The sequence below is a fragment of the Solibacillus sp. FSL K6-1554 genome, assembly GCF_038005185.1.
GTDB classification, from domain to species: Bacteria; Bacillota; Bacilli; order Bacillales_A; family Planococcaceae; genus Solibacillus; species Solibacillus silvestris.
Genome location: NZ_JBBOSS010000001.1, coordinates 858,701 through 916,371 on the forward strand (window position 1 = coordinate 858,701; position 57,671 = coordinate 916,371).

58 protein-coding genes and 1 riboswitch (2 of these 59 running past the window's edge) are annotated in these 57,671 nt (G+C 38.2%); of the genes, 37 read left to right on the forward strand and 21 right to left on the reverse strand.

What is annotated here, in order from left to right; all coding sequences use genetic code 11:
- Window positions 1-952: the 3' portion of a peptide chain release factor 3 gene (locus MHB58_RS04070; protein ID WP_014824591.1), read on the forward strand. It extends 620 nt beyond the left edge of the window; only the last 952 of its 1,572 coding nucleotides appear in the window; the start codon falls outside the window, past its left edge; it ends in the stop codon at window positions 950-952.
- 511 nt (window positions 953-1,463) lie between these two features.
- Here MHB58_RS04070 and MHB58_RS04075 read toward each other — a convergent pair.
- Window positions 1,464-2,228, reverse strand: a complete 765-nt coding sequence (locus MHB58_RS04075; RefSeq protein WP_340734753.1) for an NRDE family protein — start codon at window positions 2,226-2,228, stop codon at window positions 1,464-1,466.
- Between the two features lie 202 nt (window positions 2,229-2,430).
- On the opposite strand from MHB58_RS04075, the gene MHB58_RS04080 reads away from it, so the two are divergent.
- The 5 genes from MHB58_RS04080 (at window position 2,431) to MHB58_RS04100 (ending at window position 10,654) form a co-directional block, all read left to right on the forward strand.
- Complete coding sequence (locus MHB58_RS04080) at window positions 2,431-5,478, forward strand: efflux RND transporter permease subunit (RefSeq protein ID WP_340734754.1); 3,048 nt, start codon at window positions 2,431-2,433, stop codon at window positions 5,476-5,478.
- A 386-nt stretch (window positions 5,479-5,864) separates the two neighbouring features.
- Window positions 5,865-6,629: a TerC family protein gene (locus MHB58_RS04085; protein ID WP_008403525.1), complete on the forward strand. Its 765-nt coding sequence runs from the start codon at window positions 5,865-5,867 to the stop codon at window positions 6,627-6,629.
- Window positions 6,630-6,733: 104 nt separating this feature from the next.
- Window positions 6,734-8,083 carry a TrkH family potassium uptake protein gene (locus tag MHB58_RS04090; RefSeq protein WP_008403524.1) on the forward strand — a complete coding sequence of 450 codons (1,350 nt, stop codon included), beginning with the start codon at window positions 6,734-6,736 and terminating at the stop codon, window positions 8,081-8,083.
- A 226-nt stretch (window positions 8,084-8,309) separates the two neighbouring features.
- A riboswitch (cyclic di-AMP (ydaO/yuaA leader) is annotated at window positions 8,310-8,450 on the forward strand.
- A 186-nt stretch (window positions 8,451-8,636) separates the two neighbouring features.
- Window positions 8,637-9,974 carry a TrkH family potassium uptake protein gene (locus MHB58_RS04095; protein ID WP_014824587.1) on the forward strand — a complete coding sequence of 446 codons (1,338 nt, stop codon included), beginning with the start codon at window positions 8,637-8,639 and terminating at the stop codon, window positions 9,972-9,974.
- Window positions 9,975-9,997: 23 nt separating this feature from the next.
- Window positions 9,998-10,654, forward strand: a complete 657-nt coding sequence (locus tag MHB58_RS04100) for a potassium channel family protein (protein WP_008403522.1) — start codon at window positions 9,998-10,000, stop codon at window positions 10,652-10,654.
- A 324-nt stretch (window positions 10,655-10,978) separates the two neighbouring features.
- On the opposite strand, the gene MHB58_RS04105 is transcribed toward MHB58_RS04100, so the two are convergent.
- From MHB58_RS04105 to MHB58_RS04115, 3 genes are all read right to left on the reverse strand, one after another.
- Window positions 10,979-11,401 (reverse strand): ferritin-like domain-containing protein, encoded by a 423-nt coding sequence (locus MHB58_RS04105; RefSeq protein ID WP_008403521.1) that lies wholly within the window; start codon window positions 11,399-11,401, stop codon window positions 10,979-10,981.
- A 116-nt stretch (window positions 11,402-11,517) separates the two neighbouring features.
- Window positions 11,518-11,775, reverse strand: coding sequence for a hypothetical protein (locus MHB58_RS04110; protein ID WP_008403520.1), 258 nt, complete (start codon window positions 11,773-11,775; stop codon window positions 11,518-11,520).
- Window positions 11,776-11,979: 204 nt separating this feature from the next.
- Entirely contained in the window at window positions 11,980-12,267 is a 288-nt protein-coding gene (locus MHB58_RS04115; protein WP_014824585.1) for a hypothetical protein, read from the reverse strand.
- A 125-nt stretch (window positions 12,268-12,392) separates the two neighbouring features.
- On the opposite strand from MHB58_RS04115, the gene MHB58_RS04120 reads away from it, so the two are divergent.
- A complete protein-coding gene (locus MHB58_RS04120) occupies window positions 12,393-12,560 on the forward strand; it encodes a hypothetical protein (RefSeq protein WP_008403517.1) in 168 nt (55 codons plus the stop codon).
- 59 nt (window positions 12,561-12,619) lie between these two features.
- Here MHB58_RS04120 and MHB58_RS04125 read toward each other — a convergent pair whose 3' ends face one another.
- Window positions 12,620-14,353 (reverse strand): B12-binding domain-containing radical SAM protein, encoded by a 1,734-nt coding sequence (locus tag MHB58_RS04125; protein ID WP_014824584.1) that lies wholly within the window; start codon window positions 14,351-14,353, stop codon window positions 12,620-12,622.
- Between the two features lie 165 nt (window positions 14,354-14,518).
- Between MHB58_RS04125 and MHB58_RS04130 the strand changes: the two genes are divergently transcribed.
- Complete coding sequence (locus MHB58_RS04130; RefSeq protein ID WP_014824583.1) at window positions 14,519-15,979, forward strand: ATP-binding protein; 1,461 nt, start codon at window positions 14,519-14,521, stop codon at window positions 15,977-15,979.
- Window positions 15,980-16,287: 308 nt separating this feature from the next.
- Entirely contained in the window at window positions 16,288-16,734 is a 447-nt protein-coding gene (locus MHB58_RS04135; RefSeq protein ID WP_014824582.1) for a MarR family winged helix-turn-helix transcriptional regulator, read from the forward strand.
- A 44-nt stretch (window positions 16,735-16,778) separates the two neighbouring features.
- Here the strand turns inward: MHB58_RS04135 and MHB58_RS04140 are convergent, their stop codons facing one another.
- From MHB58_RS04140 to MHB58_RS04150, 3 genes are all read right to left on the reverse strand, one after another.
- Complete coding sequence (locus tag MHB58_RS04140) at window positions 16,779-17,507, reverse strand: hypothetical protein (protein ID WP_014824581.1); 729 nt, start codon at window positions 17,505-17,507, stop codon at window positions 16,779-16,781.
- Window positions 17,508-17,570: 63 nt separating this feature from the next.
- The gene (locus MHB58_RS04145; protein WP_340734755.1) at window positions 17,571-18,182 is read right to left on the reverse strand and encodes a CPBP family intramembrane glutamic endopeptidase; all 612 of its coding nucleotides are present in this window, start codon (window positions 18,180-18,182) and stop codon (window positions 17,571-17,573) included.
- 85 nt (window positions 18,183-18,267) lie between these two features.
- Entirely contained in the window at window positions 18,268-18,453 is a 186-nt protein-coding gene (locus MHB58_RS04150; RefSeq protein WP_008403508.1) for a YkvS family protein, read from the reverse strand.
- A 184-nt stretch (window positions 18,454-18,637) separates the two neighbouring features.
- On the opposite strand from MHB58_RS04150, the gene MHB58_RS04155 reads away from it, so the two are divergent.
- From MHB58_RS04155 to MHB58_RS04210, 12 genes are all read left to right on the forward strand, one after another.
- The gene (locus MHB58_RS04155) at window positions 18,638-18,826 is read left to right on the forward strand and encodes a hypothetical protein (protein WP_008403507.1); all 189 of its coding nucleotides are present in this window, start codon (window positions 18,638-18,640) and stop codon (window positions 18,824-18,826) included.
- Between the two features lie 89 nt (window positions 18,827-18,915).
- Window positions 18,916-19,101: an aspartyl-phosphate phosphatase Spo0E family protein gene (locus MHB58_RS04160; RefSeq protein ID WP_008403505.1), complete on the forward strand. Its 186-nt coding sequence runs from the start codon at window positions 18,916-18,918 to the stop codon at window positions 19,099-19,101.
- 346 nt (window positions 19,102-19,447) lie between these two features.
- Entirely contained in the window at window positions 19,448-20,314 is an 867-nt protein-coding gene (locus MHB58_RS04165) for an NAD(P)-dependent oxidoreductase (protein ID WP_014824580.1), read from the forward strand.
- A 93-nt stretch (window positions 20,315-20,407) separates the two neighbouring features.
- Window positions 20,408-21,313, forward strand: coding sequence for a chemotaxis protein (locus MHB58_RS04170; protein ID WP_008403503.1), 906 nt, complete (start codon window positions 20,408-20,410; stop codon window positions 21,311-21,313).
- Between the two features lie 190 nt (window positions 21,314-21,503).
- Window positions 21,504-23,045, forward strand: a complete 1,542-nt coding sequence (locus tag MHB58_RS04175; RefSeq protein ID WP_340735889.1) for a Ppx/GppA family phosphatase — start codon at window positions 21,504-21,506, stop codon at window positions 23,043-23,045.
- Between the two features lies 1 nt (window position 23,046).
- A complete protein-coding gene (locus MHB58_RS04180; RefSeq protein ID WP_340734756.1) occupies window positions 23,047-25,221 on the forward strand; it encodes an RNA degradosome polyphosphate kinase in 2,175 nt (724 codons plus the stop codon).
- Window positions 25,222-25,646: 425 nt separating this feature from the next.
- The gene (fadH, locus tag MHB58_RS04185; RefSeq protein ID WP_014824576.1) at window positions 25,647-26,414 is read left to right on the forward strand and encodes a 2,4-dienoyl-CoA reductase; all 768 of its coding nucleotides are present in this window, start codon (window positions 25,647-25,649) and stop codon (window positions 26,412-26,414) included.
- A 40-nt stretch (window positions 26,415-26,454) separates the two neighbouring features.
- Entirely contained in the window at window positions 26,455-26,733 is a 279-nt protein-coding gene (locus tag MHB58_RS04190; protein WP_008403499.1) for a hypothetical protein, read from the forward strand.
- A 214-nt stretch (window positions 26,734-26,947) separates the two neighbouring features.
- Window positions 26,948-27,391 carry a cyclic-di-AMP-binding protein CbpB gene (cbpB, locus tag MHB58_RS04195; protein ID WP_008403498.1) on the forward strand — a complete coding sequence of 148 codons (444 nt, stop codon included), beginning with the start codon at window positions 26,948-26,950 and terminating at the stop codon, window positions 27,389-27,391.
- A gap of 73 nt (window positions 27,392-27,464) precedes the next feature.
- Entirely contained in the window at window positions 27,465-28,364 is a 900-nt protein-coding gene (locus MHB58_RS04200; protein WP_008403497.1) for a LysR family transcriptional regulator, read from the forward strand.
- A gap of 75 nt (window positions 28,365-28,439) precedes the next feature.
- Window positions 28,440-29,153 (forward strand): 2,3,4,5-tetrahydropyridine-2,6-dicarboxylate N-acetyltransferase, encoded by a 714-nt coding sequence (dapD, locus tag MHB58_RS04205; protein WP_008403496.1) that lies wholly within the window; start codon window positions 28,440-28,442, stop codon window positions 29,151-29,153.
- Window positions 29,154-29,168: 15 nt separating this feature from the next.
- Window positions 29,169-30,290 carry an N-acetyldiaminopimelate deacetylase gene (locus MHB58_RS04210; protein ID WP_014824575.1) on the forward strand — a complete coding sequence of 374 codons (1,122 nt, stop codon included), beginning with the start codon at window positions 29,169-29,171 and terminating at the stop codon, window positions 30,288-30,290.
- Between the two features lie 49 nt (window positions 30,291-30,339).
- Here the strand turns inward: MHB58_RS04210 and MHB58_RS04215 are convergent, their stop codons facing one another.
- Together MHB58_RS04215 and MHB58_RS04220 are read right to left on the reverse strand one after the other, a co-directional pair.
- Window positions 30,340-31,527 (reverse strand): MFS transporter, encoded by a 1,188-nt coding sequence (locus tag MHB58_RS04215; protein WP_008403494.1) that lies wholly within the window; start codon window positions 31,525-31,527, stop codon window positions 30,340-30,342.
- A gap of 180 nt (window positions 31,528-31,707) precedes the next feature.
- A complete protein-coding gene (locus MHB58_RS04220; protein WP_014824574.1) occupies window positions 31,708-32,637 on the reverse strand; it encodes a DsbA family protein in 930 nt (309 codons plus the stop codon).
- A gap of 142 nt (window positions 32,638-32,779) precedes the next feature.
- On the opposite strand from MHB58_RS04220, the gene MHB58_RS04225 reads away from it, so the two are divergent.
- Window positions 32,780-33,340, forward strand: a complete 561-nt coding sequence (locus tag MHB58_RS04225; protein WP_014824573.1) for a TetR/AcrR family transcriptional regulator — start codon at window positions 32,780-32,782, stop codon at window positions 33,338-33,340.
- 14 nt (window positions 33,341-33,354) lie between these two features.
- Window positions 33,355-33,816 carry an 8-oxo-dGTP diphosphatase gene (locus MHB58_RS04230; protein ID WP_008403489.1) on the forward strand — a complete coding sequence of 154 codons (462 nt, stop codon included), beginning with the start codon at window positions 33,355-33,357 and terminating at the stop codon, window positions 33,814-33,816.
- Window positions 33,817-33,852: 36 nt separating this feature from the next.
- On the opposite strand, the gene MHB58_RS04235 is transcribed toward MHB58_RS04230, so the two are convergent.
- From MHB58_RS04235 to MHB58_RS04255, 5 genes are read right to left on the reverse strand one after another with little or no spacing between them, the layout of a single operon-like run.
- Window positions 33,853-34,929: an ABC transporter substrate-binding protein gene (locus MHB58_RS04235; protein WP_014824572.1), complete on the reverse strand. Its 1,077-nt coding sequence runs from the start codon at window positions 34,927-34,929 to the stop codon at window positions 33,853-33,855.
- Window positions 34,926-35,726 carry an ABC transporter permease gene (locus MHB58_RS04240; RefSeq protein ID WP_014824571.1) on the reverse strand — a complete coding sequence of 267 codons (801 nt, stop codon included), beginning with the start codon at window positions 35,724-35,726 and terminating at the stop codon, window positions 34,926-34,928. Before MHB58_RS04240 ends, MHB58_RS04235 begins: the two co-directional genes overlap by 4 nt.
- Window positions 35,726-36,529: an ABC transporter permease gene (locus MHB58_RS04245; RefSeq protein ID WP_014824570.1), complete on the reverse strand. Its 804-nt coding sequence runs from the start codon at window positions 36,527-36,529 to the stop codon at window positions 35,726-35,728. Before MHB58_RS04245 ends, MHB58_RS04240 begins: the two co-directional genes overlap by 1 nt.
- A complete protein-coding gene (locus tag MHB58_RS04250; protein ID WP_014824569.1) occupies window positions 36,522-37,622 on the reverse strand; it encodes an ABC transporter ATP-binding protein in 1,101 nt (366 codons plus the stop codon). Before MHB58_RS04250 ends, MHB58_RS04245 begins: the two co-directional genes overlap by 8 nt.
- A gap of 16 nt (window positions 37,623-37,638) precedes the next feature.
- Window positions 37,639-38,181 (reverse strand): helix-turn-helix domain-containing protein, encoded by a 543-nt coding sequence (locus tag MHB58_RS04255; RefSeq protein WP_008403480.1) that lies wholly within the window; start codon window positions 38,179-38,181, stop codon window positions 37,639-37,641.
- A gap of 226 nt (window positions 38,182-38,407) precedes the next feature.
- On the opposite strand from MHB58_RS04255, the gene MHB58_RS04260 reads away from it, so the two are divergent.
- Entirely contained in the window at window positions 38,408-38,836 is a 429-nt protein-coding gene (locus MHB58_RS04260) for a TlpA family protein disulfide reductase (RefSeq protein WP_339263919.1), read from the forward strand.
- Between the two features lie 60 nt (window positions 38,837-38,896).
- Window positions 38,897-39,559, forward strand: coding sequence for a potassium channel family protein (locus MHB58_RS04265; protein WP_008403478.1), 663 nt, complete (start codon window positions 38,897-38,899; stop codon window positions 39,557-39,559).
- A gap of 99 nt (window positions 39,560-39,658) precedes the next feature.
- On the opposite strand, the gene rnjA is transcribed toward MHB58_RS04265, so the two are convergent.
- On the reverse strand, window positions 39,659-41,326 hold the full coding sequence (gene rnjA / locus MHB58_RS04270; RefSeq protein WP_008403476.1) for a ribonuclease J1: 1,668 nt from the start codon (window positions 41,324-41,326) through the stop codon (window positions 39,659-39,661).
- Window positions 41,327-41,331: 5 nt separating this feature from the next.
- Complete coding sequence (locus MHB58_RS04275; protein ID WP_008403475.1) at window positions 41,332-41,541, reverse strand: DNA-dependent RNA polymerase subunit epsilon; 210 nt, start codon at window positions 41,539-41,541, stop codon at window positions 41,332-41,334.
- Between the two features lie 340 nt (window positions 41,542-41,881).
- On the opposite strand from MHB58_RS04275, the gene MHB58_RS04280 reads away from it, so the two are divergent.
- Window positions 41,882-42,652, forward strand: coding sequence for a Cof-type HAD-IIB family hydrolase (locus MHB58_RS04280; protein ID WP_340734757.1), 771 nt, complete (start codon window positions 41,882-41,884; stop codon window positions 42,650-42,652).
- A 333-nt stretch (window positions 42,653-42,985) separates the two neighbouring features.
- Here MHB58_RS04280 and def read toward each other — a convergent pair whose 3' ends face one another.
- Entirely contained in the window at window positions 42,986-43,543 is a 558-nt protein-coding gene (gene def, locus MHB58_RS04285; RefSeq protein WP_008403471.1) for a peptide deformylase, read from the reverse strand.
- A 383-nt stretch (window positions 43,544-43,926) separates the two neighbouring features.
- Here def and pdhA point away from each other — a divergent pair, with 383 nt between their 5' ends.
- From pdhA to MHB58_RS04315, 6 genes are all read left to right on the forward strand, one after another.
- A complete protein-coding gene (gene pdhA / locus MHB58_RS04290) occupies window positions 43,927-45,042 on the forward strand; it encodes a pyruvate dehydrogenase (acetyl-transferring) E1 component subunit alpha (RefSeq protein ID WP_008403469.1) in 1,116 nt (371 codons plus the stop codon).
- Between the two features lie 3 nt (window positions 45,043-45,045).
- Window positions 45,046-46,023, forward strand: coding sequence for an alpha-ketoacid dehydrogenase subunit beta (locus MHB58_RS04295; RefSeq protein WP_008403467.1), 978 nt, complete (start codon window positions 45,046-45,048; stop codon window positions 46,021-46,023).
- 18 nt (window positions 46,024-46,041) lie between these two features.
- The gene (locus tag MHB58_RS04300) at window positions 46,042-47,421 is read left to right on the forward strand and encodes a dihydrolipoamide acetyltransferase family protein (protein WP_340734758.1); all 1,380 of its coding nucleotides are present in this window, start codon (window positions 46,042-46,044) and stop codon (window positions 47,419-47,421) included.
- A 4-nt stretch (window positions 47,422-47,425) separates the two neighbouring features.
- Window positions 47,426-48,838: a dihydrolipoyl dehydrogenase gene (gene lpdA, locus MHB58_RS04305; protein WP_008403464.1), complete on the forward strand. Its 1,413-nt coding sequence runs from the start codon at window positions 47,426-47,428 to the stop codon at window positions 48,836-48,838.
- 580 nt (window positions 48,839-49,418) lie between these two features.
- Entirely contained in the window at window positions 49,419-49,832 is a 414-nt protein-coding gene (locus MHB58_RS04310; RefSeq protein WP_340734759.1) for a CidA/LrgA family protein, read from the forward strand.
- Entirely contained in the window at window positions 49,795-50,484 is a 690-nt protein-coding gene (locus MHB58_RS04315; protein WP_087615512.1) for an LrgB family protein, read from the forward strand. Before MHB58_RS04310 ends, MHB58_RS04315 begins: the two co-directional genes overlap by 38 nt.
- Window positions 50,485-50,518: 34 nt before the next feature.
- Here the strand turns inward: MHB58_RS04315 and MHB58_RS04320 are convergent, their stop codons facing one another.
- Window positions 50,519-51,988 (reverse strand): aminotransferase class I/II-fold pyridoxal phosphate-dependent enzyme, encoded by a 1,470-nt coding sequence (locus MHB58_RS04320; RefSeq protein ID WP_008403458.1) that lies wholly within the window; start codon window positions 51,986-51,988, stop codon window positions 50,519-50,521.
- Window positions 51,989-52,114: 126 nt separating this feature from the next.
- On the opposite strand from MHB58_RS04320, the gene MHB58_RS04325 reads away from it, so the two are divergent.
- Complete coding sequence (locus tag MHB58_RS04325) at window positions 52,115-53,074, forward strand: NAD(P)H-dependent flavin oxidoreductase (protein ID WP_008403457.1); 960 nt, start codon at window positions 52,115-52,117, stop codon at window positions 53,072-53,074.
- A 23-nt stretch (window positions 53,075-53,097) separates the two neighbouring features.
- Window positions 53,098-53,370, forward strand: a complete 273-nt coding sequence (locus tag MHB58_RS04330; protein ID WP_014824564.1) for a UPF0223 family protein — start codon at window positions 53,098-53,100, stop codon at window positions 53,368-53,370.
- Window positions 53,371-53,571: 201 nt separating this feature from the next.
- Here the strand turns inward: MHB58_RS04330 and MHB58_RS04335 are convergent, their stop codons facing one another.
- Complete coding sequence (locus MHB58_RS04335; RefSeq protein WP_014824563.1) at window positions 53,572-54,195, reverse strand: YktB family protein; 624 nt, start codon at window positions 54,193-54,195, stop codon at window positions 53,572-53,574.
- 176 nt (window positions 54,196-54,371) lie between these two features.
- Here MHB58_RS04335 and MHB58_RS04340 point away from each other — a divergent pair, with 176 nt between their 5' ends.
- Window positions 54,372-54,569 (forward strand): hypothetical protein, encoded by a 198-nt coding sequence (locus MHB58_RS04340; protein ID WP_008403454.1) that lies wholly within the window; start codon window positions 54,372-54,374, stop codon window positions 54,567-54,569.
- Window positions 54,570-54,710: 141 nt separating this feature from the next.
- A complete protein-coding gene (locus MHB58_RS04345) occupies window positions 54,711-55,505 on the forward strand; it encodes an inositol monophosphatase family protein (RefSeq protein ID WP_065216482.1) in 795 nt (264 codons plus the stop codon).
- Between the two features lie 37 nt (window positions 55,506-55,542).
- Here MHB58_RS04345 and MHB58_RS04350 read toward each other — a convergent pair whose 3' ends face one another.
- Window positions 55,543-55,758, reverse strand: coding sequence for a DUF5325 family protein (locus MHB58_RS04350; protein ID WP_008403452.1), 216 nt, complete (start codon window positions 55,756-55,758; stop codon window positions 55,543-55,545).
- 128 nt (window positions 55,759-55,886) lie between these two features.
- Here MHB58_RS04350 and typA point away from each other — a divergent pair, with 128 nt between their 5' ends.
- On the forward strand, window positions 55,887-57,671 hold the 5' portion of the coding sequence (gene typA / locus MHB58_RS04355; RefSeq protein WP_008403451.1) for a translational GTPase TypA. It continues 66 nt past the right edge of the window; only the first 1,785 of its 1,851 coding nucleotides appear in the window; the start codon lies at window positions 55,887-55,889; the stop codon falls past the right edge of the window.

Consider the following 57,671-nt stretch of genomic DNA (forward strand, 5'->3'; position numbering starts at 1 on the left):
AGCCATTGACAACGATATGAAAAAGACATCGTACTATTCACAAGCTATCGATGATATCGAACTTTTAAATGAAGCTGGTAATGCGTATTCAGAGGATAAAATTGCGCGTGGTGAATTGACACCTGTATTTTTCGGTTCTGCATTAACGAACTTCGGTGTTCAGACATTCCTTGATACGTATTTAAAATTTGCACCGATTCCTCAGCCTCGTATTACAGAAGATGAGCAATTTATCGATCCTGTAGAGCATGGCGAGTTTTCTGGCTTCATTTTTAAAATTCAAGCGAATATGAATCCGGCTCACCGTGACCGTATCGCATTCGTGCGTATCGTATCGGGTAAATTTGAGCGCGGTATGAATATGACACTTTCACGTACAGGTAAATCTTTCAAAGTAACACAGTCAACACAGTTCCTTGCAGATGATCGTGAAACAGTAAATGAAGCGGTTGCAGGTGACATTATCGGTCTTTATGATACAGGGACGTATCAAATTGGGGATACAGTAGTCGGCGGTAAGAAAACATTTAACTTTGAAAAACTACCTCAATTCACACCTGAAATTTTCATGAAAGTTTCGGCGAAAAACGTAATGAAAGGGAAGCAATTCCAAAAAGGTGTGCTTCAATTAGTACAAGAAGGTGCAATTCAGTATTTCAAAACAATGCATACTGAAGAAGTAATCCTTGGTGCGGTTGGTCAATTACAGTTTGAAGTATTCCAGCACCGAATGATTAACGAATACAACGTGGAAGTAATTATGCAGCCGATTGGCAGTAAGATTGCACGTTGGATTGAAAATGAAGAAGATGTGAAAGATTCAATGCACTCTCAACGTTCAATGCTTGTAAAAGACCGTTTCGATAATAAAGTATTCTTATTCGAAAATGAATTTGCAATGCGTTGGTTCTCAGAGAAGAACGAAAACATTCAGTTATACAGCTTGTTATAATTTGATATTAAAAGCCCCGGTAATTTTCTACGAAGAAAAATTGCCGGGTTTTTTGTGTTTGGAGCTATGCTTTAGGATATGGGGATGGATGAGCTGAGTTGGGCTGGGCGTGGTGTTTATTAGAAGTTTAGAGCTGAAATGTAGAACGGTGGACGGGGGAAGTAGAATATTTCCGGAAGAAAGTAGAACAAATCACCCGGAATGTGGAACAAAAGCGCGAGAAAGTAGAACCCGGAAATTAATTAGAACTTTTGTGCTAAAATGTAGAAATTAGAACGAGAAAAGTAGAATATTTCTGGGAGAAAGTAGAACAAATCACCCGGAATGTAGAACAAAAGCGGGAGAAAAGTAGAACCCGGGAAATTAATTAGAACTTTCCAGCTGAAAAGTAGAAATTAGAACGGGAAAAGTAGAACATTTCCGGGAGTAAGTAGAAAGAATCACCCGGAATGTTGAAAGAAAGCGCAAGAAAGTAGAACTTATCGCCATCCCCAAACTCCTCTCCATATGCTCATTCCTCCGAATCAATATGGTAAGACCGGTCAAATTTATAATCACCGTTCTCATATGTCCGTTCAAGAAAATCGATCTCGCCATTATTGTGATAAACAATGGCTGTCGAGCAGCGAGTACCATAATTAGGAATTTTAACAAATTGAGCGGATAAGGACCTTTCTAGATGGATACCTACACCAGTATTTGGCAATACTTCATCTTGTGCGATTTCATCATTTGCCAATAACGGTATTAAACTGTTTACTTCAATTGTGTCTTTATCGGTTGCATTTTCCAATATGTGCTTTGCGGTTTCTACTTTTGGCCATGGTGTATTGAAAGTAGCGTTACTTACACCGTGAACACCGCTTTCTACAATGCGGTGTTCATCGTAAATATTATTGTAATGATGCATGTCTTCGCCGTCGTAAAGCAGGATATTAAAGCCGCCGTACAAATCTCTTTTTGATCGAAGAGACTGAATAAATGAGTCTGTCGATTCCGTTGAAGTTAAAAACAGCCGTACAATTTCGCCGCGTGACAATTGGCCGGTTTCAGGAAGGCGCGGGTCACGGTAATTTGTAATTGCAGCAAAACGACCACTTTTCGACAGCCCCATCCAGCTTCCTTGCTGACGTAAATCCCGTCCGGCTAATATGTCAGATTCATCTTCCCAAAAATGGGCGGCGGCTGTCGGACGGTCATAAAATTCGTCACGATTTGCAACAATGATGAGCGGATATGCTGGATGAACTTTATAAGAAAATGCAATTAAACACATAGATAGGCCCCGTTTCTTGAATAGCAGGCAAGAAAAATTCACTGGAATTCACTAGATCGAGTGCTTAACTCCTGCCTACCTTGTATGATTTTTTGTAACATTTTGCTGTAGTAACATAGTTTCTGTCAAATATTAAAGGGAAATAGATAGCTCTACACGAATTTTAATTAATATGAAGATAAATTGAAAGGACTTTCCACCGATGAATATAAGTAAGTTTTCTATAAAACGCCCGGTTTTTACAATTGTTTCAATGATTTTTGTATTAATACTCGGCGCAGTTTCATTATTTAAAATTCCCGTTACGTTAATACCTGATTTAAATCCGCCGATTGGAGTTGTTGTGACAAGCTATCCGGGTGCAAGTCCGATTGAAGTAAACGAAAAAGTGACAAAGCCGCTTGAAGCTTCGCTGGCAACATTGCCGGGGATTAAACGAGTGCAGTCGACATCGCTAGAAAGCTCGAACCTGATTATTTTGGAATTTGATTGGTCAACAAGTATGGATGATGTGCAAACCGACATATTACAGCGAATTGATCTTGTTCCACTTCCTGAAGATGCGGGGAAACCAAGCTTTTTGAAATTTGATCCTTCGCAATTTCCGGTCATTCAAATGGCGCTCGCAGCAGAAAATGAAGAAGTCGATATCCGTCAAATCGCTGAATCACTTGAACAGGAATTGCAGCGGACTGAAGGGGTGGCAAGTGTAACCGTTTCAGGTGAAATTGTAGAAGAAGTACAGATTGAGCTTGATGCCCGGAAGCTTGAGCAGAATAATTTGACGCAAAATGATGTGATGCAAATTATCCAGGCTAGCAATATTTCGATGCCGGGAGCTGAGCTAAGTACAAATGAGAATCAGCTGTTAACGACTCGAGTAGTCAGTTTATTTACAAGTCCGGAAGAAATAGCGAATGTTGCACTTTCGGTCAACCCATTAACAGGTGAAGCAATAAAAGTTAAGGATATAGCGACTGTAGAACGCAAAGAACAGGAAACGAATACAATTACTCGAGCAAATGACCAACAGGCTGTCCTCATTTCGGTTTTGCAGGAGTCCGGGGCAAATACTGCAAATGTTTCCGAAACTTTTCAGAAGGAACTTGGTCAATTATTGGATGAGCCCCAGTATGATGGGGTTGAAGCAACAATTTTATTTGACCAGGGGGATTATGTTCGCTTAGCAATCGGCAATATTAGCTCCTCGCTTATTTTTGGCGGGCTATTTGCGATGCTTGTGCTTTTCGTCTTTTTATCCGGAATAAAAAGTCCGCTTATTATTGGCATTGCTATTCCGTATTCGGTTATCGTAACCTTTGTACTTATGTTTTTTGCGGACTTTTCTTTGAACATTATGACACTTGGTGCCCTTGCCCTTGGAATCGGGATGCTAGTGGATAATGCCATTGTTGTTATAGAAAATATTGAGCGACATTTAGAGCTTGGTGAGAATCCGAAAGAAGCGGCAGCCAATGGAACGAAGGAAGTAGCTTTAGCCATTACCGCTTCTACTGTCACGACGATTGCAGTTTTCGTGCCGGTCATTTTTATAAGTGGGTTAATTGGTCAAATTTTTGTGGAATTCGCGTTAACGATTTCATTTAGCTTAATTGCCTCACTATTTGTGGCACTGACGGTTGTACCGATGCTGGCAAGCCGCTTCTTACGTACAAAGCCTTCGAATGTAGTAAAGAAGCGTCAAGATTCATGGCTGTACCGAAATTATACGAAAATACTTAAATGGGGCTTATCGAGACGAGCCCTTATTTTATCAATTACCATCGTCTTAGTCGGTATATCCGGCTTTATGGTATATAAAACAGGTACAGAGTTTTTGCCGCCGACTGATGAAGGATTCGTATCTTTGTCCGTTGAGCTTCCAAACAGTGCAGCAGTTGAAAAAACAGAACAAATTGTTTCAGAAATCGAGAAGATGGCAAAGCAATATGAAGAAGTTGATGTAGTGGTCAGTTTAATTGGAGGGAATCAGCAATCTTTATCGCGGGGTACTAGTGAACAAAATGAAGGGGAGATTTCAGTTAAGCTCGTTGAATTATCGGAACGAGATCGCTCCATATTCGAGTTTGTTGAGCTTTTTGAAAAACAAGTGCAACAGCAAATCGGAGAGCGTGCAGAAGTGAATTTCTCGCTTTCATCTTCTTCAGGTTCAACACCGAACTCATTAACATTTCGCGTGACAGACAGCAATGAGTCTCAGTTGAAAGAAACGGTCGCTTCCATCCAGCAACGTATTGCAAAGATTGATTCGGTTACCGAGGTAACGACTGATTTGGATGAAGTTCAAGAGGAAATACAAATTGAAGTAAATCGTGATAATGCACTTCAATATGGGTTAATGCCCGCACAAATTGCTCAAACCGTCAATATGATGACACGAGGCGCATTTACAACACAGATCATTGCCGAAGATGGTGAAGTGCTAGGTGTATATACTGGATTCGGAAAAGCATACCGTGAAGATGTAGAAGCACTTAAAACGATGAAGCTTCGAACAAATGCGGGGGTGTTTGTCGAACTGCAGCAGCTGGCATCGGTTGAAATAAAAGAAACCCAAACGGCTATTCGAAGATCGGATCAGGCATCGGCCGTAGCCGTGTTTGTAAAATACAATACATCGGAGTCCCTTAGCGGCATTTCTAAGAAAGTGGATAATGCGATTGAAGAAGAGGGTATTCCTGCAACATCGAAAGTTGTTTTTGGTGGCGACCGTGAGCTTTTCGACAGTGCAAAACAAGATATGATACTGGCCATTCTGCTGGCTGTTATTCTTATTTATCTAGTAATGGGCGCTCAATTTGAATCCTTTAAGCTACCGTTTGTGATGATGTTCAGTGTTCCGCTTACGGTTATCGGTGTAGCTGTTTCTCTGTTTGTAACTAATACATTGCTCGGTGTTACAGCCATTATCGGCATCCTTATATTAGTGGGGATTGTTGTAAATAACGGCATTGTTCTTATTGATTATATTAATCAGAAACGACAGCTAGGATTAAATATAACCGAGGCCATTATTACGGGTGCCCAGGATCGAATGAGACCAATTTTGATGACGGCTTTAACGACTATTTTAGGTTTGGTACCATTGGCATTGGGAATTGGTGAAGGTACAGAAATGAATCAGCCAATGGCCATTGTCGTTATTGGAGGGCTGGTTAGTTCAACAGTTTTAACATTATTTATCGTACCGATCATTTACAGCCTGATTGAAAAGGAAGCAAAAGAATAGATTGAAAAAACTATTTACCGCACGACAATGTAAAATTTTGATGAATTATAAAAGAATGTTTGATTTTTCGGGACGTTATCGGTAAAATAGCAATATAATTGAATTGAATATCCAATTGACATTTGTCAAAGGGGAGTAGCTATAAGAGATTTAAGTAGCAGCCTGTCATTTTAGATAAGCGCTATTTTTAAATGTACTTACTTCACATTCGTCATTACATGGTTAGGAGCCATCGGGTGTGATAGCATTATGTGCTTAGCAAGACCTTTGCCTATTTACATAGGCAGAGGTCTTTTCTTTTTTGGCCAAAAAGGGTATTTTTTCAAATTCACATTATTAACGCCTAATTTATTGGGTACAAGTAAATAATAAGGAGGAGAAATTTCATGGAAGCAATTTTATTAGAATATGCATGGGTCTTACTTGTATTAGTTTTCCTTGAAGGGCTGTTAGCTGCAGATAATGCAGTTGTAATGGCAGTAATGGTTAAACACTTACCGAAAGAACAACAGAAAAAGGCATTATTTTACGGATTATTCGGTGCGTTCGTATTCCGATTCATCGCGCTGTTCCTAATTACATTCTTAGCGAAATACTGGGAAATTCAGGCGCTTGGTGCGGCTTATCTATTATTCATATCCATAAAACATCTATACGATAATCACTTTAAAAAGCAGGATGAAGATTTGGAATTGAAAGAGAGCAAAGGTTCTGGTTTCTGGATGACGGTATTAAAAGTAGAGCTTGCGGATATTGCGTTTGCAATCGACTCAATGCTTGCAGCCGTAGCTATTGCTATGACATTACCGCACATTAGTGATTACCATATCGGCGGAATTAATGCCGGTCCATTTGCTGTTATGTTCCTTGGTGGCTTTATAGGGCTTGTCATTATGCGTTTTGCGGCCCAAATGTTTGTTAAGCTGTTAAACGACTATCCAACATTGGAAACTGCAGCCTTTTTAATTGTAGGCTGGGTAGGTGTCAAATTGGCGGTATTGGCGTTAGGACATGAGAACTTGGCCATTATCGACCCGCATTTCCCGCATTCGACAACATGGAAAACCATCTTCTGGGTAGTACTGCTTGGACTTGCAGTAGGCGGCTATTTAGTAAGTGTATACAAAAACAAAAAAGCAAAAGCAGAATAATATATGTTTTAGGAGATACTTCAACTATTAGAAGTATCTTCTTTTCATTTTCCATGATATTCATTATACTAGTAAAAATGTAATCAATTATCGGAGGCCAATCTATGCCTTTTAAAAAATTCGAAAAGCGTAAAATTACGCCTTTCCAAATTTTAATCACTTATTATTCTGTAGCCATTTTAATTTCGTTTTTATTGCTGCGACTTCCGGGAGTCCATTTGGAAGGTGTACACGTATCATTTTTAGACAGTCTATTTACGGCGGTCAGTGCGGTTAGTGTAACGGGTTTAACGACCGTTACTGTTGCAGAAACATACAGTAGCTTTGGACTTGCCATGATTTTGCTTATTCTGCAATTCGGTGCGATTGGGATTATGTCCATCGGTACGTTTTTATGGCTGCTGTTTGGAAAGAAAATCGGCATGCGTGAACGTCAGCTTATTATGATTGACCATAATCAATATAATTTATCGGGTGTTGTTGCTTTGATTCGTCAAATAGCCAAGCTGCTGTTTATCATTGAATTTACAGGTGCCCTTATATTAACGGTACATTTTAAGCGTTATTTTGCGACATGGGAAGAATCGGCGATTAATGGATTGTTTGCGTCTATTTCTGCGACAACAAATGGAGGCTTTGATATTACGGGAATGAGTTTGCAGCCGTTTCATCACGACTATTTCATACAATTTGTTTGTATGATTTTAATCTTCCTCGGAGCGATCGGTTTTCCCGTATTAATTGAAGTGAAGGCCTACTTAACGAAAAAGGATCCGGCATTTCGCTTTAGCTTATTTACAAAGGTTACGACGTTTACGTATGTTGCCTTATTTGTTTTTGGTTCGGTCGTAATTTTTATTATCGAATCTTTTCAGTCCTTTAAAGGGATGCGATGGCATGAGGCTGCTTTTTCGGCTATGTTCCAATCGATTTCCACGAGGTCGGCTGGTTTAACAACCTATGATGTCACTTCATTCAACGAGGCGACACAGCTCTTTATGAGTGCACTAATGTTTATTGGGGCATCACCAAGCTCTGTCGGTGGGGGAATTCGTACCACGACATTTGCGATCGTTATTTTGTTTTTAATTGCATTCTCCCGCGGGCAGTCGGAAATTCAAATTTTTAACCGGGAGATTCATTTAATCGATGTATACCGTTCGTTTGCGGTGCTTATTTTTGCGATTATTATGGTGCTCGGCGCTGCGATGGTGCTGTTTATCACAGAATCTAGCGCCTCTATGATGGAAGTCATATTTGAAATTACATCAGCTTTCGGAACGTGCGGGATGTCGCTCGGCATAACGGGGGACTTGACGGCATTCGGAAAAATGGTCATTATGGTGCTCATGTTTGTAGGGCGAGTAGGGCTCATTTCTTTCCTGTATTCAATCGGAGGATCTGCCAAGAAGAAGAAGTACCATTACCCGAAGGAACGGATCATTATTGGGTAGTTTTTCAAAAGTGTCTTAAAACAAGGCTTTATAAGGGTTTTCGAGGGGGTGAAGTTATTTCACCCCCTTTTAGATCCTCTAAGCTCTAATTTTGACGAAGTTTATAAATTTATTGAATGATTTATGTTCTTGAGTCGTTTTGACATTACAAACAAACTTATAAATAAATTTTTTTAACCAGTTTACAAGTGTTATGCACAGGAGTAAAATAAGCTCGTAATTAAGAAAACTAACAAAGCCAAATCTCAATCATTGAGAACGGAGGACCCGATCTTTTGGGGTTAATTCTGCATTGCAGAAGGGATGATATATACTCTTTCGCCATCCTAACCCGTCAGCTAACTTCGTCGGCTAATGCGGAGGAGGTCATATAATAGACCGCCTTATTCAAGTATTCCTTTTGTCGTTTACCGCAAAGTTAATGCTTGTTAAAATCGGTCTTTTTGCGTTCATAAAACTTTATTAATTATTTTAGAATAAGAGCTTAGTAGATGCCTTAACTTGGTATAAATTCATGGGTAAATAACTTTTAACTTATTGTTAGGAGGGAGCAATGAAAATTTTCAAAGAGAGCCTTAATCCATCAAAAATACTTGTTATGGGATTTGCCATTTTAATCCTAGTAGGTGCATTTTTGTTAACTTTCCCGGTAGCTACAGCAGATGGTAAAGGACTTCCATTCCTAGATGCGTTATTTACAGCTACTTCTGCTACCTGTGTTACAGGTCTAGTGGTTGTAGATACCGAGGAGGCATTTTCACTGTTTGGTGAATTAGTGATCTTGTCGCTTATTCAAATTGGCGGTTTAGGATTTATGACGTTTGCAACCTTTTTATTTACTCTATTAGGAAAAAAAATCTCTTTAAAAGAAAGAATTTTATTAAAAGAAGCTTTTAATGCTGCCTCGACTCTTGATATCGTCAAAATAGTTAAAAGAATACTAATTTTTACTGTGATAGTAGAGGGTATTGGAGCTATCATATTATCGATCAGATTTTCATTTGATATGACGATTGGCAAAGCAATTTATTTTGGTTTTTTTCATTCAATTTCAATTTTTAATAATGCAGGCTTTGATTTAATGGGGGGATTTAAAAGTCTTACTGAATACGTTGACGATCCATTTGTAGTATTAACTGTTTGCTCTCTGATCGTTATAGGTGGCTTAGGTTTCATTGTCATACATGAATTATATGAATACCCTGTTACACATAAAATTTCATTACATTCAAAAGTTGTATTGTTTACAACACTAATGCTTATCGTTGGAGCATCCATCTTAATTTTCCTGTTTGAATATAGTAATGATAAAACATTGGGACCGTTGTCTTCCACAGGAAAAGCTCTAGGTGCCTTGTTCCATAGTATAACGCCAAGAACGGCGGGAGCAAATACATTACCAATGGCAGATTTGACTCATGCCACGCTATTTTTAACCATTTTCCTAATGTTTATCGGGGGAGGTTCAGGCTCGACTGCTGGAGGTATTAAAGTATCTACTTTTGCAGTTTTAATGGCAACAGCTTTTTCCCAGCTTAAAGGGAGAGAAGATGTGGTTTTATTTAAACGTCGTATTGTTATGCAAAGTATTCTAAAGGCACTTACTGTTGCGATGAGCGGCATCATGATCGTTGTAATCGTCACCTTTTTGCTAAGCATCACAGAACCAGGTCATGACTTTATTCTATATTTATTTGAAGCAACTTCAGCATTTGGTACCGTGGGACTTTCTATGGGATTAACACCAGAGCTATCTCCATTTGGACGCGTTCTAATTATCTTAACAATGTTCGTAGGGAGATTAGGTCCGTTAACACTTGGATTTGCTATTTCCAAACGACGTAAAAAAGAAGCATATCACTATATAAAAGGGAACATAATGATTGGTTAATTAACAAAGGAAAGGGATACAAAATGGCAATAAAACAATATGCTGTGATAGGTTTAGGGAGATTTGGAACGAGTGTTGCTAGAAGACTGCATGAAGCTGGGCAAGAAGTATTAGGAATCGATTTAGTTGAAGAAAAAGTCGAAGCTGCTGAAGGTTACGTAACAGATGCGGTGATTGCTGATTCGACGGAAGAAAAGGCTCTTACTTCATTAGGTATCACAGACTTTGATTGTGTAATTGTAGCGATAGGAAATGATATTCAATCCAGTATTTTAACGGTGGTACTCCTGAAAAATTTAGGAATTCAAAAAATTATTGCTAAGGCACTTGGTAAAAGGCATGGCCAGGTATTAGAGGCGATCGGCGCTGATTGGGTCATTTATCCGGAAAGAGATATGGGGGAACGAGTAGCCAATCAACTCCTCTCACCAAAGTTACTTAACTATATTGAACTCTCGAAAAATTACAATATTGAGGAAATTACAATTCCTTTAAGGATGGCCGGTAAAAATCTAAAAGAACTAGATATTCGTGCTAAATTTAATGTCAGTATTATTGCGATTGTTAGGAATGATGATATCATTGTTTCTCCTTCTCCAGAAGAGTTGCTTCAACCAGAAGATTTACTGGTCACCATAGGGAGTAGAAAAGACCTGGCAAAATTCTCAAGTTTAGAATGAGTGTATAAATGATTCTTTTTATTCTCTGTTATTGCACAAACTAAATCAGATAAATACGTTAAAACCCATTACCTGTAAAAGTAATGGGTTTTTTTCATACGTAGTATTGTAATAAAACACCTTCTCGGAAATGTTAACCAACGGATTTTTAATCGGATTAGCTATATACGAATTTTACTCTTTATTGGGATTGGTACAAGAATTGGGGAGACCAACTTTTTGAGGATAGAAAGGACGTCAAACCACATGACACCCCAAAATCTTGCCAAAAGGTTAGTTGAGCTGCTGGTATCATGGAAGAATAGGTTGGCTTATTTATATGGCTTAATAATGGGTCATGAAATATAAAAACCAGACTGCATGATTTTGTTCATCTGATGCATTGGATTGAAATTGATGTGCTATATAGGAATTCCCAGCTTGTCTCGCAGCAAGATGGTAAAATTCAACAGCTTCTTGTTCATCTTTAAATGCACCTAATACACCTTGTTTAAAGTTATTTGGCATTTCTTCTGTAATTTGAGGCGTTGGATAATGGCCGGTAATGGAGAAGTAGGAATTAGAAAAGCCTTGAAAGTGTCTCATTTCATCATTTCGAATTTCAAGAATTCTATTTTGAATTTCTTGAGTTGGTGCGAGTTTAGCTAAGTGCTCATAAAAATGGATTGCCGTGAATTCACCATTGATCGCTTTTGTTAAATTACTAATTAAGTTTGAGGTTGGTGAAGGAAAAGCAGAGTTTTGCAAAAATACACTCCTTTTTAACCAATATATTCGATTAAAATTAGAACGAAACTTGTCTTGAAGTTTTAGGCATAAAAATTCGTATTGTATCTACTTGGCTCTAATTAATACAAATAAACTTATTTCATCATTTTTTTAATCTGTTTCAATTCATTAATTAAATAGTCAAGCTGTTTTTGCATGTCTTTTGACTGTGGAGATGAATCGGATTTTTGAGTGCCTTGGTTACTTGAGTTTTCTAATGCCTCCAACGCTAGACCGGCAGCAATCGCAGCTATACCATCACCTAATGTAGCGATGGATGCACCAATAAAAGCAAGCCTGGCAATTTGAATTTCTTGAGAGTCTGGGGACTGTTCTTTTTTATTGGCATTCACTTTTAATATCCTCCTTACTAAAAAAGAATGGCTCTAATTGCATAATATGTATTTTTTAAATATTAGTGAGTTAGAAATAATAATAATGCTTAAATAACATCCCTTTCACGGAGTAATAATGGTAATTAAAGAAGAACGGGCAATACGTAAAAACGTCCATTTCCTTTTAGGGAATGGGCGTTCTTTAATGTATTTAAAACATAACTATTTTTCATGCAATGTGAGAATCATAAGTCTGTAAATAGTAAATACTCCGATATATGCGCCGGAAATTAAGAAGAGTTCATTTAAAAAAAGACCATGAATTTTTGTCATAAAGACAGCATCGTCAATAATAATCTGATAAATTGAAGTGGATGCAATACTGCCGAAAATGATGACAAAAATAACAGCCAATATATTAAAAATAAAGGCTGACTTGCTGATTTTCTTTCTTAGAAGGACCATAATAAGCGGAACAACAATGCTTGAAATAACCAATAAAAATTTCAAAAATAGCACTCCTTTCTATTAATTGAATTATGCCCTCTTTTTTGGGGTATAAAACGAGTATGCCGACTGCAATCAGCAGAATAGATTATAGCTAATTGGTTAATTTATGAATGGAGGTGATCATTATGGAAAAGAAGAAAGGCAATGACCGACAAAATATGAAAGAAGAGGTTGGACCGGAGTTAAACCCGGATGATCTGGATCTTCGCGAAGACAATGATTTAACGGAAGAGCAATATAAAAATGGACCTCAAAAGAAACAATCGGATGGTTCTAAATCAAATAATCGATAAATTTTTCAATTTGAAAAAACGCTGCACACTCTATATTAAGAGTTTGCAGCGTTTTTGAATTAATTGAATGTGTTGAAGTAAGGCTGTTGTCCATTGCGGAAGTATGTGAATAAATAGCCTGTTTTCTTTTCTGGTGCACCGACTTCGTAATTTTCTAAATCGATGTGGAACGGAATAATTAATGAATGCTTAAATAATTCGCGTTCAGTAATTTGCATTGCTTCAAATTCCTCACCTACAAGGGAAGGGCCTTCTTTAATACGCGTATAGACATCTTTCATCTCTTCATCAGAAAGACGGTCATCCCACCAAAGTTTACGCGGCTGGAACTGCTGACCTTGCAGGAAATCGTACTTCATTAAGCTTGTAATCACTTCTAAGTCAGCATGCTCGACCGTTTGAAGGAATTCTAGTAAACGGCGGAATAAATCTTCTAGCTGATGTCCAATACGTGACCAGCCTTTTGTTTCCCAGTATGTGCCGAAACTTTGGAAGAAATCGAATGGCGTTTCAAATACTTTTGTTACTAAATATTCAATCGTATTGTCCATACGATGTGCATTCCAATACTTTTCCAGTACGTCTTCCGCATGTTTAATACGAACAATATCATCGAAAGTTAATACATTATTTGAAAAAATTTCATAAGGCGAAATATCAACATATGTGTAGCCGTACTTTTCGGCTTCCAACCGTAAGCCTGTCCCGCGCAGCAGTTTCAGGAAGCCAAGCTGCAGCTCTTCTGGACGCATCGCAAATACATCATTAAATGTTTTGCGGAAAGACGCATAATCCTCTTCAGGCAATCCGGCAATTAAATCCAGGTGCTGGTCAATTTTTCCGCCTTCTTTTACCATTGTGACAGTACGAGTAAGTTTTTCGAAGTTTTGACGACGCTTTACAAGATCGTTTGTTAGGTCATTAGTTGACTGGACACCGATTTCAAAACGGAACAGCCCTTTCGGAGCGTTGTCATTTAAAAATTGAATGACCTCAGGACGCATAATGTCCGCTGTAATTTCAAACTGGAATACGACACCTGGCTGATGTTCATCAATTAAAAATTGGAACATTTCCATCGCATAGCTGCGGCTAATATTAAAGGTACGGTCTACGAATTTAATCGTTTTAGCCCCGTTATTCATTAAGTAACGAATATCTTCTTTAATCTTCTCACGATTGAAATAACGAACCCCGACTTCTATGGAAGATAAGCAGAATTGACAGCTGAAAGGACAGCCGCGGCTTGTTTCAATATATTGAATCCGTTTACCTAGATGAGGTAAATCTTCTTCAAATCGGAAAGGGGTAGCAATTTCTCGCAAATCGATTTTTGGTGGCTGTGCATGAATTTTTAATTTTCCTTCTTCTAAATAGCAAATACCCGGCACCTTTTCGAGTGGGGTCTCACCATTGAAGTAGCGAAGCATTTCTTTAAATGAAACTTCACCTTCACCCATAATAATGAAGTCGATTTCTTCATGTTTACGAATCCATTCATGGACATCATAGGAAACTTCCGGACCGCCTAATACAATTTTGACATTAGGCAATACCGTTTTTAGCATACGAATTACCGCAATCGTCTCATTAATATTCCAAATATAACAGCTGAATCCGACAACATCCGGTTTCTTTTGGAAAAGATCTGATACAATGTTGAAAGCGGGGTCTTTAATAGTATATTCAGCAAGCTCACAGTCGAATTCAGGTAGTGCTGCTGCTTTTAAATAGCGGATCGCTAAATTTGTATGAATATATTTTGCATTGAGTGTACTTAATATAATTTTCATAATTTTATTCTCCTCTTCATAAAGTATATTGTAGCAGTGTAAACAGATACAAACAATATGGGAGAATTTGCCCATTTTATTCCAAATAGTAATGTGAAATAATATACCATAAGTATACAATTCTGAAAATTCTATAATATCTAAAAATGGGGGGTTGTAATTGTAGTGGAAGGTCAATTGAATTTTATGTTAGAAGATCTCTTTCAGCAATCCAATGAACAAATTATTATATTAAACCGCCAAGGTAAGATTGAATTTATGAATAGTAAAGCAGAGGAAATATTACAGTCAACCCATTTACCTAAATGTTTTTGGGAAAGTACGGACAAACTTAGTGGTGAGTGGGAGAGGTTTATCCATTCCGTCAATGAAAAATCACCATCTACTACTACATTTGTATTAATTAATAAATATCATCAGAAAATACCGGTCCAGGTTTGGGGGCATTTTCTTGAACATAAACAACTGATCTTTACTAGAATACAAGTTAACCCATCAAATGTTATTTCATTTGAAGAAAAAAGCAAAACACTTATGTTTCAGAATTTAATTGATGGAATGGCACAAGGGGTAATATTAACAACGTTGAACGGAAAAATATTATCCGGCAATGCAATGGCATTGCATTTACTTGATCGAAAAGCCGCTCAAATAGAAAATAGAAGCTATGATTATCTATTTGAAGATTGCCAGTACGATTCTGAAGTCATCATCCAATATTATAAAAAAATTTCAAATCGGGAAATGGCGAGTATTTTTGTTAAAAGAGAAAACGGAGATGGCACTCCGGTCTATTTAAACTTCATTAGTAAAGTAGATGAAAATTTAGGGATATTAGTAACAACGATTATTGACCAGACGGAAGAAATGATGTTGCTAAAAAGGATTGAGCATCAGCAATCTTTGTCGTTTATTGGTCAAAATATTGCGTCGATTGCCCATGAAATACGCAATCCTATGACATCGATCCAAGGCTTTATTCAGATGATTAAAAGCAACTTAAATGAGCAGGAATATCCTTACTTCAAAATTCTAGAATCTGAGTTAAAACGTATGGATGATTTGCTTGGAGACCTCCTGAACATTTCAAAACCAAAGAAACAAGTATTTCAAATGCTTGATTTGAAGGACGTTGTAGACCAGTCAATTCAGCGTATGCAGCCTCTCGCAATGAAAACAAATGCAATGATTTTGTTTGAATATGACGAACAAGTAGAATACAGAATTAATGGGGACTATAATCGCCTGATGCAAATGATCATTAACTTGCTGAAAAATGCTATCGAAGCCATGGATACGAATAATTACATCGTTGTACGTTTACTTTACCGCGGCAAAAATACGCTGCAGCTTTCAGTTCAGGATAGTGGAAAAGGGATGAATGCGGTTGATATTGAAAATGCGTTAAACCCTTTTTATACAACGAAAGAAACAGGATCTGGACTGGGACTATTGCTTGTACAATCTGTCATTAAAGAACATAATGGGACTCTTCACATTGAAAGTGAGCAAGGTGCAGGATCTAAGTTTTTAATTGATTTTGATTTAAGAAATGAAATTGAATATTTAAATTCTTCTCCTTCTTATTCAATGAGAGTTGCAAGAATGGCGGCAATTTCGAAGTGATTTTGACAAAACTTCCAATCCATCGCTATAATATGTACATCTTCATTTAGCAGATTTAGCAAACACTAGCTGAAATCTTAGCAAATCAGTGTAAGAGCACCGCTTCCATGAAGTAATGAATGAGTACGAATCTCGTGTAAGCCAAGCTTCTTGCAGATGTCACAGATTATTAAAGGGGATTTAAAGAGGAAGTTAGCTTAAAGTGTTCCATTATGGACAACAGAAGTCTGTCCCGTCTTGTGGGCCTCCTTAAATCCTACGCAATTGCGCACAGCGTAATTGATTATTTAAAATAGAGGATGGTTTTTATGGCTTCAGAGGAAGTAAAGCAATCGTTGAAATTATTTATCGTTTTATCAAGAGCACATAAAGCGATAAGTGAAGCTACGAATCAATTTATACAAACAAATGGTTTAAATCCCACAGAATTCGCGGTTTTAGAACTTTTATATCATAAAGGTCGCCAGCCACTGCAGCAAATCGGAAACAAAATTCTGTTAGCAAGCGGATCGATTACTTACGTAGTTGATAAGTTGGAAAAACGGAATTTTTTAGCGCGTGTTTCGTGCCCAACCGATCGTCGTGTCACATATGCGGAAATTACCGATCTAGGTTCCGAATTTATGGACAAGCTGTTTCCTGAGCATGAACAGAAAATTCATGAACTTTTAGGGGCATTATCAGCCGAAGAAAAACAGACAGCAATAGAGTTATTAAAAAAATTAGGATTATCTATCAAAGATTTATCCTATTAATCAAGAAAAGGACGCCCAAAATTTACGGGCGTCCTTTTTGCTCATTATTGAATTGTTAAACCCATTTGTAAAAAGGCATCTGTTAGGTCTGCTTGGACATTATCGTAAATTGTTAACGTAACAAACAGGTTTTCGCGCTCAATTACAACTTTTACAACCTTTTCATCTTCTAATAAAGCTTCATATCCAACAATATTTAAAATTTCTTTACGCTCTGTCAAAGTTGAAGCTAAATCCAGATCTTTCGTGTTTTCAGGAGCAATGGCAGAAATTGTTTCTTTTGCAGATTCTTTTAACTGATCAAAAGTTACATCTTCTTTTTTTACAACTTCAATTTGCATTGACGTTGTTTCATCAGCATTATTTAATAAACTGTCGACACCTGGTTCTTCTGAAGTCAGTGTATAGTTTTCTAAATGTTGAATCGTGTAATTCATTTCATCACTTTTTGAAGTTACTACTTTTTCTTCAAACGGCTGGCCATTTGAAATGTATGTCAATGTAGTAGTATCACTTTTATCTTCTTGTTCAGCTTTTGTTTCTTCTGATGACTCAGTAGTTTCCTCTTGCTGAGCTGAAGAAGATTCATCGGCCTCGCTTGTCTCGCTCGTTTCGTTTGTTTCTTGTTCTTCCTCATTTTGCACTTCTTCTGTTTCAGTAGGCTCTTCTTTTGCTGCATTTGTTGTTGTAGGCTCGTCTGTATCCGTATTACAAGCTGCTAAAAATGCAGATAAAATAACTACGGCCCCGACTTGATAAATTGTTTTCTTCATATGGATCCCCCTTTAACATGTATAGACGAAAATTTAGAAAGATAAGTTTCTGCTTTAATTGTATCAGAATAATGGTAAAACTAAAAATAATAGTAAAACAAAGACAATATGGGTAACGATAATTAACGGTAAACTTTTTTTCCATTCATATAACGCTCCCCAAAGCAAACCAGCGATAATAGCTGCAAGTGCACCTGGCAGGAACCCGCTAATTGCTAGAGACAGTGAAAATAGCATAGAAGTGATTACGACAGCCCAGAAAGGCGTTGTGTATTGTTTTAACTGCTGCTGAACATAGCCTCGCCAAAACATTTCTTCTCCTACAACTACGATAAAAATGAGCATTAAATAATGGAAAATATTATGTGGACCATATACATCTAAAAATTTCGATATATCCTTTGATGCGTTTTTATCGAGATAAGGCATTATCATATAACCGAGTTTTACGATTCCATACGTAATTGTCCCGTACCCAATTCCGTATATCAAATATTGCCATGTCGGAATACGGTCTTCAAATTTACCTGCCACTAAGCTGATGGCAATTCCAACTAGTAAGGTAAAGGCATATAAATACCAGAATATCGTCTTTTCATAAAATGTAAAAAACATCATGCTGAAAATAAAAACTAATGCCAGAAGGAGTGTAATGATTTGTTTTTTGTTTTTCAATAGCTTCAACCTCCCCTTACGTATCGTAACAAAAATTACCCTTTTTATCATCATCTCAATGTTAAAAAGGGTAATTTGCATTAAATTATTCGTTATTAGCTAATATTTTATACCGTTTGTGATTAACAACTGTTTTTTCTTCCATTTCTAAATCATGAAAATTATCCATAATCGTTATATCAACGATAACGGAATTCTCATTCACTTTTTCAACGACTCCTTTTAAGCCGTCTTTAAACTCGATTATATTTCCAACTTCCGCAATTTTCATACACAGTCAGTCCCTTCATCGACTACTAATTAACAGTTTGCTTGAAATTATACTACAAAATTCAATTAGTTTGAATAATTTTATTAATTTACTAGGACATATTTGGAATATATTTAATTTTCCTTTTCAATTAATAGTCTGATATATTAGATTTATACATATAAAAATGGAAAGAGGGTACCATATGACAGACTATAAAACAGTTCTCGATCAATTACGCAATGGCGAATTACAATCTGTGATTATAAAGAAGGAGGAATTTCTTCAGTTTCGTGAACACCTTATTAAGGATGAACAATTTAAAAACTTCCGTGGTGAGGCAAAACAAGGTGGGGATGTAGTGTATACATTTTCAGAAAATTCAAGAGCATAATTATTGTCGAATTTTGAATGATGAATTTTTTGTAAGAAGATTACAAAATGGGTATAATAATGGTAAATGGCTAAAAAGGAGGAAACAGTTTGGGTAGACCTATCTCGAATGAGGCACTACTATTGGAAATTGAAGAAAAGCGCAAACAAATGATTCAATCAGGTTTAGAAAATGGTTTACGAAGTGCTAAAACAATACAGCTAAGCGTCCAAGTAGACAATCTAATGAATGCTTTTAATCAATCGAGAAGTGCACATCTGTTATTTAAACATTAAATTGAAAATAATTATATATTTTATGTTTAAAACAGTGATGAGAAGGGAAGAGTAATTTTGAACACAGCAACATTCTCATTTCCCCCTTTAGAGTAGAAGCGGACCAACGCTACTGCTCTCTTTTTTTATATATGCAGGAAATTTTAATTTATTCATACATTTTCTTAAATCCAACTAATAAAATATATCATGAGAAGATCTTTCTTTAAGAGGCCACTCCTATGGGATAAGCATATTGGAAACTATCCTAGTGTGTATGTTATTTTTAGATTTATTAAAAAACACTGACATTGAAGTTCTCCCTGAGTTTGTTAAAATAAAAAGAAAACACTAAAGGGGCATGCATATGGAATCAAAAAAAATAGGGTTTATCGGTACTGGTGTAATGGGGGCAAGCATTGTTATGCATTTGCTGAATGCCGGACATGATGTAACAATTTATACAAGAACTAAAAGCAAAGCGGCAGATCTTATTTCTGCAGGCGCGAAATGGGCGGAAACACCAGCAGAAGCAAGTAAAGAGCAGGAGATTATCTTTACAATGGTTGGCTACCCAAAAGATGTTGAAGAAGTTTACATTGGTGAGAAAGGTATTTTTTCTACTGCGAAAGAAGGTGCAATTGTCATCGATATGACGACATCTGAACCGACGCTTGCGAAAAAGCTTTATCATGAAGCAAGGGAACGTGGTTTGCATAGTCTTGATGCACCAGTATCTGGAGGAGACATTGGTGCAAAAAATGGTACATTATCGCTTATGATTGGCGGCGACAAAGATGTATTTGAAAAACTGTATCCTATTTTCGAACTGTTTGGACAAAACATTGTTTACCAAGGTGTTGCGGGCAGTGGGCAACATACGAAAATGTGCAATCAGATTGCGATCGCATCCGGCATGATCGGTGTTTGCGAATCGATGGCTTATGGTTTAAAAGCTGGGTTGACGATGGAGGAAGTTCTTCGTTCGATTACAGCAGGGGCAGCAGGGTCCTGGTCGCTATCCAATCTTGCTCCACGTATGTTGAAGGGGAATCTGGAGCCGGGCTTTTACATTAAACATATTATTAAAGATATAAAGATTGCGCTTGATGAAGCAGAGCGTATGAATCTCCAATTGCCAGGCTTAGCTTTAGCGAAATCTATGTACGATCAGTTACTTGCAGAAGGCTATGGGGACAATGGGACACAAGCATTAATCAAGTATTACGAGTAAGTACAAAGGGCACAATAATAGATAGTAGTTAAATAGTTCTTATGATACAATGGGATTATTGTAAGCGTGGCAGTTTGGAAGGAGAGACAAGTAGTGGAAAATCAGAAAGGGATTTTACTAGAAAGTGGAACAAATGAGCTTGAGATTGTTGAATTTGAGGTTGCGAATAATAAGTTCGGTATAAATGTAATTAAAGTAAAAGAGATTATTCAGCCAATACCAGTGACATTTATTCCACATGTACATCCACATGTTGAAGGTATTATTCAATTACGTGGGGAAGTATTGCCGGTTGTAGATATGTTAAAAGTATTAGGGATCCCTACAGAAAACCGAAACCCACAGCAAAAATACATCGTGGCAGAATTTAATAAGCAACGTGTTGTATTCCATGTGGATAATGTTACACAAATTCACCGTATTTCCTGGGATCAGATTGAAAAACCTTCAGATATGTATCAAGGCGGATCATCTCAGGTGATTGGCGTCATCAAGTCTCAAGACGAAATGATTCTACTACTGGACTTTGAACGAATCATGGTTGACATTAATCCTGAATCCAGCATAAGTGTGGACGATGTTAAAAAGCTTGGCAAGCGTGAACGTACCGAAAAAAAAGTAATTATTGCCGAAGATTCGCCATTATTGCGCAAATTGTTATTCGATACGATGAATGAAGCAGGCTATGCAAATACGGAGTTTTTTGAAAACGGCCGTGATGCATACGATTATCTGGAAGCGCTGGCTAAAGCAGATAAACAGATCGAAAACCATGTACAGCTCGTGATTACAGATATTGAAATGCCCCAAATGGACGGTCATCACTTAACTAAGAAAATTAAATCACATCCTGATCTTAAAAAACTTCCGGTCATTATTTTCTCTAGTCTAATTACCGATGATTTACGTCATAAAGGTGAGCAGGTAGGAGCGGAAGAGCAAATTTCGAAACCTGAAATTGCGGAATTAATTTTACAGATGGATAAGTTGATTCTGTAAAAAAACTTATCTAATAATTGATGCATCGTTTTAAATTGTATAGAATAATGGGAAAGCCGGATACTTGAAAAAGTAATTCCGGCTTTTTTTGTAAACTGAAAATGAAATGATGTATTATGCAAATTTTCTTGAAGGCGCTTAAATGAGTGTAATCGAATACAAAGGTATTCAGAAGGAAGTGAAGCGTATTATGAAAAAAATTAAGACAGCCATCATTGATATTGGTTCTAACACGATTCGACTTGTACTATATTCCTATAATAAAAACGAAGGGCTAAAGGAATTTGGAAATATTAAAACCGTTGCCCGCCTGCGCACATACTTATTGCCAAACGGAGAAATGTCCGAAGAGGGCATTCAGCTACTTGGTGAGACGCTAAGATCGTTCCGCTTAATATTGGCGGACTATCATGTAACAGACGTAAAAGCGGCTGCAACTGCTGCCGTACGACAAGCGATCAATAATGATAAAATCATCGCCCGTATGAAAGAAGAAACAGGTATTCTGATTGATATTCTAACGGAAGAAGAAGAGGCATACTACGGCTTTGTTGCAGTAGCCCATTCAATGGATACCCCGTCTGCAGTAACGATAGATATTGGCGGTGGTTCAACTGAAATTACATTATTCATCAACAAAAAACTCCAAAAAACGATCAGTTTCCCATTCGGTACAGTTTCCTTAAAGCAAAAGTTTGTAAGCGGTCCGATTATTGATAAAATCGAACGTGAAAAGCTGCGTACGTTTGTAAAGGAACAATTTTCCTCACTAAAATGGATAGTTGATGTAGGATTACCGGTTATTGCAATTGGAGGAAGTGCACGTAATATCGCCCAAGTTCATCAGCAAAAAGTTGGCTATCCGCTATCGGGTGTTCATCAATACGAAATGACTGTGAGCGACTTACAACAACTGCGCGACTATTTGACGGAATTTTCGTACGATAGTTTGAGACAGCTAGATGGTCTTTCGTCAGATCGGGCAGATATTATCGTTCCGGCATTGGAAGTATTTATGGAGCTTCTGTCTACTGTAAATTCGAATTCTTTCCAGGTCAGTAAAAAAGGGTTGCGGGAAGGGATCATTATTAGCCGTGTCTTACAAGGAAATCCCCAGGCCTATGATAAATACAATGTTTTTGAAGAAAGTGGCCGGCAGCTTGCGTTAGCTTATGGACGTACGGAGGAGGAAGTACACACACTGGAATCATTGACAGAACAGTTATACCGGGGCTGCATTAATTTAAAGCTATTTGAATATAGTGAAGTAGATTTACAGCTATTAAAGAAAGCCGCAAAAGTTTATGGAATCGGGGAATATATTGAGCTGGATTCCTCCAGTCAGCATACATTTTATTTGATTTCCAATCAATCAATACCAGGCTTGTCCCATATAGATCGGGTTAAACTGGCACTGCTGGCATCGTATAAAAACCGTGACTACTTTTTGCGTTTCGCACGACCATTCGATTCATGGATTTCAAAAGAAGAATTCAAAAAGCTGCGTGATTTTGGCGCAATTTTAAAATTTGTTTACGCCTTAAATATGACAAAGCGCAATGTCGTAAAAAATATTGCGCTTGAAAAAGTAAACAATCATTTTCAAATAGAAGTACTGACTTCTGAACGGGCAATAGCGGAACTGGCTCAGGCAGAAAAACAAAAAAAGCATATTGAACGTGTTTTCAAAGGCGAGGTAAAACTTAAGTTCAACGAAGAAAGGCAGGGTTGATATGACAATGAATATGGAAAAGGATCCGTTTTTTGATCCGGAACATGAGGAATTCGAAAATAGTACAAGTTACAGCAACGAGCTGCTTGAGGAAATCGCAAAGCCCCAGTACTACAATAACCGTGAACTGAGCTGGCTCGCTTTTAATGAACGGGTATTGGAAGAAGCGGAAGATACAAATAACCCGTTGTTGGAACGGATGAAATTTTTGGCAATATTCAGTTCCAATTTGGATGAATTTTTTATGGTCCGGGTTGCGGGTTTGCAAGACCAAATTCGTGCTGGCTATCATAAACCCGAAAATAAATCGGGTTTAACACCGAAAGAGCAGCTTGCTAAAATTGCTGAACGTACGCAAGCATTGGTAAGACGCCAAACAGAAGTATATCGCCATTTAGTGTATGAACTTTTACCGAAAGAAAGCGTGCATATACTTGATTTGAAAATGCTGAATGAGCAAGAAAAAAGTTATATTAATGAATTCTTTGAAGAAACAATTTTTCCTGTCCTTACACCTGTTGCGGTCGATGCCTACCGTCCGTTTCCTACATTATTAGGCCGTACGCTCAATTTATTTGTCATGCTGGAAAACAGCAATGAGGATTTAGAAAATACTATGGATAAGGTCGCAATTGTTCAAGTGCCTTCTGTATTGAATCGTTTTATTAAAATACCATCAAAAAGTAAGGAAACGTTGTTTGTATTATTGGAAGATGTCATTTCAAGTAATATCGACCGTTTATTTTTAGGTTATAAAGTGAAATCGACACAAGCTTTCCGGTTAACGAGAAATGCAGATTTGACCATTCATGAGGAAGGTGCCCAAGACCTGTTAGTGGAAATTGAAAAGGAGCTGAAAAAGCGCAAATGGGGCGTCGGTTCACGTTTGGAAGTGCGAGACGGTGAGATGAATGACGACGTGCTGGATTATTTACTAAATGAATTTGAACTGGGAGAGTCCGATGTTTTCAAAATTGATGGCCCGCTCGACTTAACGGCAATGTTCGGCTTTGTCAAAGAGATTTCCGCAGGGCGGGAACATTTGGAATATGAAAGTTTTATTCCGCAGCCGCCTCATGATTTACAGTCGGACGAAAATATTTTTGAAAAAGCGTTAACCCAAGATATATTTTTCCATCATCCTTATGAATCATTTGGCCCGATTGTTGATTTTATTGCAGAAGCAGCGGAAGATCCGAGCGTTTTGGCCATTAAACAAACACTATACAGGGTAAGCGGAAATTCGCCGATTATTCAAGCTTTAAAGCAGGCGGCGGAGAATGGTAAACAGGTGACGGTTTTAGTAGAGTTAAAAGCACGCTTTGATGAGGAAAATAATGTGCATTGGGCGAAACAGCTTGAACAAGCAGGTTGCCTCGTCATTTATGGGATGAATAATTTAAAAACCCATTCGAAAATTACACTTGTTGTTCGCCGACGCAATGGGAAAATTGAACGCTTTGTTCATTTAGGGACGGGCAATTACAATGATGCAACGGCAAAGATTTATACGGATATGGGGATTATTACATCGCATAAGGAATTCGGAATTGATGCGACAAATTTCTTTAATTATTTAAGCGGTTATACTGAAAAACCTGAATTTCATCATATTGTAGTCGCGCCTTTTGATATTCGGGATGAATTCCTAGATTTAATCGATAAGGAAATTGCGTTACATAAAAAATATGGAAACGGGTTTATCCGGGCAAAAATGAATTCTTTAACCGACAAGGAATTAATGATGAAACTATATGAAGCGTCGATTGCAGGGGTGAAAATCGAGCTGATTATTCGTGGTATTTGCTGTCTGCGTCCAGGCATCCCGGGGATTTCAGAAAATATAACTGTTTTGAGCATTGTTGGCCGTTTCCTGGAGCATTCCCGGATTTTCTGGTTCCATCATAACGGGGAGGATAATCTATACTTATCTTCTGCAGATATGATGACCCGGAACATGATTAAACGTGTGGAGATACTGTTTCCCATCTATTCAACGGAAATAAAATACCGCATCAAGCGTATTATGCTGCTCCAAATTAAAGATAATCAAAAAGTGCGCATTCAGGATTCCAATGGAAAATACCACTATAAAGAAGGCCATCAAAGTGATCTCCGAATCAACAGTCAGGAAATCTTTTTAGCTGAATCACTCGGTCCGATTATTGAAGAATAGTAGAAAAATTAAAGCTATGGACGAAATGTTCATAGCTTTTTAATTTCCGCCTAGAGCGGGGCTAGGGACGGTGGGATTTTATTAGAACAATTGTGTAGGATATTAGAAAAAAGAACTGTGATTTTAGAAGATCTGAAGGTGATATTAGAACAAAGTGCATACATTTTTGAACATGTTGAAGATATATTAGAACATCATAATTTTATTAGAACAAATAAATTTATATTAGACGATTAAATGATATATTAGAAAATCAGAATTCATCGCTCACTCCATTCCCTTCGAAGGAGAAAAAATACTATAAAATCAGTTAAAATTCCGTGTAAGTGAGAAATATTTTATATTTTAGTATTTATTTCCCTCCTGTTATAGTAAAATCTATTTATGAATGGCTGTTCATTTTATATGCAAAGGGGATGTATGGAATGTTACAAGGCAAAACGATTATTATTACAGGTGGATCTAGCGGGATGGGGCTTGGTATGGCAAAGCAGTTCGTGAAAGAAGGAGCGAATGTTGTCATTACCGGGCGTGACTTAGAGCGTTTGGCCAATGCAAAAAAAGAAATCGAGGAATTTGGGCCTTCAATCGAAACATTTCAAATGGATGTTCGAGAACCGGAACATGCTCAGGCAATGGTGGCATATGCAGCTGAAAAATTTGGTCAAGTAGATGGCTTAGTGAACAATGCGGCAGGGAACTTTTTAGTGCATGCAGAAAAATTGTCGCCGAATGGATGGAAGGCCGTTATTGATATTGTGTTGAATGGAACATTTTATTGTACTTCTGCAATTGGTCGCTATTGGATTGAAAACGGTATAAAAGGTTCGATTATCAATATGGTGGCTACATATGCTTGGGGCGCAGGAGCAGGTGTCATTCATTCAGCTGCAGCAAAAGCCGGCGTGCTCTCGTTGACACGTTCGCTTGCGGTTGAATGGGGCGGTCAATATGGCATTCGCGTAAATGCCGTTGCACCAGGGCCGATTGAGCGAACAGGCGGAGCAGATAAACTATGGGAATCCGAAGAACAAGCGAAACGCACATTGGATTCTGTTCCGTTAAAGCGTCTTGGCACACCTGAGGAAATAGCTGATCTTGCTGCATTTATGCTATCGGATAAGGCAGGCTATTTAAACGGGGAATGTATTACTTTAGATGGCGGACAATGGCTAAATCAGCATCCGTTCTAACTTTGTCAAATGATATCAAAAAAGAATAAATTCCAAATTATTGCTGCATACTATCGCTAACTGTTTAAAGGAGGCGATTGCAATCGGAATTTGGCTTTATCCAACAATTTTTGTTGTCATCCTACTATGTTTTATAGGCTATTATTTAACGGTACGCGTTGGACATAATATAGAGGACAGCGGTCAGGAACGTGATTCGGAAGTGCCTGAAGAAATTCAGGAGCATCCTTTCCTTCTTAATCCGATCATTTTATCGTATGCAGTTTTTGGAACATTTACGGGTATCATTATTTTTTATTATTGGGCAAGGGGTTACTGAAATTAATGCATAATGGGACGAATTTTCTCGTCTTATTATGCTTTTTCTTTTGCAATCATAGGCGCCTTTCATAGTCAGAAAAATGCTCCATATGGTATTATAGAGAATAGAGAAACTGTTTTGTCGAATGACAGAGCAAAGAATAACGGCAGTAAGTTTCGGCTTTTTTAGTATGGTGCTGCCAGTTATTAGCGGGATAAAGGAGTAGAATGTCATGATTTCAACGAACAACAGAGCTTTACTAGATATGCCTATAAAAGATTTTATTATTTCATCTGAGAAGGTAGCCCATGTACAAAGTGGAAATAACGCTGAACATGCATTATTAGTTTTAACAAAAACGGGGTATTCTTCTATTCCTGTACTTGATGTAAAGTATCGTTTAAAAGGTTTGTTAAGTACCAAAATGATAACAGAGTCTATTTTAGGCTTAGAGCGAATTGAATATGATAGATTAGCAGACATTCGTGTGGATGAGGTCATGAATCAGGAAGTTGTATATTTAAAAATTACGGATACATTCCAACGTGCACTCGATCTAGTAATTAACCATGCCTTTTTATGTGTAGTCGATGAAGAAGGCACTTTTGTCGGTATTATGACGCGAAGAATTATTTTAAAACAATTAAAGAAATATATTTACCAACACAACGCTTAAAATAAAAGTCGACAAAGTCCTAAAGGGATTTTGTCGTTTTTTTAACCGTTCGGTCGGAAAGGGAGGATTGTCAGTGACAATAACAGAAGCAGAAATTATTAAAGTGTTGGCAGAGGAAGGAAATATGCGAAAAGCGGCAGAGCGCCTTTTTTTAACGCAGCCGGCACTGTCACAGCGACTTCAATCAATCGAAAAAGAGTGGGGCGTACAATTGTTTATTCGTTCCCAGAAAGGATTAACACCAACTCCCGCGGGTGAACTGGTCATTCAATATTCGAACGATTTGCTTGTGAAGCGTGAAGAAATTTTTGAAACGATTCATTCGTTAAATACAAAAGTGCACGGCACATTAAAAATTGCCTGTGCATCGATTGTCGGTCAAAATTGGCTTCCGAAAGTATTAAAAGACTATGTAACAAAATATCCGGATACGAAAATTTCATTAATTACTGGATGGAGCTCGGAAATCATTAAAGCCCTGTATGATGGGGAAGCGCATATTGGCATCGTCCGCGGGCAGGCAGAATGGAAGGGGAAGAAAATTCATTTGTTCCGCGATACGATGTATTTAGTTGATAAAGAAATTCAGGATATGGAAGATATATTGACATCAGACCGCCCATTTATCCAATTTAAAAGTGATTCAAATTATTATCAGGAAATTCAGCAATGGTGGCAACGTCATTTCAACTACAATCCAAGACACCAAATTATTGTGGATCAAATCGAGACATGCAAGCAGATGGCGGTAAATGGTATCGGATATGCGATTTTACCATCCATCACACTGAACGGTGAGGAAAATGTTCATAAAATACCATTGGCGAATAATGGAAATGACGATGGACTAACACGGGATACATGGCTGATCGGATATGAATCAACATTCGAATTACGCCAAGTGGAAGCTTTTGTCGATTTAGTGCAGGATCATGCACGCTGTCTGTATGATTATTCGAACGAAACGAACTAAAAAATAGTTTTAATATTACTGAAAATTTAGTACAATTATTCATGTTAAAAAATCTAACACGCAGCGGGGTGTCATATGGAAAAATTAAATGCACAGCAAATTATTGATTTTATTTCAGAAGCGAAAAAAGTTACACCAGTAAAAGTTTATGTAAAGGGAATTGGTGTTGCGGATTTATCATTTGGTACCGAAAGCAAAGTGTTTGGTGAAGGTAATAATGCGGTAGTGTTTGGCGAATGGTCGGAAATTGAAGCATCGTTGAAAAAATATGCAGATCTTATTGAAGACTATGTAGTAGAAAGTGATCGCCGTCATTCAGGTGTACCGCTTTTGGATACAAAAAAAGTAAATGCGCGTATCGAACCAGGTGCGATTATCCGTGATCAAGTTACAATTGGTGACAATGCAGTCATTATGATGGGTGCCATTATTAATATTGGTGCTGAAATTGGTGCAAAATCAATGATTGATATGGGCGCGGTATTAGGTGGTCGTGCAACAGTAGGAGAAAATTGCCATATTGGTGCGGGAACGGTTCTAGCAGGCGTAGTTGAGCCACCGAGTGCGTTGCCGGTTGTTGTGGAAGATGATGTTGTCATCGGTGCAAATGCTGTTGTATTGGAAGGTGTTCGCATCGGAAAAGGCGCGGTAGTAGCGGCCGGAGCAATCGTTATTAAAGATGTTGAGCCATATACAGTCGTTGCAGGCGTACCAGCTCGTCAAATTAAAGTATTGGATGAAAAAACAAAGTCGAAAACAGAAATTATCGATTCACTGCGTAATCTATAAAAAGGCGGGAACGACATGAGGCATCTTATTGAAGTAAGACGAGACCTACATAAAATTCCTGAAGTAGGCTTTAATGAATTTAAAACACAAAGCTATTTACTCCAATTCATATCAAATCTAGATCAGCAGCATTTGCAAATAACGACTTGGAAAACAGGTATTGTTGTATTGATAAAAGGCACGAATCCGTCAAAGCTGATCGGTTGGCGTGCAGATATAGATGCGCTTCCTGTACAAGAAGAGACGGGACTCCCGTTTGAATCGGAAGTTGACGGATTTATGCATGCATGTGGTCATGATTGTCATATGGCCATTGCGCTTGGCCTTGTCGAGACGTTTTCAAAACAGCCGCCTGTTCACAATGTCGTTGTCTACTTTCAGCCAGCCGAAGAAGGTCCGGGTGGAGCAGAGCCGATGCTGGAATGGCTAAAAGAAGAACAGCCGCATCTTGTTGCAGATGAAATTTATGCATTGCATATTGCCCCGGAATATCCGGTAGGTACGATCGCAACGAGACCAGGACTGCTGTTCGCCAATACTTCCGAGCTGTTTATTGACTTGAAAGGGATTGGCGGACATGCAGCCTATCCACATAAAACGAGAGATATGACTATTGCAGCAGCCAATTTAGTTATGCAGCTGCAAACAATTATTAGCCGGAATGTTGATCCATTGGATAGTGCAGTCATTACAATCGGGAAAATGACTTCCGGTACGGTTCAAAATGTCATCGCGGAAAATGCGCGTCTTGAAGGAACCATTCGGACGTTGAATGCACAGGCGATGGCAGAGGTAAAACGACGTATTGAAGCAATTTGCAAGGGCATTGAAGCCGCATTTGAATGCACTATCGCTATCGATTACGGCTCGATGTATTATGAGGTAAATAATAATGCGAATTGTGCCAATGCGCTGCTGGAGTTTGCTGAACAGTTTGACGGGACTACCGCTTATGAATGTCCTGCTGCAATGACAGGGGAAGACTTTGGCTATTTCATTAAGGACTTGCCAGGCGCTATGTTCTGGACAGGAGCCAATTCCAACTACGGCCTCCACCATGCAAAAATGGCACCGGATGAGTCGCTCATTCCTCTTAATTGCCGCTTCGTCGAACAATTTATCCGCCAACTTGTTTAACATATGAAAAGGGCTATCCAATTTAATTTTGGATAGCCCTTTTTGATTTTTAAGAAGCAGCTTTCATTAAATGGGGTGCTTTTTTGACTGTCCATGAATAGGCAAGCATGAAACAGCCGACAAGTACACAAGTACCTAAAATGTATGGCGAATCAGGATTCCAGTCAAATAGTACACCGGCAAGTGCTGGACCGAACATATTGCCAAGACTCATATAAGCATTGTTCATACCGGCAGCAAAGCCTTGTTCATTACCAGCAAGCTTAGAAATGAGTGTATTTACTGCAGGACGTATAAATGTTGTGGCAATCGAGAACAGTGTAGCGACAACTAAAATGATGAAGAAGCCACTAATGTAAATAACGAGCAGCATCATTGCGGCGGCCAACAATAAGTTGACTAAAATAACCTTCATTTCCCCGAAGCGTTTAAACAATTTGTTCACGACAAACATTTGCAGCACTACACCCGCAAACCCTCCGACTGTTAAAATTATGGCGATTTCTGATGGAGAATAACCGAATTTATGGTCTAAATAAAGTGTTAAAGTTGCTTGGAAATTGGAAATACCAAAACTGAATGTAAAGACGATGATTAAAAAGACAAAATAAGATGTCTTCACGGACTTGGCCAATTGCCTTGCTAATTTTTCCCTTGGTGCGATAACCTCACGAACATTTTTTATATTAGGTAAGTAAATGGCAGATAAAATGGCTGCAATATATGCTACAACCCCCGCTAAATAGAAAGGAAACGTCAGGTTGACTTCAGCTAGAAATCCGCCGATACCCGGACCGACCATAAAGCCTAAAGACATCGCAGCACCGATCATGCCCATCCCTTTTCCACGTTCTTCATATGTCGTAATATCAGCTACAAATGCCATTATCGGAGCCATAATAAATGCCGCACCTGTTCCGCTTAAAAATCTCGCTAAAAACAATATCCATACTTCCGAAGCGAGACCGAATAATATTTGTGCAGAACCATAGACAATTAGCCCGCAAATAATAAACATTTTTCGTCCGTGACGGTCCGATAAGTCTCCTGCAATCGGAGAAAATAAGAACTGTGCGAGTGCGAAGCCTGCAACTAAGAAGCCCAGCACCTGCCCACCGACACCAAATACTTGTAAATAGGAAGGCATAACAGGAACAATAATCCCGATACCGCCCATTGTAATGAACATATTAAACATTAATAAATAAAGCGCTAACTTATTGGATTTTTCTGTCATATAATGCCAGCCTTCCTTTTAGATAATTCGATAATAGAAATATATATTTATAATGAATATCATACTCTAAAATTTTTGAAATTGCATTTATTATACCGAATATAATTCCCATTTTGTGATTACGAGTAAACCCCCTGCACATAATTCATTTATGCAGGGGGTTCATTATTCCGAATTAATTTATTTATTCGCTGCAACTAAATAAGTTTCGCCAAGAATTTCTTTTAACTCGTATTGATCTGCGGAAAGCTGCTGTTCAATAAAAGAATGAACATCCGATTTATCTAAATCGTACATCACTTCAATTTCTTTAGAAAATATCAGTTTTTCAGTTTCCAGAAACGCTGGTAAGGATGGCTGTTCTGCTGGACGAAGTTCTTCTGTATTAATAACTTGTTTTAATCCGTCAATATACGCCTGTAATGGCTGACCACCAACAATTTTGACTCCTTTATTTTCCTTATTCACTATGATGATCGTTGGGAATCCTCTAACACCGAGTGTTTTAACAAGATCAAAATCTTCATTTAATAACTGTTGTCCGATCGGTTGCTCTGCTTCACTTACAATTATTTCGCCATCAAGGCCAACCTGATTGACAAGCTCCACTAAAACGGACCTTTCAGAAATATTCTCGTTAAATACAAAAAGTGCTTCTCTTGCACGACGCAAATATTCAGATGCGATTTTCTCGTTATAATTTTTTTGAAGTATTTTAAAAACATGAGATGGCGGATAGGATGATTGAACAGGATTGTCTACCATTAAAGATCCATCAATCGGCATTCTTGAATACTGCCCTACTTCACGCCAATGCCCTGCAACGTCAGCTGGCTTATATATTCCGTTTGCAGGATCAATAGGTCCATCATGCCATTTTTCCAGCAAGCCCCCCATTACTGTATGGAAGTTGAAATGCTTTCCATACTGTTTTACAAAACGTCCAATTACAGGTTCAATTGCCCAGCAATGCGAACAAATAGGATCTGTTACATAATAAAGGTCCACTGATTTTTCCTGTTTGTTAAAATCAATTAGTTCCAATTCATTTTCCTCAGCCACACCACAAACCCCAGTTACTAAATCACAAACCATATTATTATTTTTCAATGTCAATTCCTCCCTTAAGTGATATCTTTGTTCTATAATTGAATTGTAAAATATGTAAAATATATTGAGTACCGATAGTTCGGGCGATATGTTGTATATTCAACACATTCGAAAATCTGTATAAAAAATAGGAGGGATAATAATGAAGGAAGTAAAAGTAGATCCTAGAATACGTCGTACACGTAAACTAATAATGGATGCTTTTATAGAACTTTCAAGTCAGAAGGAATTTAAGGATATAACGGTGAAGGATATTACAGTTGAGGCGATGATTAACCGTGCCACTTTCTATTATCATTTTGAAGATATTTACGATCTTTTGGATAAATCATTATCGGAAGTATTATTAGTTAATTTAGACTGTGAGACGTACAAAAACAGTGAACTAAATGAAGAAGTGGTATGCAGCATTTTCAAGGCTATTACAGGTTTCCAAATGTCACTATCTACTCGCTGCCATCGGGGGTATGAAGATACGATTGCTCGAATTATCAGGGAACAGCTTGAAATTATTTTTTATCAAATGCTCCTTAAACAGCGTGCCAATGAAGATATGCAAGCATTAAAGCTTACAGCACTCATGTTGAGCTGGGGGATATACGGAGCTTCTGTGGAGTGGAAAAGAAGCGGTGAAAAAGTTGAACCGGAAACCTATATTAAATCAGTAATACCATATATCATGTCTGGAATTAGCGGCATGTGAAAGGGGAGGTATGGATGAATTATAAATTTTGGACTGTTGTAATGATACAAAAAGAGGATCGTGTGTTATTGCTCAACCGCCAGCATGATCATTTTAAAGGCTATATTCCACCAGGTGGTAAAGTGGACTTTCCTGAAGGCTTTGCTGAAGGGGCAATCCGGGAAGTAAAAGAAGAGACAGGACTGGATGTACAGTCTTTAGTATTTAAAGGAATCTCCCATTATACAAATCCGGAACTGCACGATCATTTTATTATTTATAACTATTGGACGGATCATTTTACGGGCGAAGTTTTAGGCTCCTGCAATGAAGGGGAGCTGGAGTGGGTAAAAATAAGCGAAGCCAGGAATTACCCGATGCAGGAAGACATTCAAGTGCGCTTCGATTTATTCTTTGAGCCAGGGACATTTGAAATTCATACAATGTGGGATGAACGAAACAACCAAATCGATAAGCGAATCATACATAAGCTATAAAAAAGCGTGACCAAAAATTTTGGTCACGCTTTTGTTCTATCTCAAACTCATCTTAAATTCAAGGAAGTATTCGTTATATTTACCTAACCATTCAAGGCCAAGGTTTTCATAAACTTCCAATGTTTCACGTTGGTCATGTGACGGATAGAAACGTTCGTCGTTAATAACTTCCTCGTCCATGAGTTCCCATGCTGCTTCATTCGGTGTTGAATAGCCGACATAGTCCGCGTTTTGCGCAGCATTTTCAGGATCAAGCATAAAGTTGATAAATTTATGGGCACCTTCAATATTTTGTGAAGTTTTTGGAATGACCATATTATCAAACCATAAGTTGGAGCCTTCTTGCGGTACGGCAAACTCCAATTCTTCATTTTCCCACATCATATCTGCGGCCTGACCGGAGAATGTTAATGCTACAGATGCTTCATTGTTTATCATAAGCGGAGTAATCTCATCGCCGATAATCGCTTTAATATTTGGTGAAAGCTCAATTAAGTGATCTGTCGCTTCACGCAATAAATCTTCATCTTTCACATTAAGCGATTCGCCGATTGAGTTCAGTCCCATCCCAATTACTTCACGTGAACCATCAACTAGAAATACTTTTCGTTTTAATGAAGGATCCCATAAGTCTTCCCAAGTTTCGAATGTTAAATGGTCTTCGATTAAATTCGGATTATAGACAACTCCAACTGTTCCCCAGAAATAAGGAATGGAGTATTCATTGCCCGGATCGAACGGCAGATCCATAAAGTCTGCATTAATATTTTTCAAATTGGGCACTAAACCGTGATCAATCGGAATGAGCAGGTCATCTTCCTTCATCGATTCTATTGTATATTCAGAAGGGACCGCAATATCATAGGCAGAACCGCCTTGCTGTACTTTCGTCAACATCGCTTCATTTGAATCAAATGTTTCATATGTTACTTTAATTCCTGTTTCTTCTTCAAACTTATCGATTAATTCCGGGTCGATATATTCCCCCCAGTTATAAACCGTTAAAGTATCTTTACTTCCTGCAGAACCAGCTGATTGCATACGGTCAACTGTAAAAAACAGTAGGGCACATACAATGACAATGGCAGCCGTTGCTTGTACTAATTCTCTCATCGTTGTCCCCCCGTTGCTACTGATTTTGAACGTTTGTTAATAAAGTAGTAACCGATTACTATTAATACCGTTACAGCAAATACTAACCCGGAAATGGCATTGATTGTTAACGAAATGCCGGCACGGGCCATTGAGTAAATTTCTACAGATAATGTACTGAAGCCATTTCCTGTTACGAAAAATGTAACCGCGAAATCATCTAGAGAATAAGTCAACGCCATAAAGAATCCGGCAAAAATCCCTGGTGAAATATACGGTAAAATAACACGTGTTAAGACATCGCGTTTCGTTGCACCTAAGTCTCGTGCAGCATCAATTAGGGAAGTGTTCATTTCAAGCAATTTAGGTAAAACCATGAGTACAACGATTGGTACACTGAACGCAATATGCGATACAAGTACAGAAGCGAATCCTAGTTTTACACCGATCATCGTAAATAAAATTAAGAAGCTTGCACCGATGACAACGTCAGGTGAAACAATCAAAACATTATTTAACGAAAGCAATGTATTGCGCATCTTTTTGTCTTTCAATGATACAATACCGACTGCTCCGAGCGTTCCGATAATCGTTGCAATTAAACCTGATAAAAGGGCAACGAGTACTGTATTCAGCAAAATAATAATTAGTCGTGAATCATCAAATACAGCCGCATAGTGCTCAAGTGTGAATGATTCGAAATTATTCATGCTGCCGCCACTATTAAAGGAGTAGAAAATTAAATAAAATATGGGTGCGTAAAGGATCGCGAATACGAAAAGTAAATATACTTTCGACATAGCGGACAACTTTTTCATCAGACACGTCCTCCTTTAGATTTTTGTTTCGTGAACAGCATTGTGAGCACCATGAATAAAATTAAGAACACGGCAATTGTCGAACCCATACCCCAGTTTTGGGAAACGAGGAATTGTTGCTCGATCGCCGTCCCTAAAGTAATGACCTGGTTTCCGGCGATTAAACGTGTAATCATAAACAGTGACAGTGCCGGAATGAACGTTACTTGAATACCTGATTTTACGCCGTCGATTGTCAGCGGGAAAATGACACGGCGGAAAGTTGTCCATGCATTTGCCCCTAAATCACGTGAAGCATAAATAAGTGAAGGATTCATTTTGTCCAATGAATTGAAAATCGGAATAATCATAAACGGAATGAAAATATAGACCGATACAAATACGAAACTAAAGTCTGTAAATAAAATTTGCTTTGGATCAAAACCAAACACTTCGATCAGTGCATTGATCGGACCGTATAAACCGAAAATGCCGATAAATGCGTATGTTTTTAACAGCAGGTTAATCCAAGAAGGGATAATAATCAGCATAAGCCATAGCTGTTTATGCTTCGTTTTTGTCAGTAAGTAGGCAGTAGGGTAGGCAAATAATAATGTGAATAATGTTATTAAAAACGCATACCAGAAACTGCTCAATGTCATTTTCAAATAAACCGGTGTAAAGAACTTCGCATAGTTGGCCAATGTAAAGTTCCCGTTCAAATCAAGAACAGAATAATAGACGATTAACGCAATTGGTGCGATAACGAATAAAATTATCCAAAATACGTAGGGGATTAACGGTCCTTTAGCTGTTTTATTCATGTTCTTCATCCCCATACGCTTCCAGACGTTTATCAAAATCTTCTTCCGTTTCGTTTAAACGCATTACGTGAATTGCTTCCGGATCAAAGTCCAGCCCAATTTCCGCTCCAACTTCCGCTTTTTTCAATGAATGGACAAGCCATTCATTGCCGTCTTTATCATATGTCGATAATTCGTAGTGCACGCCACGGAACAACTGTGTATCTACTGTTACGATCAGCTTGCCGTTTTCAGGTGTTGTTATTTCCAAGTCTTCAGGACGAATGACAATATCGATTTTTTCATTCGGCTTCATCCCTGCATCGACACATTCAAACTCTTTTCCGGCAAATTTAACACGGTAATCTTCAATCATGATGCCGTCCACAATATTGGATTCACCGATAAAGTCCGCAACAAAACGGTTGATTGGCTCATCATAAATATCAACAGGTGTACCGGATTGTTTAATTTCACCTTGAGAAAGAACAAATATTTCATCACTCATCGCAAGCGCTTCTTCCTGGTCATGCGTAACAAATATAAATGTTTTACCAAGACGCTGCTGCAGTTCGCGAAGCTCATACTGCATTTCTGTACGTAATTTTAAATCAAGTGCAGATAAAGGCTCATCGAGTAAAATTACATCCGGATCATTTACAATCGCACGGGCAATCGCAACACGCTGACGCTGACCACCAGACATTTCTGAAATTTCGCGGCTGCCGTAGCCTGCCAAGTTAACAAACTTCAGTGCTTCCTGCACACGTTCCTTCACTTCTGCTTCTTTCACTTTTTTGATACGTAAGCCGAATGCTACATTTTCAAAAACATTCAAGTGAGGAAAGAGCGCATAATCCTGAAATACTGTGTTTACTTGGCGTTCATTTGCAGGTACATCATTAATTCTTTTCCCGTTGAAGAAAACATCCCCCGTAGAAGCTTCGGTAAACCCAGCGATAATACGTAAAATTGTCGTCTTTCCGCACCCTGATGGTCCGAGTAATGTGTAGAACTTGCCTCGTTCCAATTCAAAGTTAATATTTTTTAATACCACTGTTCCGTCATCATATGATTTTGTGACATTTTCAAAGCGAATAATTGTGTTATCCATTTTGCATCCTCCTAATTTATAAATATGATTGTGTCGCGACAAGGAGCAATTTTGTTATGCCACTGTGCGCATTGAAAATTTGATGGTTGGAAGATGCTTCGTAATATACGGCATCACCTTCACTTGCTATGTATTCATCATTGCCCAAAACGACTCGAATCCGTCCATTTTGCACATAGATGAAGGTCTCTGCCAGTGACGGCTCAAATGCTTTAAATTCTGCATCTTTTTGCAATGTAATGAAAACAGGCTCCATTTCTTTCTCGTTAGAAGTAGGAATAAGCCATTCAATTTCATATTTTTTATCCTGATCAATGAAGCATGTTTGATCATCTTTTGTGAAAACAATTTTTTCATTTTCTTGCGTATCATCAAAAAAGTCTCGCGGTGTACACCCGAGAACTTCCAGTAAGTTAAACAATGTTTCAATGGAAGGGGAATTTAAGTCTCGCTCAAGTTGAGAAATATAGCCCTTCGATAAATCGGTACGTTCTCCGAGCTCTTCCTGGGTTAACCCCTTTTTTATGCGCAAGGCTTTAATTTTTGAACCAATTTGCATATAGTCACACCCTTTATTTTAGTTCTCAAATAGTTTACTGTTGATAAACCTTGAGTAAGGAAGTTTACTTTTACATTACTTTAAGTTTACGAAAGCATTAATAATTATACATAATATCGCTGTATTTTCAAGGGTCTAAGCCAAATATGTATGGAAATACGTAAGGGATAATTTTTGTGGTACCGATAAAACCGTCAATACATATGTTACAACGAGGTGAGTATAATTGAGGATTCGCACATTAATGCCATCGTTAAGTGGCGCGACAAGAATATTAAATCGGAAAAATACTTACGAGGAAAGTGCTAAAGCAACATTGGTGTATTTTTGGTCAATGAGCTGTTCGGAATGTGCCCAGTCTATAAAGAACTTGAAGGAACTGGAACGTATATTTGGGGATCGGTTAACTGTTCACGCAATCCATATGCCCAGAGAGAAAGAGGACTATTCGGAAACCCTTGTAAAAGAAAAAATAAGGCAACTGGATATAATATACCCTGTTTATCTGGATAATGAACTAAAAATAAGCGACAGGTTTGGAAACAAATTTGTACCTGCATTCTATATATTTGATCAGCAGCAGCAATTGCGCTTTTTTAAGGCGGGCTATTTTGCATTGAAATTATTGCAACAGAAAATAGAACGCATAATTTGATGACAATAACTGAATGTATGCGTTAAACTAGTGGCAACTGGATGTTCGGAGGAGAATAGTATGAAAAAAGAATTCGTAGTAATAGGTCTTGGTCGTTTTGGAGGAAGTATTGTACGTGAACTCGTTAAACAGGGAGCCAATGTAATGGCCATTGATACAGATAGTGAACGTGTCGATGAATATGCCCGGATTGCCACACAGGCTGTAGTAGCAGATACGACAGAAGAGGAAACGATCAAATCACTCGGTTTATGGAATTTCGAACATGTCATTGTAGCCATTGGAGAAGATATCCAGTCGAGTATTTTAACGACGCTTATTTTAAAAGAGCTCGGCGTTCCGCAAATTACAGTGAAGGCGCAAAACGACTACCATGAAAAAGTATTGCTGAAAATCGGTGCGGACTTTGTTGTGCATCCTGAACGTGATATGGGAATCCGGATCGCCAATAACATGATGTCAAATAGTGTTCTTGACTACTTGGAGATTTCGGGTGAACATTCCATCATGGAAGTTAAGGCAAACGAAAGTATTGCCGGCCAGTCGCTCATTGAACTCGATGTACGTGCAAAATACGGCTTGAATATCGTCGGCATTACGCGCGGAGAGGAAATTATGATTTCCCCAAATGCAACAGAACGCATTCAAGTAGGGGATGTCCTGCTCATTATCGGCGCAGATGTCGATATTAACCGGTTTGTAAAGAAGGTCATTCAGAAGTAAGTTAGACTGTTGTTGAAGAAATTAAATGCAAACATAAAAAAATCCATCATCTTGCGAAGGCAAAATGATGGATTCTTTATATTGAGGACTAGTGCCGTTTTATACTTCCATAATGATCGGTAAAATCATTGGACGACGTTTCGTTTTTTCGTATAAATATGGGCCTAATACATCGGTAATTTCATTTTTCAAATCATTCCATTGTGTATCTTTTTCCTGAATCGTGCTGTTTAAATGATGGTTCAGCATTTTTTGCGCTTCATTAATCATCATGCCCGATTCACGCATATACACAAAGCCGCGAGAAATAATATCCGGCCCAGAAACAATTTTGTTTTTAGCCATATCGACACTTACGACAACGATGACTAACCCTTCTTCTGATAGAATTCGACGATCGCGTAATACGATATTACCGATATCCCCGATGCCATTACCATCGATATATACATCGCCTGAAGGAATCCGTCCTGCAACATGTGCTTCATTTGCACTTAATGCAAGAACATCCCCATTTTCCATAACGAATGAGTTTTCCAATGGAACTTCACAAGCCTCAGCTAATTCAGTGTGAATTTTCAACATGCGATATTCACCATGAATCGGCATAAAGAATTTCGGTTTCATTAAACGAAGCATAAGCTTTTGTTCTTGTTGAGAACCATGACCTGATGTATGAATATTGTTTAACGCACCGTGGATAACTTCTGCACCAGCACGGAATAATAAGTTGATAATTTTGTTTACGCTCATCGTGTTACCAGGAACCGGAGAAGATGAGAAGACAACCGTATCACCAGGCTGGATTTGAATTTGACGGTGTGTACCGTTAGCAATACGTGATAAAGCAGCCATTGGTTCACCTTGAGAACCAGTACATAAAATCATCACTTCATTTGCAGGTAAGCGGTTTAAGCTTTGAATATCGACAAATGTTTCTTTAGGAGCTGTAATATAGCCTAATTCACGGCCGATTGTAATCGCATTATCCATTGATCGACCAAACACAGCAACTTTACGGCCATATTTTACAGCTGCATCTGTTGCCTGTTGTAAACGGTGGATATTGGAAGCGAATGTTGCAAATATAATACGTCCATCAACTTTACGGAAGATTTCGTCAATGCTTTTCCCAACTGTACGCTCAGACATTGTGAAATCAGGTTTTTCGGCGTTTGTACTATCCGATAGTAAACAAAGAACGCCATCGCGGCCGATTTCCGCCATTTTCGTCAAGTTAGCAGGCTCGCCTACTGGAGTAAAGTCAAACTTAAAGTCACCAGTATGCACAATATTACCCGGTGGTGTCTTGATGACAATACCATATGCATCTGGAATACTATGTGTTGTACGGAAGAAGCTAACAGCTGTTTTACGGAATTTAATGACATCATTTTCTTTAAATTCAATCAGTTTTGTAGTACGTAATAAGCCATGCTCTTCTAATTTGTTGCGAAGTAGACCTAGTGCAAGTTTCCCTCCATATACAGGAATGTTAACTTGACGTAATAAATAAGGAATACCACCGATATGATCTTCGTGACCATGTGTTATAAATAAGCCTTTGATTTTGTCTACGTTTCGAACTAAATACGTATAGTCTGGAATTACATAGTCAATGCCAAGCAAATCGTCTTCAGGGAACTTAATACCTGCATCTATTAGTATGATTTCATCTTGGAATTGTACTGCATATGTGTTTTTGCCGATTTCGCCCAGTCCGCCGAGTGCGAATACAGCCGCTTGATCATTCTTAACGAATTTCATAACTGTTAAGCGTTCTCCAGACGGAAATTCGGGCTATTTTGTTCATATTCTAAATAGTTGCCTTCTAGAAGTTGAACAAGTTCAATATTGTAGTTACGGTCTTTTAAATAGTGACGTACTTCACGTTCAGATGACGCCTCTAAATAAAGTGTTTTTGTGTTTTCGCGAACTGGAATCTCAGAAATGTTTTCTTGATAATAGACTTTGTAAATCATAGTTACTCTCCTTTAAGTACGAACATTATTACTGCACTTCTAACTTGTAGAAAAATGCATTTCCTTTATATTATCACGGGACTCCTTTAAAATAAAGAAAAGCCATTCAAATTTCGTCAACATCAACGTGTTCACGAATCAAAAAAAATGGCACGTCCTATAATCGGGCGTGCCATTGTAAATGAAGTGTTAGGCAATTAATTTTTTTCCGAGGATGCCATTTAATCGTTTCCGCCATTTCTTTTTGAGACGCTTTAACATAGGTCATCACTCCTCACACTCATTATACTAAATATTCAGATTTTTGTAAAGGGCTATAAAATAAAAGGAGTGTTATAAATTGAAGAAAATATTATTTTTTGATGTAGACGGCACACTATACAATTCAGATAAAAAATTACCTGCTTCAGCAAAGGATGCTATATTTAAAGCACGAGAAAATGGTCACGAAATTGCGATTGCAACTGGACGAGCACCATTTATGATAAAAGATATAATGGAAGAACTGCAAATCGATACATATGTGACATTTAACGGGCAATATGTCGTTTATAAAGGTGAAGTCGTTTATACAGATCAAATCGACAATGAAACTTTAACGGAAATTCTGGAATTTGGTGCACAGCGAAATCATCCGTTAGTTTTCCTGAATGAAAAGGAAATGATCGCTAGTGAAAGCGATTATGAAAGTGTGGAAAGCAGTTTAGCAACACTTCAATATCCATATCCGCAAATTGATCCGCAATACTATTTGCATACACCGGTGTATCAAACGCTTGTATTTATAGAAGAAAAAGAGCAGCCGATTTATGAACAGCAATTCCCTCAAGTCCAATTTATCCGTTGGCATCCTTTCTCATGCGATGTGCTGCCAGACGGTGGTTCAAAGGCAAACGGCATTCGAAAATTGCTGGAACATATTGATGTGCCGGTAGAGGATGTTATTACATTTGGCGATGGATTAAATGATATTGAGATGCTTTCAGAGTTTGGCTATAGTGTTGCAATGGAAAATGGGCATAAGCGAGCGAAGGAAGTAGCTTCAATGATTACAGGACATGTGGATAATGACGGTTTAGCTGACGCAATGAAGAAGTTGAAATTGATATAAGCAGGTTGGAAAAAGCGTTGTGAGAAGATTTTTTCGCAGCGTTTTTTTGTTTTGAAAGATGGATGTGATTTTATTAGAACAATGTGAATGCTTATTGGAAAATCGGAAGCAGACATTAGAAAATAGAGAAAGGATTTTAAAATATGTAGCAGCCGTTTTAGAACAATTGGCAAGTATATTAGAAAATTTTAATTTTATTAGACAGGTTAAAAGGATATTAGAACAGTTGCAATTTTATTAGAACTTTTAAAAGCTGTGGCTACTTTCTTCTATAGTAACAGGTCAAAAAAAAGACCCCATTTTCGCTACTAACGTAAACGGGATCTGCAGAAGTCAGTCTCTTCCGAATGGAATACTGTTTTCCAATTGGACAAACGGGTCTTTTTCATCGATACGATCGTAAAACATAACTCCGTTTAAATGATCTAATTCGTGCTGGAATGCGATTGCAGGAAGACCAGATAAACGCATTTTCTTTTCTTCTCCGTCCACTGTCATAAATTTCACAGTGATACGTGCATAGCGATAGACATAACCGGGAATGGCGCGGTCTACAGATAAGCAGCCCTCACCACTTGTTATATAAGTCTGTTCAACGGAATGGCTTACAATTTTAGGGTTAACCGCCACAAAGCTGATCAGTTCACCATTTTCATCTTCCAAATGCAGTGCAAACATGCGTTTTAAACTGTTTACCTGGTTTGCAGCTAAGCCGATGCCGCCGCGTAAATTATATTTTTCAGCAATTTCAGGATTTTGGCTATTAATTAAATATTGCAGCATATCATCTGCGAGCTTTCGATCTTCTGCTGATAACGGAAAAGTTACTTCCTCCGCGCGGGTGCGTAAAGTAGGGTGTCCTTCACGGATAATATGTTCCATTAAAATCATGTGAAACTTCCTTTCAGTTCAAACTTATATGTGTAAGTATACACGACTCTCCGGAATCGAAGTAAGAAAAAACCTTCTCGAAAAGAAAATTATCATAAATTCCGATTTAACAATTCATTATAAGGGAATGAATAAATGATAAGGAGTTATAAATTAAATAACAATATTTATAAGCTGTTTTTTCTATTATAGTACAGAGGTGATTCAAGTGTGATACAGGTAATGTAACTGTATTAGTTTGGACGAATGTGAGGAAAAATCTTTAATTAAGATGATAAACAATGATTGACCGATAGAATTTTATTCTTTATACTCGGGATATAGAAACGTTGTACTAGTAAAAAACGAATTTTTTTTAATACAGTTCAAAGGGGATGTAAACAATGGCAGAAAAAATGAAAAATCAATTGGACCCAGCTGGAACGTTACAGGATATTGAAAGTAAGTTTGAGATGTTCCAAATTTTAAACGAGCAGGGTGAAATAGTAAACGAAGCGGCAATGCCGGACTTAACAGACGAGCAATTAGTTGAATTGATGGAACGTATGGTATATGTACGTATTTTAGATCAACGTTCGATTTCGTTAAATCGTCAAGGACGCCTAGGTTTCTATGCACCGACTGCGGGTCAGGAAGCTTCTCAGTTAGCTTCGCATTATGCGCTGGAAAAAGAAGACTGGATTTTGCCGGGTTACCGTGATGTGCCACAAATCGTTATGCACGGTTTACCATTATGGAAAGCATTTTTATTCAGCCGCGGCCACTTCATCGGTAACCAAGTACCGGAAGGCGTTAATGTATTGGCACCACAAATTATTATTGGTGCACAATATATCCAAACAGCCGGTGTAGCACTTGGTTTACAAAAACGTGGTTCAAAAACAGTTGCGATTACTTATACAGGTGATGGTGGTTCATCACAAGGGGATTTTTACGAAGGTATTAACTTTGCAGGTGCTTTCAAATCTCCGGCGATTTTCATCGTACAAAACAACCAATACGCAATTTCGACACCACGTGAATTACAGACAGCCGCTAAAACAATTGCACAAAAAGGTATAGCAGCAGGTATTCCAAGTATATTGGTAGATGGAATGGACCCATTAGCAGTATATGCAGCAACAAAGGATGCGCGTGACCGTGCAGTTCGCGGTGAAGGGCCGACTTTAATCGAAACAATGTGTTACCGATATGGGCCTCATACGATGGCAGGGGATGACCCGACACGTTACCGTACTACAGATATCGACAATGAGTGGGCTGCGAAAGATCCATTAGTACGCTTCCGCACATTCCTTGAAGGAAAAGGTCTATGGGATGAGCAAAAAGAAGAAGCAGTAATCGAACGTGCTAAAGAAGAGATTAAAGATGCGATTAAACAAGCAGATCAAGCACCAAAACAAAAAGTTACGGAATTAATGGAAAATATGTACGCTGGAGAAATGCCGGCAAACTTAAAAGAACAGTATGCGATTTATAAAGAGAAGGAGTCGAAATAAGCCATGGCACAAATGACAATGATTCAAGCAATTACAGATGCATTACGTTGCGAATTAAAAAATGACGAGAACGTTTTAGTATTCGGTGAAGACGTTGGTGTAAACGGCGGGGTTTTCCGCGCAACAGAAGGTCTTCAAAAAGAATTCGGCGTTGATCGTGTATTTGATACGCCACTTGCAGAATCAGGAATCGGTGGTTTAGCAATTGGTTTAGCGTTAACTGGATACCGTCCAGTACCTGAAATTCAATTTTTCGGCTTCGTATTCGAAGTAATGGATTCAATCAGCGGGCAAATGGCACGTATGAAATACCGTTCAGGCGGTACGTATAATGCACCAGTAACAATCCGTTCCCCATTTGGCGGTGGTGTTCATACACCGGAAATGCACTCGGATTCATTAGAAGGGTTAATGGCTCAATCACCTGGATTAAAAGTAGTCGTTCCATCAACACCGTATGATGCAAAAGGATTGCTAATAGCTTCTATTCGTGACGATAATCCGGTTATTTTCTTAGAGCATTTAAAACTTTACCGTTCATTCCGTGAAGAAGTTCCGGAGGAGTCATATACAATTGAATTGGGTAAAGCAGATGTGAAGCGTGAAGGAAAAGACCTTTCTATCATTGCTTACGGCTTAATGGTACACGAAAGTCTAAAAGCGGCAGAAGAGTTGGAGAAAGAAGGCTACTCAGTAGAAGTAATCGATTTACGTACAATTCAGCCGTTAGATATCGAAACAATTATTGCATCTGTCGAAAAAACAGGCCGCGCAATTGTTGTTCAGGAAGCTCAAAAGCAGGCAGGTATTGCGGCAAATGTTGTCGCAGAAATTACAGAACGTGCGATTCTATCATTGGAAGCGCCGGTATTACGTGTAGCTGCACCAGATACAATCTATTCATTCCCGCAAGCAGAAGGTGTATGGTTACCGACGTATAAAAATGTAATGGAAACTGCAAAGAAAGTCTTAACATTCTAAGAATTGAGGGTGAGATAAATGGCATTTACGTTTCGTTTACCAGATATCGGAGAAGGTATTCATGAAGGTGAAATCGTCAAATGGTTCGTTAAACCTGGCGATCAAGTAAAAGAAGACGATATTTTAGCAGAAGTTCAAAATGATAAAGCAGTCGTAGAAATTCCGTCACCAGTTGATGGTACAGTAGAAGAAATTTTCGTAGAAGAAGGAACGGTGGCGATTGTCGGGGATGCCTTAATACGCTTTGATGCACCAGGCTATGAAGATTTAAAACTAAAAGGTGATGACCACCACGAATCAAATGAATCAAATAAAACAGAAGCACAAGTACAGTCTACTGCTGAGGCTGGCCAAGATGTGAAAAAGGAAGAAACTAAATCGGATATAAATGCAGATACTGCTCAGCCGGAAGCTCCAGCTGAAACGGAAAAAGCTGCATCACCATCTGAATCAGAAACTTCAGGCAAACGCATTATCGCAATGCCTTCTGTACGTAAGTATGCTCGTGAAAAAGGTGTCGAGATTCAGCAAGTTTCTGGCACAGGCAAAAATGGCCGTGTGCTTAAAGAAGATATTGAAAGCTTCCTAAATGGAGGTCAACAGTCTGCTTCTGAAACAGAAGAAGTGAAAGAGACACAAGCAGAAGAAAAACAAGCAGCAACAAAACAAGCTGCACCAGTTGCACTTGAAGGGGAATTCCCTGAAACACGCGAAAAAATGAGCGGTATCCGCAAGGCAATTGCAAAAGCGATGGTTCATTCAAAACATACGGCTCCGCACGTAACGTTAATGGATGAAGTGGACGTAACAGAACTTGTTGCACACCGTAAGCAATTCAAAGATATTGCAGCAGAGCAAGGTGTTAAATTAACGTTTTTACCGTACGTTGTGAAAGCTTTAATCTCGACTTTGCGTAAATATCCTGAATTTAACCGTTCACTGGATGATGCAACACAAGAAATTATTCAAAAACATTACTATAATATTGGTATTGCAGCTGACACAGAAAGAGGTTTATTAGTTCCTGTTCTTAAGCATGCTGATCGTAAATCTGTATTCGGCTTATCACAGGAAATTAATGAATTGGCTGTAAAAGCACGTGATGGTAAGCTAGCACCGCATGAAATGAAGGGTGCGTCAATGTCGATTTCAAATATCGGTTCAGCTGGTGGACAATGGTTCACACCGGTAATTAACCATCCTGAAGTAGCGATCTTAGGAATTGGTCGTATTTCAGAGAAACCAGTAATAAAAAATGGTGAAATTGTAGCAGCACATGTGTTAGCATTATCATTGAGCTTTGATCATCGAATGATCGATGGAGCGACTGCACAAAACGCTTTAAATCATTTAAAACGTTTATTAAGTGAGCCGCAACTATTATTAATGGAGGCGTAAAAAAATGGTAGTAGGAGATTTTCCAATCGAACTAGATACTCTTGTAGTAGGTTCTGGCCCTGGTGGCTATGTAGCAGCAATTCGTGCAGCACAAACAGGTCAAAAAGTAACAATCGTTGAACGTGGAGCATTAGGTGGGGTATGTTTAAATGTAGGTTGTATCCCTTCAAAAGCTTTAATTTCTGTAGGTCACCGCTTTGAAAATGCCCAACATTCGGATGATATGGGTATTACTGCATCTGAAGTGAAATTAGACTGGTCTAAAGCACAAGCATTTAAAGACGGCGTTGTTAAAAAATTAGTTGGCGGCGTTGAAGGCTTATTAAAAGGAAACAAAGTAGATATCGTAAAAGGTGAAGCATACTTCGTGGATGCAAACACTGTACGTGTTATCGACGGCGATAATGCTCAAACTTATACATTCAAAAATGCTATTTTAGCAACAGGATCCCGTCCAATCGAAATCCCAACATTTAAATTTACTAAGCGTGTAGTAAGCTCAACTGGTGCGTTATCATTCCCTGAAGTACCAGGTAAATTAGTAGTTATCGGTGGCGGTTACATCGGTACTGAGCTTGGTTCTGCTTATGCTAACTTAGGTTCTCAAGTAACAATTATCGAAGGCGGTAAAGATATTTTAGCTGGCTTCGAAAAACAAATGACGCAAATCGTTAAAAAAGGTCTTAAGAAAAAGGGCGTTGAAGTTGTAGTAAACGCATCTGCTAAAGGCGTAGAAGAAAACGAAAACGGCGTTATCGTTACTTATGAAGCAGGTGGCGAAGAAAAAACTGTTGAAGCAGATTACGTATTAGTAACTGTAGGTCGTCGTCCGAATACGGATGAAATGGGCTTAGAAGAAGTAGGTATTAAATTCGCAGAACGCGGATTATTGGAAGTAGACAAACAAGGTCGTACTTCAGTATCGAACATTTATGCAATCGGTGATATCGTTGCAGGTCCACAACTTGCTCATAAAGCTTCTTATGAAGGTAAAGTTGCTGCAGAAGCAATCGCTGGTGAACCATCAGTAGTTGACTACTTAGCAATTCCAGCAGTATGCTTCACTGATCCAGAAATGGCAACTGTAGGCTACTCTGAAGAGCAAGCAAAAGCGGAAGGTTTAGAAGTGAAAGCTGCTAAATTCCCATTCGCTGCAAACGGTCGTGCATTAGCATTAAACGAAACAGAAGGCTTCGTGAAACTAGTAGCACGTAAAGAAGACGGCTTATTAGTCGGTGCTCAAATCGTTGGTGTTGGCGCTTCTGATATGATCGCTGAAATGGCAACTGCTATTGAAGGCGGCATGACTGCAGAAGATATCGCATTAACTATCCATGCTCACCCAACTTTAGGTGAAATTACAATGGAAGCTGCTGAAGTTTTACTAGGCAACCCAATCCATATTGTAACTAAATAATTTTATAAAATGCACTGCCCATTATCAAATGGGCAGTGTTTTTTGATGGTATGAATAATGTGAGGTTCTTACAAGGAAAAAAGCTTTATAGAGGCTAGAAAATAATTTCCCTGCGTTTATTACTCAAGGTTTTTATATTGTGAAAAATGGTTAAATATAACCGGAAGAACGTTTGAAAAGTTAAATGGAGGGGCAAACAGAGCATTTTGCCATAATTAATTTAGATATATTAATAAGAAAACTGCTGGAAGTGCAAAAAGAAAATTTTACAAAAGACTCTTATGAGTTGTTACAGCGCGTCATATGCGATGCTAACAATATTAAGTCTAATTAATATAGGGCAAGCTTGTGACGACCTGATAATAGCCGCCAGGATACTTCAAACAAAGTCTTTAATAATGGAATCGCTTCCGGATATTTTAATTGAAAACTGCTGAACGAAACTATCTTGTATAAATTTTAACAAGGTAGCTTTTGACGTTTCTTTTAAAAGAAATGACCAAATTATAGTAGGAAAATAAAATAGACAGAAATTTCTAATGGACGTACAATTAATACTGTGTAAAGGGGGGGTTAGCTGATGGAGATTATCCGTACTATCGTTCAAATTGGTATTATCATTTTGTTTTATCTCGCTGGAGAATTTATTGTTTCGATTACTGGTATTATTATACCGGGAAGTATTATCGGGTTAGTAATATTATGGCTTGCTCTTTACTTTAAAATTTTAAATGTGAAATACATACAAGATGGTGCCGGTTTTATGTTAGCGTTTTTAACATTGTTTTTTATCCCTTCAACAGTGGCAGTCATCAATTATCCGGAACTGCTTACGGTTTCAGGAGGGCTATTCATTTTAGCTGTTATTATCAGTACAATTTTTGCGCTCGTCATTACAGGAAAAATCAGCAAGTTAATAGAAAGAAAAGAGCGCAAAATGAAGGAGGAAGAGAATATTGCTGCATCTACTGTTAATTCTATTCATCATAAGTAGCACCGTTCTTCTTTTTATATTACTGAATAGACTGTACTTGAAAGTGGGTAACCCATTTTTATTGCCTATTTTAACGGCGACTATTATTACAGTCATTATTTTACTAGTATTTAATATTCCTTATGAGACATACATGGAGGGGGGAGAGTGGATATCCAAAATGCTTGGTCCGGCTGTTGTAGCGCTCGCATTTCCTTTATACAATCAGCGGGAACTTATATTTAAATACAAATATTCTATTATTACAAGCATCATTGTGGCAATGCTTGCTGGTCTTATTAGCGTTGTAGCTTTACTTTTACTATTTGGGGCAAGCAAAGACTTTATCCTCACTTCTTTACCTAAATCATTAACAACGCCCGTTGCGATGCAAGTAAGTGATATTGTTGGGGGGATACCGCCGCTCACTGCTGTAATGGTAATGGTAGCAGGGTTTACGGGTGCTATTTTAGGACCTGTACTATTTAAATTATTTAAAATTGATACGGCGATCAGTCGAGGGGTCGCTATGGGAAGTGCTTCACATGGTGTCGGATTGACAAAATTAAAGGAGTATAGTGAAGAAGATTTATCGATTGGCTCCCTGTCTATGGGGCTCAGTGCAGTTGTAGGGGCTTTCATTATTCCCCTTATTTCGATTTATTTATTTTAAAAAAGACAGACAGCATAGCTGTCTGTCGGTAATATTAATAAATCGCTTTACGCTCTTTAATAACACGAATATTTTGTAATGTACTATCTTCAGGACCTTGAACAGGAAGACCTGCTTCAATATTCATCTTAATAAAATCTATGTTGCTTTGCGTAATTATTTCCCCGGGAATAAAAATTGGGATGCCCGGTGGATACACCATAATAAATTCTGCGCAAATATACCCTTCTGCCTGGGATAGGGGAATACTTTCTGTTTGCGCATAAAATGCATCGCGCGGTGTCATGGCAAGAGCAGGAATTTCAGGTATTTGAACATTTGTTTCAATAACCGATGCTTCCGATTCGAAATTTTTCGACATACGTGTCAAAGCATTTATAAGTAAATTAATTTCTTTTTTCGAATCTCCGATTGTTACTAAGCATAAAATATTGTATAGATCGGACAACTCTACTTCTAAGTTGGCGTTTTGACGTAACCATTCTTCTGCAACATGTCCGGTAATACCTAAATCTTTAACGCTAATTAACAGCTTTAACGGATCCATATCGAATGTAGCAGAAGTTCCGAGTCTTTCGCGTCCTACACAATGTAGATGCGGAATTGCGTTAATTCGTTTACGGGCATCCTTTGCCAAGCGGATTGCTTCATCCAATAAATCATATCCGTGGACAGCAAGCTGGCGGCGTGCCGTATCTAAAGACGCCAGTAATGGATAGGAAGTCGATGTTGTTGTAAGCATTGAGAATACAGCCTGTACGCGTTTGGCTGTTACAAGGCCTTCTCTAACGTTTAATACAGAACTGCCTGTCATCGAGCCTCCAAGCTTATGTGTGCTCGTAGCGGCCATGTCTGCACCGGCTTGCATTGCGGATAGCGGCAATTCATCATGAAATTTAATATGAACGCCATGCGCTTCATCCACGATTACTGGAATATTACGTGCATGTACAATTTCGACAATGCGTTTTAAATCTGCAACAAAACCAAAATATGTCGGGTTGATGACAAGTACGGCTTTTGCATCTGGATATGTCGTCAAAGCGCGCTCAACCGACTCAGGTGAAATACCGTGAGAAATGCCGAGCTCACTGTCAACTTCCGGATGAATAAAAATAGGAATAGCACCTGCAAAAACAATTGCTGACATAATTGACTTATGTACATTCCGCGGTACTATAATTTTATCGCCTGGGCCAACGACAGTCATAATCATCGTCATAATGGCGCCACTAGTACCTTGCACGGAAAAAAATGTATGGTCAGCACCAAAGGCTTCAGCAGCAAGGTTTTGTGCTTGCATAATCACACCTTTAGGAGCGTGTAAATCATCTAGTGGAGCAATATTAATTAAATCAATTGATAAAACGTTGTCGCCTACAAATTCTCTGTAAGCTGGATCCATACCTTGCCCTTTTTTATGGCCTGGGATATGGAACTGGATAGGGTGTCTGTTGCGATGCTTAAGTAATGCATCAAACAAAGGAGTCTCTAACTGTGACAACGCAGGTACCACCTCACTATATAGTATTTTTTAAAAACAAATGAATTATAGCACCTATTAAAGTTGCTGACTATATAAATATTTTAATCAACTGAATTGACAGTTATTATTTTAGGAGGAATAACAATGAAATGGCAAACAAAAGTAACTGAATTACTGCAAATTAATTATCCGATTATTCAGGGCGGATTGGCATACCTGGCTTATTCTGAGCTTGCTGCAGCGGTTTCAAATGCAGGAGCCTTAGGGCAGATTACAGCGATGAGCCTATCGTCACCGGATGCGCTAAAGGAAGAAATAAAAAAAGTAAGAGAAATGACAGATCGACCATTTGGAGTAAACTTTGCGATTGGGATGCATGGAAAAGGTTACGAAAAAATGATCGAGGTGGCTGGTGAAATGGATGTGCCCGTAGTTACAATAACGGGAGGAAACCCTGCACCGATATTCGACATATTAAAAGACGCATCATGTAAAAAACTCGTACTTGTCGCTGCGAAACGACAGGCCCAAAAAGCTGAACAACTGGGAGCGGATGCAGTAATGGTTGTTGGGCAAGAAGGAGGCGGTCATTTAGGAAGAGATGACGTCGGAACTATGGTGCTAGTACCACAAGTTGTCGATAGCGTATCGATTCCGGTTATCGCTTCAGGAGGAATTGGAGACGGTCGTGGATGGATGGCTGCACATGCATTAGGGGCTGAAGGAATTGAAATGGGGACACGCTTTATTGCAACAAAAGAATGTGTACATGCTTCTCTAGCATATAAGCAAGCGCTGATTGAAAGCGAAGAAACAGATACAACAATTATTAAACGGTCGATTGGTGCACCTGCCCGAGTAATCCGCAATGCATTCACAAATGAAATTTTAGGAGTGGAACAAAAAACGCCTACTTATGAAGCATTGAAATCATATATTAGCGGTGAAGCAAACAAAAAATTCATTTACGATGGAGATGCAACTAAAGGTTTTGGATGGGCTGGCCAAGTAACGGGATTAATTCAAGATGTACCATCAGTGGAAGAATTAATTCAGCGTATGGTTGTACAAGCGGAAAAAATCCGTTTAAAATGGGGACAGTAATGATTAAAGGCAGGTAATAACTTATGGAATATTCATACCCATTATCGACGGACTGGTCAACAGATGAAATGGTTGATGTCGTACGCTTTTTTGAAGTGGTGGAAATGGCATACGAAAAAGGGGCAAAGCGTGAATTAGTCATGGCGCGCTACAAACGTTTTAAAGAGATTGTACCTTCCCAGGCGGAAGAAAAAACAATCTTCCGTGAATTCGAGCAGGCAAGCTCATATGTACCATACCGCATCGTGAAGCTGGCAAAGGAATTATCGGACGGTCAAATTGTAAGAATGAAATAAAAACGCTGTGACAGAAATAGAAAGTTATTGGATAAGGTAACACACTTATAAAAGAAACGAATTTTCGGTACAGCAGAAAGCAGCATTTTCTCACAGAGAAAATGCTGCTTTTCTTTTTAAAGATGAAACTTTTATAAATTATTTTTAAATTGTTGGAATGTTTAGCAGTCTTTTGTACATATTAATAATAAATGGTTGCAATTAACCTTTGATGATTTCATAAACAGGGAGAAGCTCATCAAATGTTTGTTCAGCCAACTGCAAAAATTGTTCTGCAGACATTTTAATTGCCTCATCTGCAGGTATACGACGCCCAACAAGAAATTCTCCTTTTTTTACATCACGCAGGCGTATAAGGAGCTGTTCAAGCTTTTCGGTGCGCGCTTCTTTTAAAGAGATTGTATCTGGTTGCATATGATCTCCGGAAAGTACGTAATCATCGGATAAATCTTTAATCACTTGCATATTTTTCAGTAAGCGCTGTGCCATTTCCTGTTTTTGAGGCGCTTCATAAATCACTGCAACAACGATGAAAAGATGCGTACCCCATAATCCAATCTGGAAATGCGGCAAAGCTTTATAACCACGCTTATAAGGAGCGAACGCAACCCAGGAGTCTTTTGGAGGGTTTACAGTACGGCGGGCATGTTTAGCTACATGACCGAAAAATTCTTCTCCTGTTTGTGCACTGAAATACCCTGTAAACGTTTCTGAAAGCTCATTAAACTTTGGGCGAATAATAGTTGTTAAAGCTTCCATACGTTCATCTAGGCCGTCAATATCAAATACTTGAAAGTCTTCTTTAGTCCATTTGACAATACTCATTTTTTTAATTCCTTTCGATTTAATGTTTATTTTATTAATTTTTTGGGAAAAAATCTTGTAATAGAAACTTTATACCAATGGAAAATATCAGTGACGAGGCTATAAGTCTTAAGGAATTGCTCATATTATCCAGGTTGGTTAAAGTCTGAAAAATTATGATAAGGAAGTGATTTATTATGAAACAGATGATTAAGATTATACGCAAAGTTGATATTGAAAAGCAATACGAAGAGATTTTAATGTTGGAAATGGATTACGAACTTGCAACACTCTACGCTGCGATGAATGACAAAAATCAATCTGAAATTGATAAATCTAAAAAACGCTTAACAGAAATTCAAGAGGAATTAAAAGGTCTACATGCATATGCGTAACAAAAAAATGTTTCCAAAATAAAAAATCACTTGCCGACGTAAGAAAGCAAGTGATTTTTTGTTATAATAAGGATACTTTAGAAAATGCTCAACATATTTACATAAATAAACTAGTGATTGTTGTCGGAAGGTGGATGAACGATGGATATAAAACAACTGGATGAATTTGCAAAAGAAATTATTTTTGAAGCAGGGAAAAATATTCGAGCAGCATTTTCCTATAATATTGAAATTGAAACAAAGTCGAATCCCAATGATTTAGTAACGAATATAGATCGGGAGACAGAATTATTTTTCATTGAAAAAATAAAGGCATTTAATCCGGACCATCGTATTTTAGGTGAAGAAGGAATGGGCGAAACGGTTGACAATTTGAAAGGTGTTGTATGGATTATCGATCCGATTGACGGGACGATGAACTTTGTGAAGCAGCATCGTCACTTTATGATTACGATTGGTATTTATGTCGATGGTGTCGGAGTGTTAGGCTACATATTTGATGTAATGCGAGAAGATTTATTTAATGCGATTGCCGGTGTAGGTGCATGGTATAATGATTCTCCATTGCGCAAATTGCAGCCGGTGAAAATCGAAGAGGCGGTAATCGGCATTAATGCAAATTGGGTTACACCGAATACTCGCATCAATCACGAAAAAATTATCGAACTTGTTCAAACGGTGCGCGGTACACGTTCTTACGGTTCGGCTGCGATGGAAATAGCTTTTGTTGTAAGCGGAAAGCTGGATGCCTATATGTCCATGCGTCTTGCACCTTGGGATATCGGCGGGGGAGTGATCATTGCAAAAGAGGTTGGGGCGGTTGCCACAAACTTGGACGGCAAAGATTTCGATTATTTATCGAAGGATACATTCCTAATTGCCAATCCTTCAATTCATCAATTAATCTTGGATAAATATATTGAAGAAAAAAAATAAAAACTTCGGTGCATTATTGCACCGAAGTTTTTATTTTCTATAATAAACCTTGATCTCTGAATTTACGTTTTGTCTTAAATGCCATCCCGAAAATTCCACACATTACGATAACACCTAAAATAACACCGATCCAGCCGGTTGTTTCATACTTTGGCCCTGTCATAAAAACAAGTGAAAAGGCAAATCCAATGCTAATCATTGAAAGAATTGCCGCTAATGCGTAAATAAACATCACAAATTTTGCTTTATTCATCGTTCGTACCTCCATATACTTTTTATATGTGACAATAAATGTAATTAATTATTGTGAAAAGACATTTAATCTTTCATGTGCTATAATATCACAGTTAAACAATTGAAAAAAGAATATGGAGTGGAATAATGACAAATTTACGTCAAGATATTCGTAATATCGCAATTATTGCTCACGTTGACCATGGTAAAACAACGTTAGTAGACCAATTATTAAAACAATCAGGTACTTTCCGTTCAAATGAACGTGTAGAAGAACGTGCAATGGATTCTGGTGATATAGAGCGTGAACGTGGAATTACAATTTTAGCTAAAAATACAGCAGTAGATTATAACGGTACTCGTATCAACATCCTTGATACGCCTGGACACGCAGACTTCGGTGGAGAAGTAGAACGTATCTTAAAAATGGTAGATGGCGTTTGTTTAGTTGTCGATGCGTATGAGGGTTGTATGCCGCAAACACGTTTTGTATTAAAGAAAGCGTTAGAACAACGCTTAACACCAATCGTTGTAGTAAACAAAGTAGATAAAGACTCAGCTCGTCCACTAGAAGTAGTAGATGAAGTATTAGAGTTATTAATCGAGCTAGGTGCAGATGAAGATCAATTAGATTTCCCAGTTGTTTATGCTTCTGGTGTAAATGGTACAGCATCTTTAGATCCAGACCCAGCAAATCAAGAAGAAAACATGACTTGCCTATTCGAGAAAATCATTGAATCAATTCCAGCACCAATTGATAACTCGGATGAGCCTTTACAATTCCAAGTAGCATTACTTGACTATAATGACTTCGTTGGTCGTATCGGTATCGGTCGCGTATTCCGCGGTAAAATTTCTGTAGGTCAACAAGTTTCTCTGATGAAATTAGATGGCACAGTGAAAAACTTCCGTGTAACAAAAATCTTTGGTTTCTTCGGTCTTAAGCGTGAAGAAATCGAAACAGCTATTGCTGGTGACTTAATCGCGGTTTCAGGAATGGAAGATATCAACGTTGGTGAAACAGTTTGTCCAATTGATCATCAAGAAGCGTTAACACCATTACGTATTGATGAGCCAACATTACAAATGACATTCTTAGTAAACAACTCACCATTCGCAGGTCGCGAAGGGAAATGGGTAACTTCTCGTAAAATTGAAGAGCGTTTACTTGCACAATTACAAACAGATGTATCTCTACGCGTAGAAGATACAGATTCTCCAGATGCATGGACAGTTTCGGGTCGTGGTGAGCTTCACTTATCGATTTTAATCGAAAACATGCGTCGAGAAGGTTATGAACTACAAGTATCTAAACCACAAGTAATCATCCGTAACATCGATGGCGTAAAATCTGAGCCAATCGAACGCGTTCAAATCGACGTACCAGAAGATTCTGTAGGTTCTATCATTGAATCAATCGGTACTCGTAAAGGTGAAATGTTAGATATGATAAACAACGGATCAGGACAAGTTCGTTTAATCTTTAACGTACCAGCACGTGGTTTAATCGGTTATACAACTGAGTTCATGTCTATCACAAAAGGTTTTGGTATGATGAACCATACATTCGATCACTACGCTCCAGTAGTAGCAGGTAAAGTTGGCGGCCGTCACCAAGGTGTATTAGTATCTATGGAAAACGGTAAAGCAACAACTTACGGTATGATGGGTGTAGAAGATCGCGGTACATTATTCATTGAGCCAGGTACTGAAGTATACGAAGGTATGATCGTTGGTGAAAATACACGTGATGCTGATATTACTGTAAACATTACAAAACAAAAACAAAAAACAAATATCCGTTCGGCGAACAAAGACCAAACGAATGTTATTAAAAAGCCTCGTATTTTATCACTTGAAGAAGCATTAGAATACTTAGGTGATGATGAGTATTTAGAAGTAACTCCAGAATCAATCCGTTTACGTAAACAG

Coding starts and splice junctions, on each gene's coding strand:
- MHB58_RS04125 (WP_014824584.1), bottom strand. CDS start 14,353: ATGAAAATTATATTAAGTACACTCAATGCAAAATATATTCATACAAAT.
- MHB58_RS04350 (WP_008403452.1), bottom strand. CDS start 55,758: ATGAATAAAGCAAAATTTGTGATGTTTATTTACGCATTAGCGGCAATT.
- MHB58_RS04075 (WP_340734753.1), bottom strand. CDS start 2,228: ATGTGTTTAATTGCATTTTCTTATAAAGTTCATCCAGCATATCCGCTC.
- MHB58_RS04250 (WP_014824569.1), bottom strand. CDS start 37,622: ATGGATAACACAATTATTCGCTTTGAAAATGTCACAAAATCATATGAT.
- MHB58_RS04265 (WP_008403478.1), top strand. CDS start 38,897: ATGAAAAAAGAATTCGTAGTAATAGGTCTTGGTCGTTTTGGAGGAAGT.
- MHB58_RS04245 (WP_014824570.1), bottom strand. CDS start 36,529: ATGAATAAAACAGCTAAAGGACCGTTAATCCCCTACGTATTTTGGATA.
- lpdA (WP_008403464.1), top strand. CDS start 47,426: ATGGTAGTAGGAGATTTTCCAATCGAACTAGATACTCTTGTAGTAGGT.
- MHB58_RS04150 (WP_008403508.1), bottom strand. CDS start 18,453: ATGAAAATTGCGGAAGTTGGAAATATAATCGAGTTTAAAGACGGCTTA.
- MHB58_RS04300 (WP_340734758.1), top strand. CDS start 46,042: ATGGCATTTACGTTTCGTTTACCAGATATCGGAGAAGGTATTCATGAA.
- MHB58_RS04310 (WP_340734759.1), top strand. CDS start 49,419: ATGGAGATTATCCGTACTATCGTTCAAATTGGTATTATCATTTTGTTT.
- MHB58_RS04175 (WP_340735889.1), top strand. CDS start 21,504: ATGAAAAAAATTAAGACAGCCATCATTGATATTGGTTCTAACACGATT.
- MHB58_RS04090 (WP_008403524.1), top strand. CDS start 6,734: ATGCCTTTTAAAAAATTCGAAAAGCGTAAAATTACGCCTTTCCAAATT.
- MHB58_RS04325 (WP_008403457.1), top strand. CDS start 52,115: ATGAAATGGCAAACAAAAGTAACTGAATTACTGCAAATTAATTATCCG.
- MHB58_RS04295 (WP_008403467.1), top strand. CDS start 45,046: ATGGCACAAATGACAATGATTCAAGCAATTACAGATGCATTACGTTGC.
- fadH (WP_014824576.1), top strand. CDS start 25,647: ATGTTACAAGGCAAAACGATTATTATTACAGGTGGATCTAGCGGGATG.
- MHB58_RS04120 (WP_008403517.1), top strand. CDS start 12,393: ATGGAAAAGAAGAAAGGCAATGACCGACAAAATATGAAAGAAGAGGTT.
- MHB58_RS04135 (WP_014824582.1), top strand. CDS start 16,288: ATGGCTTCAGAGGAAGTAAAGCAATCGTTGAAATTATTTATCGTTTTA.
- MHB58_RS04340 (WP_008403454.1), top strand. CDS start 54,372: ATGAAACAGATGATTAAGATTATACGCAAAGTTGATATTGAAAAGCAA.
- MHB58_RS04235 (WP_014824572.1), bottom strand. CDS start 34,929: ATGAGAGAATTAGTACAAGCAACGGCTGCCATTGTCATTGTATGTGCC.
- rnjA (WP_008403476.1), bottom strand. CDS start 41,326: ATGAAATTCGTTAAGAATGATCAAGCGGCTGTATTCGCACTCGGCGGA.
- MHB58_RS04210 (WP_014824575.1), top strand. CDS start 29,169: ATGAGGCATCTTATTGAAGTAAGACGAGACCTACATAAAATTCCTGAA.
- MHB58_RS04165 (WP_014824580.1), top strand. CDS start 19,448: ATGGAATCAAAAAAAATAGGGTTTATCGGTACTGGTGTAATGGGGGCA.
- MHB58_RS04330 (WP_014824564.1), top strand. CDS start 53,098: ATGGAATATTCATACCCATTATCGACGGACTGGTCAACAGATGAAATG.
- MHB58_RS04215 (WP_008403494.1), bottom strand. CDS start 31,527: ATGACAGAAAAATCCAATAAGTTAGCGCTTTATTTATTAATGTTTAAT.
- MHB58_RS04080 (WP_340734754.1), top strand. CDS start 2,431: ATGAATATAAGTAAGTTTTCTATAAAACGCCCGGTTTTTACAATTGTT.
- MHB58_RS04225 (WP_014824573.1), top strand. CDS start 32,780: ATGAAGGAAGTAAAAGTAGATCCTAGAATACGTCGTACACGTAAACTA.
- MHB58_RS04230 (WP_008403489.1), top strand. CDS start 33,355: ATGAATTATAAATTTTGGACTGTTGTAATGATACAAAAAGAGGATCGT.
- MHB58_RS04345 (WP_065216482.1), top strand. CDS start 54,711: ATGGATATAAAACAACTGGATGAATTTGCAAAAGAAATTATTTTTGAA.
- MHB58_RS04255 (WP_008403480.1), bottom strand. CDS start 38,181: ATGCAAATTGGTTCAAAAATTAAAGCCTTGCGCATAAAAAAGGGGTTA.
- MHB58_RS04095 (WP_014824587.1), top strand. CDS start 8,637: ATGAAAATTTTCAAAGAGAGCCTTAATCCATCAAAAATACTTGTTATG.
- pdhA (WP_008403469.1), top strand. CDS start 43,927: ATGGCAGAAAAAATGAAAAATCAATTGGACCCAGCTGGAACGTTACAG.
- MHB58_RS04240 (WP_014824571.1), bottom strand. CDS start 35,726: ATGAAAAAGTTGTCCGCTATGTCGAAAGTATATTTACTTTTCGTATTC.
- MHB58_RS04100 (WP_008403522.1), top strand. CDS start 9,998: ATGGCAATAAAACAATATGCTGTGATAGGTTTAGGGAGATTTGGAACG.
- MHB58_RS04180 (WP_340734756.1), top strand. CDS start 23,047: ATGACAATGAATATGGAAAAGGATCCGTTTTTTGATCCGGAACATGAG.
- cbpB (WP_008403498.1), top strand. CDS start 26,948: ATGATTTCAACGAACAACAGAGCTTTACTAGATATGCCTATAAAAGAT.
- MHB58_RS04335 (WP_014824563.1), bottom strand. CDS start 54,195: ATGAGTATTGTCAAATGGACTAAAGAAGACTTTCAAGTATTTGATATT.
- MHB58_RS04140 (WP_014824581.1), bottom strand. CDS start 17,507: ATGAAGAAAACAATTTATCAAGTCGGGGCCGTAGTTATTTTATCTGCA.
- MHB58_RS04275 (WP_008403475.1), bottom strand. CDS start 41,541: ATGATTTACAAAGTCTATTATCAAGAAAACATTTCTGAGATTCCAGTT.
- dapD (WP_008403496.1), top strand. CDS start 28,440: ATGGAAAAATTAAATGCACAGCAAATTATTGATTTTATTTCAGAAGCG.
- def (WP_008403471.1), bottom strand. CDS start 43,543: ATGATTTTAATGGAACATATTATCCGTGAAGGACACCCTACTTTACGC.
- MHB58_RS04155 (WP_008403507.1), top strand. CDS start 18,638: ATGACAGACTATAAAACAGTTCTCGATCAATTACGCAATGGCGAATTA.
- MHB58_RS04085 (WP_008403525.1), top strand. CDS start 5,865: ATGGAAGCAATTTTATTAGAATATGCATGGGTCTTACTTGTATTAGTT.